This is a genomic window from Klebsiella terrigena (assembly GCF_006539725.1).
In the GTDB taxonomy this organism is placed as follows: Bacteria; Pseudomonadota; Gammaproteobacteria; order Enterobacterales; family Enterobacteriaceae; genus Klebsiella; species Klebsiella terrigena.
Window position 1 is genome coordinate 1 of sequence record NZ_BJNO01000027.1, and the last position, 57671, is coordinate 57671.

The window sequence follows — 57671 nt, forward strand, 5'->3', positions numbered from 1 at the left end:
GATACTACGCTGGATACTGCTACTAATTAACTTAGTCATTAATTAGTGGTGGGTTGTGCAGGATGACTCGGCTGCGCCTCGCCCTACGGGCCGTTGCTAATGCAACGTTATCCTTCACGTTTTACTATCGCGTTCCACCAGAACGATTGGTGGGTCGTGCAGGATTCGAACCTGCGACCAATTGATTAAAAGTCAACTGCTCTACCAACTGAGCTAACGACCCACTTTTTTCATCGCTTCAGGCTTGTTCGATATCCCTTGGCAACGGCGGCATATATTACTGATTTAAGAATTCAGCGCAACAAGTATTTCGATAAAAAACATCTGACTGCTTAGGATTCATGCGACACGACCAGAAATACTGCAATTTCTGGTCATGGCATAATCAGCCGAGAGCGTTAAGGCGTTTCTGAGCTTGTTTCGCGCCATCGGTCCCAGGAAATTTACCGACCACCTGCTGGTAAACGGCCTTCGCTTTTGCGGTATCACCTTTGTCCTGCATGATCACGCCGACTTTAAACATCGCATCCGGCGCTTTTGGGGATTTAGGGTAATTCTTCACCACCGAAGCAAAATAGTAGGCCGCATCGTCTTTTTTCCCCTTGTTGTAATTCAACTGACCGAGCCAGTAGTTGGCGTTCGGTTGATACGTTGAATCCGGGTACTTTTTGACGAAATTCTGAAACGCAGCCATCGCATCGTCCTGGCGGGACGAATCCTTCACCAGCGCAATAGCGGCGTTGTAATCGGTATTGGCATCTCCGGTCAGCGCCGGAGCGCCGGAGTTCGCCGCTGGAGCCGCCGTAGCGGCCGCTGCGCCCTGCGCGTCGCCGGACGATGCCGCCGGCGCCTGTGCATCCGGCGTAGCCCCACCGCTGCTCATACCGTTAATTTGCAGCAGGATCTGTTTCTGGCGCTCAACAACCTGATTAAGCTGATACTGACTTTCCTGAATCTGACCGCGCAGGGAATCAATATCGTTCTGGTTATCGGAGAGCTGTTGCTGAAGCTGAGTTAAAAGCTGACTGTGAGCGTTAGAAATACGCTCGAGTTGAGTGACGCGGTCTTCGACCGAGCCTGAGCCGACACTACTGATTGGCGCCTGAGCAAAAGCGGCCCAGGGGGCCGCTATGCCAACCAGTAACGACAGACTCAACAGATGATGTCTGAAGTTACTGCTCATGCAATTCTCTTAGTAAACCAGTACGGCGCGACGGTTTTTGGCGTAAGCCGCTTCGTCGTGGCCCAGTACTGCAGGTTTTTCTTTACCGTAAGAAACGATGGAGATCTGGTCAGCAGAAACACCTTTGCCCTGCAGATACATCTTAACGGCGTTAGCACGACGCTCACCCAGAGCGATGTTGTATTCCGGAGTACCGCGCTCATCCGCGTGACCTTCAACGGTCACTTTATAGGACGGGTTGCTACGCAGGAAGTTAGCGTGCGCATCCAGCATTGCAGCGAAGTCAGAACGGATATCGTACTTGTCCAGATCGAAGTAAACGATGTTGTTCTGCTGCAGCTGCTGCATCTGCAGACGAGCCTGCTCTTCGGAAGACATGTTGCCGCCGTTAGCGTTAGCATCCATACCAGTGCCGGCACCCAGCATGCCTTCACCGCTCTGGTCGTTGCTGGCGTTCTTGTTGGAAGAACACGCCGCGATTGCCATAACCGGCAGAGCGATCATCAGCCCTTTCAGCACTTTGTTCAGTTGCATTTCTTTGATTCCTTTAATAATCAATTATTTATTATCACAGATACGGAGACCAGGCAGGGAATTTTACCTGTCCATCAGTCGCCGGAAGACGCGCTTTGAAACGCCCATCTGTAGAAACCAGATTCAGCACGGATCCCATCCCCTGAGAAGAGCTGTAGATTACCATAGTGCCGTTAGGTGCCAGACTTGGCGTTTCGTCCAGGAACGTTGACGACAGAACTTGTACGCCACCCGCTACCAGATCTTGTTTGGCAATGTGCTGCTGGCCGCTGGCCGAGCTCACCATTACCATAAATTTACCGTCACTGCTGACGTCCGCATCCTGGTTCTGCGAACCTTCCCAGGAAATACGCTGCGGAGTACCGCCGCCAACGCTGACTTTGTACACCTGCGGACGACCGGCCTGGTCAGAAGTAAAGACCAGGTTTTGACTGTCCGGGAACCAGGTTGGTTCGGTGTTGTTGCTGCGACCGTTGGTCACCTGACGAATCTGACCAGAGCCCAGATCCATCACGTACAGGTTCAGGCTACCGGTTTTCGACAGCGCGAAGGCCAGCTTGCTGCCGTCCGGCGAGAACGCCGGCGCGCCGTTATGCTGCGGGAACGAGGCAATCTGACGCACCGCGCCGTTAGCCAGGGTCTGAACGACCAGCGCAGAACGACCGCTTTCGAAGGTAACGTAAGCCAGCTTAGAACCGTCCGGAGACCATGCCGGAGACATCAGCGGCTGCGGCGAACGGTGGACAACAAACTGGTTGTAGCCATCGTAGTCGGAAACGCGCAGCTCATACGGGAACTGGCCGCCGTTGGTCTGTACAACGTAAGCAATACGGGTACGGAACGCGCCCTTAATAGAGGTCAGCTTCTCAAATACCGCATCGCTGGCGGTGTGACCCGCATAGCGAAGGTACTGTTTAGTCACCTTATAAGAGTTTTGTGCCAGAATCGTGCCCGGCGCACCGCCGGTGTCAACCAACTGGTAAGCAACGTTGTAAGAACCGTCCGGGTTTGGCGTGACCTGACCTACGACCACGGCGTCAATACCCAGCGCGGACCATGCGGCAGGTTGAACTTCCTGCGCGGTTCCCGGCTGTTGAGGCAGACGCGAACGATCCAGCGGGTTGAATTTACCGCTGTTGCGCAGGTCAGCCGCCACCACACCGCCAATATCTTCAGGTGCAGCACCCGGTCCGGCCCACTGGAACGGTACAACGCCGATCGGGCGTGCCGAGTCCACCCCTTGGGTGATCTCGATACGTACTTCTGCGTGCAGCACAGCTGCCCACAGCATTAAAAAACCAAATGCTACTCGTAATGCCTGCTTCATCATATCTCCCTTATCCGGGCGGAAGGCCCACGATAATTTAGCAGAATGTTAACAAACTCAAATACACAAAACTACCAAAACCCGGTAACAACCATAGATTGTTTTGCCCCGTTTTCACGGGGAAAACTATCACAGTTTAAAGTCTAGTTTGGCATCTTTTACTTTCTCATAAACTGCCTGGCTAGGTGGTTTCGGAATCCTCGCCGTTTTGGCCGCAGTCAATGCTGCCTGGCAAAGAGCCGGATCCCCACCTTCCTGTTGTATATCAAGCAATTGCCCATCAGGACCCAGCTTGATATGCAGCACACAAGACTTTCCTGCATACAAATCAGCACCGTACAATCGGCTCTGAATAGCATTACGAATCTGCGACGCGTAGCCGCTGATATCTGCGCCAGACGCCCCGCCGTTGCTGCCCGAGGTGCCGGTTGAGTTCGACGGCTGCCCCTGACCTTTCGCTCCGCCACCTTTCGGCGCATTCTTACCCGAACTCAGATCGCCGAGCAGGTCGTCAACGCCGTCAGCTTCTTTCGCTGCCGCGGCTTTCTTCGCGGCGGCGGCTTTACCGGCTGCGGCTTTCGCTGCGGCAGCCTTAGCAGCCTTATCCGCGGCCGCTTTTTCGGCGGCTGCAGCTTTGGCGGCAGCGGCTTTCTCCGCTTTTTCTGCCGCAGCTTTTTCTGCTACTGCGGCTTTATCAGCCGCGGCCTTTTCAGAGGCGGCTTTGGCTGCAGCCGCTTTCTCTGCGGCTTTCTCTGCCGCAGCCTTCTCGGCGGCGGCCTGTTTAGCCGCGTCCTGCTGGGCTTTCTTCTCAGCCTGCTGCTGCGCTTTTTTAGCCGCATCGGCTTCAGCTTTCTTCTGCGCGTCTGCCGCAGCTTTCGCCTCGGCCTTCTTCTGCGCATCAGCTGCGGCTTTCGCCGCTTCAGCTTCCGCCTGCTTTTTCGCATCGGCTGCGGCCTTGGCTGCCGCAGCTTCCGCTACTTTAGCCTGGGCATCAGCCTTCGCTTTTGCATCGGCAGCGGCTTTCGCCGCCGCTTCCTGCGCTTCTTTCGCCTGAGTGTCAGCTTGCGCTTTCGCCGCTGCAGCCGCTTTCTCTGCGGCCTCTTCAGCCTGCTTCTGCTGTTCTTTCGCTTCTTTAGCCGCTTCCTGAGCCTGCAGACGATCCTGCTCCAGCTGCTTCAGGCGCTCCTGCTCTGCGGCTTGTTTTTCACGCAGCTCTTCGGCCTGCTGCTGAGCCTGCTTTTCGCGTTGCTCCGCGGCGCGGCGCGAACTGGCCTGCTGCTGCTGCTGACGGTTGTAGTTGTTAACGACCGCCCCAGGATCGACCATCACCGCATCAATGGAAGAGCCTCCTCCTCCACCGGACGAAGTATCCAGATGCTCATCGAACGAACTCCAGATCAGCAGCGCGATCAGAATGATGTGCAGCACGACTGAAACTATGATGGCTCGTTTAAGCTTGTCGTTTTGTTCGGTTGCCTTTGACACTATCGGTTCCCAAAAACTGTTCGCCTGTTCCCGCTTTTCTCGCAGGCGACGAGCCTGTTTATCTCGTCGCCTGCGTCCGGCGGGCGCACATATCTGAAGCGATTAAATAGGCTTGGTCATTAAGCCAACCGATTTAACCCCTGCGCTATGCAACAGGTTAAGCGCTTTAATAATTTCATCGTAAGGTACGTCCTTCGCACCGCCGATCAGGAACACCGTTTTCTCATTGGCCTCGAGTCGGCGCTTCGCTTCGGCAATAACCTGCTCCGGCGGCAGCTGCGACAGCGTTTCCTGGCCAACTTTCACGCTGTACTGCCCGACGCCGGAAACTTCAACGATCACCGGCGGTTCGTCGTTGCTTTTAACCGCCTGCGATTCGGTAGCATCCGGCAGGTCGACCTCTACGCTCTGCGTAATGATCGGCGCTGTTGCCATAAAGATCAGCAGCAGCACCAACAAGACATCCAGCAGCGGAACGATGTTGATCTCGGACTTCAGTTCGCGACGTCCGCGTCCACGTGCTCTGGCCATGGCTTACCCCTTATTGCTTTCGCTGCTGGTAAACGCCTGACGGTGCAGAATCGCGGTGAACTCTTCCATAAAGTTGTCGTAGTTCAGTTCAAGTTTGTTCACCCGCTGGTTCAAACGGTTATAGGCCATTACCGCCGGGATTGCTGCAAACAGGCCGATTGCCGTGGCGATAAGCGCTTCGGCGATACCCGGCGCAACCATCTGCAGGGTCGCCTGCTTCACCGCACCAAGGGCGATAAAGGCATGCATAATCCCCCAAACGGTACCAAACAGGCCGATATACGGACTGATGGAGCCGACGGTTCCGAGGAACGGGATATGCGTTTCCAGGGTTTCCAGCTCGCGGTTCATGGAGATACGCATGGCGCGCGATGCCCCTTCAACCACCGCCTCTGGCGCATGGTTGTTTGCGCGATGCAGACGAGCAAACTCTTTGAAACCACTATAGAAAATCTGTTCCGAACCGGCCAGGTTATCGCGACGCCCCTGGCTTTCCTGGTACAGGCGAGAAAGCTCAATACCCGACCAGAACTTGTCTTCAAAGGCCTCAGCCTCGCGGGTTGCGGTATTGAGGATACGCGTTCTCTGAATAATGATAGCCCAGGAAGCGATAGAAAAACCAATCAAAATCAACATGATAAGTTTAACCAGAAGGCTGGCCTTCAGGAACAAATCAAGGATATTCATGTCAGTCACTGCTTAAACTCCGCGACAATAGACTTGGGAAGCGCACGAGGCTTCATTAAGAGTGGATCAACGCACACAATGAGAACCTCAGCTTCGTTTAACACTGTATTCTCGGCGTTGACGATTCGCTGCGTGAAGACCAAAGAGGTGCCTCGCATCGAAGATATTTCCGTCTGGATTTCGAGCATGTCGTCGAGTCTGGCGGGCGCAAAATATTCAAGCGTCATTTTGCGAACCACGAAGGCAACTCGCTCAGCCAACAAAACCTGCTGACTGAAGTGATGGTGGCGCAGCATCTCTGTACGTGCTCTTTCATAAAAAGCGACGTAGCTGGCGTGGTAAACCACACCACCGGCATCGGTATCTTCGTAGTAGACCCGAACCGGCCATCGAAACATATACTTATTCATTCCTGCTGCCTCTTTGTTGGCTTCGTCCACTCACGCCAGTCACTTACTCTTGTAAGCTCCCGGTGATTTGCGTACCTGCCGCCGCGATGCATTGAGAATGCCGTTGTATATCGCGTTGTGTTCACTTTACATCCCGGTAATGCAAAAAAAGATTAGTGCTTTCAAACTTCGCTACTATACGCGCGGGAATCGTGGTTTGGAATGGGAGAAAGTAAACGGCGAGTAAATTTTTATGGGCTTATGCAAGCCCATGAGGTTACCAGAGTTCTCTTATACTCTTATCTTTCAAAAGAAGAAAAAGAAAAGCCCGGTTATGAGGACAATATCAGCGATAAGTGGACAGAAAATCCCCTGCCAGAAAACGGCGCGCGGACGAAAGCCCACGCCGTGGATAACGCCGGCACAAACGGCCCACATCAGCAGGAAACCATGCCAGATTTCAAGCTCGCTGGTTTTCGCCGCAAAGCGCGACGGATCCCAGAAAATGCAGCCCGCCAGCAGCAGCGCCATCACCAGAGAAAGCGCCCTGAGCGGGCGCTTATCCATTATCGCATAGATATATTTTATCATTCGTGTTGCCTCCTTGTTGGCTGTGTCCGCTTACCCCAGTCGCTTACCTCCGTAAGCTCCCGGGGATTCCCTGGTTTGCCGCCTCGATGCAACCCGACTGATTTCGTATATCGCGTTGCGATAACTCTCATCAGTGTTCTTCTTTACCTGCTTTGGTGGCTTCCACGTGCTCAAGCGCCAGCGCGGTGATAACCCCAAAAGCACAGGCAAGAAGCGTTCCCAAAATCCATGCGAAATACCACATATATATAGCTCCTTACCTTAGTACAGCGAGTGGGTGTTCTTTTCGATGTCTTCTCTGGTGATGCGGCCAAACATTTTCCAGTAACACCAGCTGGTGTAGCCCAGAATAATCGGCACGAAGACAATCGCCACATAGGTCATCAGGTTCAGCGTCAGCTGGCTGGAGGTCGCATCCCACATGGTCAGGCTAACGTTCATCATCGTGCTGGACGGCATGATGAATGGGAACATAGCGATACCCGCAGTCAGGATGATACACGCCAGAGTGATGGAGGAAGAGACAAACGCCAGAGCGCCCTTCTCCAGCCGTGAGGTCAGAATAGTCAACAGCGGCAGCACGACGCCCAGCGCAGGGATGGCCCACAGCGACGGCATGTTGTTGAAGTTGACCATCCACGCACCGGCCTGACGCGCCACTTCTTTCGTCAGCGGGTTAGACGGCGCTGCGCGGTCGATAACCGAGGTCACCACGTAACCATCGATACCGTAGACCACCCAAACGCCTGCCAGCAGGAAGCAGACCAGCGTGACCAGTGCCGCAACCTGTGAGGTGACGCGAGCGCGCAGGTGCAGTTCACCGACGGTACGCATCTGCAGGTAGGTCGCGCCCTGGGTCAGGATCATCGCCACGCTCACTACGCCGGCCAGCAGGCCAAACGGATTCAGCAGCTGGAAGAAGTTACCCGTGTAGTACAGGCGCATGTATTCATCCATGTGGAACGGCACGCCCTGCAGCAGGTTACCGAACGCCACGCCGATCACCAGCGGCGGCACGAAGCTACCGATGAAGATGCCCCAGTCCCACATGTTACGCCAGCGGGTGTCCTCAATCTTCGAGCGGTAGTCGAAACCAACCGGACGGAAGAACAGAGACGCCAGCACCAGAATCATTGCCACATAGAAGCCGGAAAACGCCGCGGCATAGACCGTCGGCCAGGCAGCAAACAGCGCGCCGCCCGCGGTAATCAGCCATACCTGGTTTCCGTCCCAGTGTGGAGCAATGGAGTTGATCATGATTCGACGCTCGGTGTCGTTACGACCGAGGAAGCGGGTGAGCATGCCCACCCCCATGTCGAAGCCATCGGTGACGGCAAAACCAATCAGCAGAATGCCGATCAGCAGCCACCAGATTAAACGCAATACTTCATAATCGATCATTTGACGACTCCTGTCTTAGCGTGCCGGCTGAGTAGTCGCGGAAGACTGCTCAAAATGGTAGCGACCGGTTTTCAGGCTGCTTGGGCCACGGCGTGCGAATTTGAACATCAGGTACAGCTCCGCCACCAGGAACAGGGTGTACAGACCGCAAATCAGCAACATCGAGAAGATCAGGTCAGCGGCGGTCAGCGAGGAGTTCGCCACCGCGGTCGGCAAGACCTCACCTATCGCCCACGGCTGACGGCCGTATTCAGCAACGAACCAGCCGGATTCGATGGCAATCCACGGCAGCGGAATAGCGTAAAGCGCGATGCGCAGCAGCCATTTTTTCTCGCCGACCTGATTGCGGATAACCGTCCAGAAGGAGGCTGCAATGATACCCAGCATCAGGATGCCGCAGGCAACCATGATACGGAAGGCAAAGTACAGCGGAGCCACGCGAGGGATCGAGTCCTTCGTTGCCAGCGCAATCTGAGCTTCCGTCGCGTCGGAGACGTTCGGCGTATAGCGTTTCAGCAGCAGCCCGTAGCCAAGGTCTTTCTTGACGCTGTTGAATTCGTCACGAACGGCCTGATCTTTCGAACCGGCACGCAGCTCTTCAAGCAGGGTGTAGGCCTTCATGCCGTTGCGGATACGCGCTTCGTGCTGAACGAGCAGCTCTTTCAGACCGGTAACCTGCTTATCCACGGAACGGGTGGCAATAATCCCCAACGCATACGGAATTTGAATCGCGAAGCGGTTTTTTTGCGCATCCTGATCGGGAATACCAAACAGGGTGAAGGCGGCCGGTGCCGGCTGCGTTTCCCATTCGGCTTCGATAGCCGCGAGTTTGGTCTTCTGCACGTCGCCCATTTCGTAACCGGACTCATCACCGAGAACGATAACGGAGAGAATAGCGGCCATACCGAAGCTTGCCGCGATGGCAAAGGAGCGTTTAGCGAAGGCGAAGTCGCGACCGCGCAGCATATAGTAGGAGCTGATGCCCAGAACGAACATCGCGCCGCAGACGTAACCAGAGGCGACGGTGTGGACAAACTTCACCTGAGCAACCGGGTTCAACACCAGCTCGGAGAAGCTGACCATCTCCATACGCATGGTTTCGAAGTTGAAGTCCGAGGCGATCGGGTTTTGCATCCAGCCGTTAGCCACGAGGATCCACAGTGCGGAAAGGTTGGACCCCAGAGCCACCAGCCAGGTCACCGCCATGTGCTGTACTTTGCCCAGACGATCCCAGCCGAAGAAGAACAGACCGACAAAGGTAGATTCGAGGAAGAAGGCCATCAGCCCTTCAATGGCCAGCGGCGCACCGAAGATATCGCCCACGTAGTGAGAGTAATAAGACCAGTTTGTCCCGAACTGGAACTCCATGGTCAAACCGGTTGCTACACCCAGCGCAAAGTTGATACCAAACAACTTGCCCCAGAATTTGGTCATATCTTTATAAATCTGTTTGCCGGAAAGGACGTAAACCGTTTCCATGATGGCCAGCAGGAACGCCATACCGAGCGTCAGTGGCACAAAAAGGAAGTGGTACATCGCGGTCAAGGCAAACTGTAAGCGCGACAGTTCGACTATATCTAACATCATGACTCCTTGCTCATCGCATGAAGACTCCGAGAGTGAACCCCGTTAGAAAGGGTCACACACATGCCCCAATACAAATTTATTTGCGCCTTTTCGCCGTACCCTTTCTTCCTGAGAGGAAACGGTAATGGAGAAAAGTTACAAACATGTTAAAAAAACACCCAAATTGATCCCGTGGTTATATTACGCTGCAAATCCCTTACAATAAATAGGTTTTTATTGAGATAAATTTGCGCTTTTCGACAGCGATCAATTTATAGCGAAAATACCGGTTTTCGGCCAATTTGATCGGCGACAATTTAACTCCATTTCTCATTTTTTTCCAACAGTTAAACATTGATTTAAATCAATTTTCATTTTGAATGTTAATTATGTTTACTATGTGCAACGCTAGTAAACGATAGGTTAAAGATATGTTTTGCGAAGGTGTCATCAGTTACTGAAAATGATAGTCGATTTATTTAAAGCCGGATCGTCTTTTAAGCGGAAGGGACAATGCCGGGACGGGAGACTATCGGCAAATAATGCCGCATAGCTCACGGATTTTTTTTATCAAGTTATTACCCGTTTATTTTCAACTTATTTTATTTATCATTGTTTTTACCAACACTTAACACCGCAGGGAAACTATCTCACAATCTACGCAGCAGGGATGCCTCCGCTACCGCCGAGAAGTTCTGGCCATGCCTCGCGCCACTACGCTGATGGCGTAATGAATCATGCCCCATGCTGGTCAGCCCTCCCCTCTTCCGCGCTACAAAAAAATAAATATAGAACAAAGGGTTCTGCCATCACCTCCGGAGTTTAAAAGAACATATGCAGAAAACCGCCCTCGCCCAGGCACCGTTTTATACCCGTTGAGAATTAATTTAAAACGATTTAACAACGTTATTAAATCGTTATTTAACATCGATGATAAAAATAAAATATCGTGTAAAAATATAAACTCAGGCTTATTTAAGCCGCTATTTATGGCCTATACCCTGCAAACAAAATTAAAGTAACCCCTTGATTAACATTGATTTAAATGAGGCTATTAAACCTTCAGCTCGTCCTGCATTGATAGCCGATGCTCCTGAGGAGAGCGCGTAAAAAAACGGCCCGAGTCACGGGCGTTATTGATCGCCGTAGTCGGCGTAACGGAAAAGGTCGGAAATATTAGCGGGAGCGGCGCATAAAAAAGGCCACCGGAAGGTGGCCAACCATGTCGAAACTGGACCGGCCCCGAGCTATTCACTCTCAGCGATCGAATAGCAGGGGCCGTTTTATTACATTTACTTAATGATAGATTTCAGCGCTTCGCCGATGTCTGCCAGGCTACGAACGGTTTTCACACCGGCCGCTTCCAGGGCAGCAAACTTCTCGTCAGCCGTGCCTTTACCGCCGGCGATGATGGCGCCTGCGTGGCCCATACGCTTGCCTTTCGGCGCGGTCACACCGGCGATATAACCCACTACCGGCTTGGTTACGTGCTCTTTGATGTAGGCTGCCGCTTCTTCTTCAGCGCTGCCGCCGATCTCACCGATCATCACGATCGCTTCGGTCTGCGGGTCTTCCTGGAACAGCTTCAGGATATCGATGAAGTTAGAACCCGGGATCGGGTCACCGCCGATACCGACGCAGGTAGACTGGCCGAAGCCGTAGTCAGTAGTCTGCTTAACCGCTTCATAGGTCAGCGTACCGGAACGGGAAACGATACCCACTTTACCCGGCTGGTGAATGTGGCCCGGCATGATGCCGATTTTGCATGCGCCTGGGGTGATAACGCCCGGGCAGTTAGGGCCGATCATGCGCACGCCGGCTTCATCCAGCTTCACCTTCACGGTCAGCATATCCAGCGTCGGGATACCTTCGGTGATGGTGATGATGAGCTTAATGCCCGCATCGATAGCTTCCAGAATGGAGTCTTTGCAGAACGGAGCCGGTACGTAGATTACGGTCGCGGTTGCGCCGGTTGCGTCTACGGCTTCGCGCACGGTGTTGAACACCGGCAGGCCCAGATGCGTGGTGCCGCCTTTGCCCGGCGTCACGCCGCCGACCATTTGCGTACCGTAAGCGATCGCTTGTTCGGAGTGGAAAGTCCCCTGGCTACCGGTGAAGCCCTGGCAGATAACCTTGGTGTTTTTATCAATTAAAATGGACATTATTTCCCCTCCACTGCAGCAACAACCTGCTGCGCTGCGTCCGTCAGACTTTTCGCTGCAATAATATTCAGGCCGCTGTCAGCCAGTTTCTTCGCGCCCAGTTCGGCGTTGTTACCTTCCAGACGAACGACCACAGGAACGTTAACGCCCACTTCCTCTACCGCGCCGATAATGCCGTCAGCGATAAGGTCGCAACGCACGATACCGCCGAAGATGTTAACCAGTACGGCTTTAACATTGCTGTCGGAAAGGATGATTTTAAACGCTTCGGTCACGCGCTCTTTGGTTGCGCCGCCGCCAACGTCAAGGAAGTTAGCCGGTTCGCCGCCGTGCAGCTTAACGATGTCCATGGTGCCCATCGCCAGGCCTGCGCCGTTAACCATACAGCCGATATTGCCGTCCAGCGCAACGTAGTTCAGCTCCCACTGTGCAGCCTGAGCTTCACGCGGATCTTCCTGAGACTGGTCGCGCATTTCGCGCAGATCCGGCTGACGGAACAGGGCATTGCCATCGGCGCCCAGCTTGCCGTCGAGGCAGATCAGGTCGCCCTGTTTGGTGATAACCAGCGGGTTGATTTCGATCAGCGCCAGATCGCGCTCGAGGAAAATATTCGCCAGACCCATGAAGATCTTGGTGAACTGCTGAACCTGCTTACCTTCCAGACCCAGTTTGAACGCCAGCTCACGGCCCTGGTAAGGCATCGGGCCCGCCAGCGGGTCGATAGCAATTTTGTGGATCAGGTGCGGCGTCTCTTCCGCCACTTTTTCGATTTCCACGCCGCCTTCGGTGGAAGCCATGAACACAACGCGACGGGAGCTACGGTCAACCACGGCGCCAAGATAGAGCTCTTTGGCGATATCGGTCGCCGCTTCAACCAGGATTTGGTTAACCGGCTGGCCGTGGGCATCCGTCTGGTAGGTCACCAGGCGTTTGCCCAGCCAATGTTCAGCAAATGCGCGAATGTCTTCTTTGCTGTTAACTACTTTCACACCGCCCGCTTTACCGCGGCCGCCAGCGTGAACCTGACATTTCACTACCCACGGACCCGCACCGATTTTTGAAGCGGCTTCTTCTGCTTCGCGCGGAGTAGTACAGGCATAACCCACCGGCGCCGGTAAGCCATAGCGGGCAAACAGTTGTTTTGCCTGATATTCATGTAAGTTCATGTGTTCAGTCCATCCTTCAGGTAATCGTTATCATTTAGTCTGTAAGGCGATAAATCGCCGTTTACAGCGCTGATGATGTTTTTATTGGCCCGGCACGCTGAACGCCGCCGGGCCATGATCGCTACACGTCCAGCAGCAGACGAGTCGGGTCTTCCAGCAGCTCTTTAATCGCTACCAGGAAGCCTACCGATTCACGTCCATCGATCAGACGGTGGTCGTAGGAGAGCGCGAGGTACATCATCGGCAGAATTTCTACCTTGCCATTGACCGCCATCGGACGATCTTTAATAGCATGCATACCCAGAATTGCGCTCTGCGGTGGGTTGATGATTGGCGTAGACATCAGAGACCCGAAGACGCCGCCGTTGGTAATGGTGAAGTTACCGCCGATCAGATCGTCAACGGTCAGCTTGCCGTCGCGGCCTTTCAGTGCCAGCTCTTTAATATTCTTTTCGATATCCGCCATGCCCAGCAGATCGACATCGCGCAGAACCGGCGTTACCAGGCCACGCGGCGTCGATACGGCCATGCTGACGTCGAAGTAGTTGTGATAAACCACGTCGTCGCCATCGATGGAGGCGTTCACTTCCGGATAGCGCTTCAGCGCTTCCACGACCGCTTTCACGTAGAAGGACATAAAGCCCAGGCGGATGCCGTGACGTTTTTCGAACGCGTCGCCGTACTGCTTGCGCAGATCCATAATCGGCTTCATGTTGACTTCGTTGAAGGTCGTCAGCATGGCGGTAGAGTTTTTCGCTTCCAGCAGACGCTCGGCCACGCGTTTGCGCAGACGGGTCATCGGAACGCGTTTTTCAGAGCGGTGGCCCAGCTGAGCAACCGGAGCAGCGGCCGCAGCCGGCGCCTTGGTTTCCGCTTTAGCCGGCGCTGCCGCCAGATGTTTTTCAACATCTTCACGGGTCAGACGGCCGCCAACGCCGGAGCCTTTGATCGCGCTCGCATCGAGGTTATGTTCAGCCAGCAGGCGACGGATCGCCGGGCTGAGCGCATCGTTACTCTGCTCTTCCAGAGAAGCCTGCTGACGCTGAGCCGGGGTGGACTCTTTCGCATCGGACTTGGCACCGGACTCTTTGCCCGCGCTGTTGCCTTCACGCAGGCGGCCCAGAATTTGACGAGAAAGCACGGTTGCGCCTTCGTCTTCCAGCACTGCTTCCAGAATGCCGTCCGCTGATGCCGGTACTTCCAGTACCACTTTGTCAGTTTCGATTTCCACCAGCACTTCATCACGCTGGACGCTATCGCCCGGTTTTTTATGCCAGGTCGCAACGGTCGCGTCAGCTACGGACTCAGGCAGGTCGGGAACCAGAATATCTACGCTACTCATTATGTATCCTTTAATTAATCGACGTTCAGCGCGTCATTGACCAGATCTTGTTGCTGTTTCTGGTGAACGGACATATATCCTACCGCCGGAGAGGCGGAGGCCGGGCGGCCTGCATAACGCAGAGAGGCCCCAAACGGAATCACTTCGCGGAAGTGATGCTGGCTGCAGTACCACGCGCCCTGGTTGAGCGGTTCTTCCTGACACCAGACAAAATCATGCACCTGCGCATAAGGCTTCAGCGCTTCCTGTACCGCCTGATGCGGGAACGGATAGAGCTGCTCTACGCGCACGATAGCGACATCTTTTTGGTCGTTCTTACGACGCTGCTCCAGCAGGTCGTAATAAACTTTACCAGAGCACAGTACCACGCGCTTCACGGCTTTCGGGTCGAGATCGTCCACTTCGCCGATAGCCGGCAGGAAGGTGCCGTTTGCCAGCTCGTCGAGGCTGGAAACCGCCAGCGGGTGGCGCAGCAGCGACTTCGGTGACATCACCACCAGCGGACGGCGCATACCGCGCAGCGCCTGACGACGCAGCATGTGGTAAACCTGTGCCGGGGTAGACGGGACGCAAACCTGCATATTCTGCTCGGCGCAGAGCTGCAGATAGCGCTCCAGACGCGCGGAGGAGTGCTCCGGGCCCTGGCCTTCGTAGCCGTGCGGCAGCAGCATCACCAGGCCACACATCCGGCCCCACTTCTGCTCGCCGGAGCTGATGAACTGGTCGATCACAACCTGAGCGCCGTTGGCGAAGTCACCGAACTGCGCTTCCCAGATAGTCAGGGTACGCGGTTCCGCAGTGGCATAGCCGTATTCAAACGCCAGTACCGCTTCTTCAGAGAGCACGGAGTCCCAGACTTTGAAATGCTCCTGGCCGTTGTGCACGTGCTGCAGCGGAATATAGGTTGAGCCGTTCACCTGGTTATGAATAACCGAGTGGCGGTGGAAGAAGGTGCCGCGACCGGAGTCCTCACCGGACAGACGAATCGGAATGCCTTCATCAACCAGCGTCGCGTAGGCCAGGTTTTCCGCCGCGCCCCAGTCAAACAGCTTCTCGCCGGCCGCCATCGCCTGACGATCGCCGTAAATTTTGGCGACGCGAGACTGCATTTCAATGCTTTCAGGCACGGTGCTGATGCGCTTAGCCAGTTCCTGCAGGCGCTTCATCTCTACCTTGCTCGGGTAGCTCTCATCCCACTCGTGGTTGAGGTACGGCGACCAGGTAAAGGAGTGCAGGTTCATCGGACGCCACTCTTCTACCACGCATTCGCCGGCATCCAGCGCGTCGCGGTAGAGGTTGACCTGCTCGGTTGCATCTTCCAGCGTCGAAACTTTGTCCTGCTCAAGTTTGTCAGCATAGATTTTGCGCGGAGTCGGATGCTTTTTGATTTTCTGATACATCAGCGGCTGGGTTGCGCTCGGCTCATCGGCTTCGTTATGGCCGTGACGGCGGTAGCACACCAGGTCGATCAGAACATCGCGTTTAAAGGTATTGCGGAAATCCAGCGCCAGGCGGGTAACGAAAGCCACGGCTTCCGGGTCATCCGCGTTAACGTGGAAGATCGGCGCCTGAACCATTTTACCGATATCGGTACAGTACGGCGTAGAGCGCGCGTCCAGCGGGTTCGAGGTCGTGAAGCCCACCTGGTTGTTGATAACAATACGTACGGTACCGCCCACTTCGTAACCGCGGGCTTTCGACATGTTCAGGGTTTCCTGAACCACGCCCTGACCGGTGATCGCGGCGTCGCCGTGAATGGTAATCGGCAGTACTTTATTGCTGCTTGGCTCGTCAAGACGATCCAGACGGGCGCGCACGGAACCGATAACCACCGGGCTGACGATTTCAAGGTGCGACGGGTTAAACGCCAGCGCAAGGTGTACCAGACCGCCTTCGGTTTCCATATCGGAAGAGAAGCCCATGTGGTACTTCACGTCGCCGGTGCCGAGGTGTTCTTTATGCTTGCCGGCGAACTCGTCAAACAGATCCTGCGGCTTTTTACCAAGGACGTTGACCAGCACGTTCAGACGACCGCGGTGCGCCATGCCCAGCACCACTTCGCGGGTGCCGCTTTTGCCAGCGTGGCGGATCATCTCTTTGAGCATCGGGATCAGCGCATCGCCGCCTTCCAGCGAGAAGCGTTTCGCGCCCGGGAATTTCGCGCCGAGGTAGCGTTCCAGACCTTCAGCGGCGGTCAGTTCGCTTAAGAAGCGTTTTTTCTCTGCCGCGCTAAAGCTGGCTTTCCCTGCTACCGATTCAATACGCTGCTGGATCCAGCGCTTCTCTTCGGTAGAGGTGATATGCATGTATTCCGCGCCGATAGCACCGCAGTAGGTCTGTTTGAGCGCTGACAGCAGCTCGCCCAGCTTCATCGTATCTTTACCGATGGCAAAGGAACCTACGTTATAACTTTCCTGGAAATCGGCCTCGGTCAAATCGTGATATGCCGGGTCTAAATCTGCCACTCTATCCTGTTTCCACAGTCCCAGCGGATCGAGATTCGCATGCTGGTGACCGCGGAAGCGATAGGCGTTGATGAGCTGCAGGACTTTAACCTGCTTCACATTGGTGTCAGGGTCGGAAATCGAAGAAGTGTAACGTGAGGCATCCTTCGCCAATCGACGGAAATAATCACGCGTTTTGGAATGAAATTGATCCGGTTTGACTCCGGTGCCAGGTAACTGCTGGAACATAGAACGCCAGTTGGCGTCAACAGAGTCAGGATCGGTTAAGAAGTCTTCATAGAGCTGTTCTATCCAGCTCTGGTTCGAACCAGAGAGGTAAGAAGAGTCCAGCCAGGCTTTCATTGCGCCGTTCTGCATCGTGATCCCTTAAGCATTTATATGCTTATTTCGCCGTAGAAACTACCACGCACATGGATTGTACGTGCCGGGGTTCACTCATTACGGACGAGTTGTGGCTTCTGCGTCCGCTAAGGAACCTTTAAAAACTGCCATTAATCTTCGGCGTTCAGGCTGCGGTTGCGTTAGCTGCCTTCACTTACCCCGGTCACACAGTTCACTATGCTCCCTGGGATGCGTTCAGTTGCCGCCTTACCTCGCTCTGAACGCCTTGATTACTGGTACATATTTGGCGGTTTTTAAAGATTTCCTGCCATCCCCTTCATACTTCAAGTTACATGTGCGTTGGCTTTCCTCACTCACCCCAGTCACTTACTTGAGTAAGCTCCTGAGGATTCGCGGCGTCGCCGCCTTCCTGTAACCCGAATTATTTAGGGTATTCATTTCCCGGCGGCACAAACGCTGCCGGGGCTACTGCTTCGGGTAGCCCGGATAAGCGATAGCGCCATCCGGGACAGACCGGGTTACTTACGCACTGCGCTGCAGCAACATCGACTTGATATGGCCGATAGCGCGCGTCGGGTTCAATCCCTTAGGACAAACACTGACGCAGTTCATAATGCTATGACAGCGGAATACGCTGAAAGCATCGCTTAACCCTTCCAGGCGGCTGTCGGTTTCGGTATCGCGGCTGTCGATCAGGAAGCGATACGCCGCCAGTAAACCTGCCGGGCCGACAAACTTGTCCGGGTTCCACCAGAACGACGGGCAGGACGTTGAACAACATGCGCACAGAATACACTCGTACAGTCCGTCGAGTTTCTCACGCTGCTCCGGCATCTGCAGATGCTCACGAGCCGGAGGATTTTGCCCATTATTCAACAAGTAAGGCTTAATCTTCTCATATTGTGCATAGAATTGCCCCATGTCTACAACCAAATCGCGGATAACCGGTAAACCTGGCAGCGGACGGATAACAATTTTCTTGCCCGGCTGATTCAGCGCGGAGATCGGCGTGATGCACGCCAGACCGTTTTTACCATTCATGTTCAGACCGTCGGAGCCACAGACCCCTTCACGGCAGGAACGACGAAATGAGAGCGACGGGTCTTTTTCCTTCAGCTGCATCAGCGCGTCCAGCAGCATCATGTCGCGACCTTCTTCCGCTTCCAGGGTGTAATCCTGCATATGCGGAGCATCGTCAACGTCCGGGTTATAACGATAAATTGAAAACTCGAGTTTCATTTTCCTGTCTCCGCATTAATAAGTACGAATCTTCGGCGGGAATGCCGGGCGCAGTTTCGGTTGCATGTTGACGCTACGACGCGTCATCGCTTCCGACTCTGGCAGGTACAGGGAATGGCACAGCCAGTTTTCATCGTCACGTTCCGGGAAGTCGAAGCGGCTATGCGCACCACGGCTTTCGGTACGGAAGTTTGCCGACACCGCGGTGGCGTAAGCAGTTTCCATCAGGTTATCCAGCTCCAGGCACTCGACGCGCTGGGTGTTGAACTCGCTTGAGGTATCGTCCAGGCGCGCATTTTTCAGACGCTCGCGGATCGCCTTCAGCTGCTCAAGCCCTTTCGCCATCGCATCACCTTCGCGGAACACCGAGAAGTTGTGCTGCATACATTCCTGCAGCGCTTTGCGGATCTCGGCCGGGTCTTCACCGTTACGGTTGCCGTTCCAGCGGTTGAGGCGCGCCAGGGAAGCGTCGATCTCTTCTTCCGTCGCGTCGCGAAGCTCGCCCTGTTCGGCGATAGATTCCTGCAGATGTACGCCGACCGCGCGGCCGAACACCACCAGGTCAAGCAGCGAGTTACCGCCCAGACGGTTAGCGCCGTGAACCGATACGCAGGCGATTTCACCGACGGCGAACAGCCCAGGAATAACCACATCTTCGCCCTGCGCGTTAACGGTCAGCGCCTGGCCGCTTACGCGGGTCGGAATACCGCCCATCATGTAGTGGCAGGTTGGGATAACCGGAATCGGCTCTTTCACCGGGTCAACGTGCGCAAAGGTGCGGGACAGTTCAAGGATACCCGGCAGGCGGGATTCGAGAACTTCTTTACCCAGGTGGTCAAGCTTCAGCTTGGCGTGCGGGCCCCACGGACCGTCGCAGCCGCGACCTTCGCGGATTTCGATCATGATGGAACGCGCCACCACGTCACGACCCGCCAGGTCTTTCGCATTCGGAGCATAGCGCTCCATAAAGCGTTCGCCGTGTTTATTCAGCAGATAGCCGCCTTCACCGCGGCAGCCTTCGGTGACCAGAACCCCGGCCCCGGCGATACCGGTTGGGTGGAACTGCCACATTTCCATATCCTGCACCGGCACGCCGGCGCGGATCGCCATCCCAACGCCATCACCGGTATTGATGTGGGCGTTGGTGGTGGATTGATAAATACGACCTGCACCACCGGTAGCCAGCACGGTTGCGCGGGCCTTGAAGTACACCACTTCGCCGGTTTCGATACACAGCGCGGTACAGCCAACGATGGCACCGTCGGCGTTTTTCACCAGATCCAGCGCGTACCATTCGGAGAAGATAGTGGTGTGGTTTTTCAGGTTTTGCTGATACAGCGTATGCAGCAGGGCGTGGCCGGTACGGTCAGCTGCCGCCGCGGTACGTGCCGCCTGCTCGCCGCCGAAGTTTTTCGACTGGCCGCCAAACGGACGTTGATAAATGGTGCCATCTTCGAGGCGCGAGAACGGCAGGCCCATATGATCCAGTTCGAGAATCGCTTCCGGACCGGTTTTGCACATATATTCAATGGCGTCCTGGTCACCAATGTAGTCCGACCCTTTAACGGTGTCGTACATGTGCCATTCCCAGTTATCTTCATGGGTATTACCGAGCGCAACGGTGATGCCACCCTGCGCGGAAACGGTATGGGAACGAGTAGGGAACACTTTGGAGAGCAGCGCACAGGACTGGCCGCTCTGGGAAATCTGCAGCGCCGCGCGCATACCTGCGCCACCGGCACCAATCACAACAGCATCAAATTCTCTGACAGGCAATTTCATTACACACCCCACACCACAACAAATCCATAAAGAACGTAAGCCACCAGCGCAACGACGATAAGCAGTTGCAGAACCAGGCGCACAGCCAGTGGTTTAACGTAGTCCGTCAGTACCTGCCACATACCGATCCAGGCGTGGATCAGGATGGAGACGAGGGCCAACAGGGTGAAGACTTTAGTGAACGCGGAGGAGAAAAAACCCGTCCAGACTTCCCATGAGATTTCACCCGTGGTGGCAAAGAAGCCGACCATATAGATGATGTAGAGGGTCAGAACGATAGCGGTAGCACGAACCAGAATGAAGTCATGTACGCCGTTGCGTCCCAGTGCTGAGGCGTTGCTTACCATACGAGGACTCCTGCGAGAAGTGAAAGCACGACAGTAATAACAAAAGAAATCCTGGCGGAGCGTGTCCCTACTTCGAGGGTTTCTTCCAGATAGCCAAAGTCCATCATCAGGTGGCGGATACCGACCACTGCGTGATAAGCCAATGCGGTCAGAATGCCCCACATAATGAATTTCACGAAGAAGCTATCCATAATGGATGCCGCAGTGAGGAAACCTTCGGGAGAGGAAAGGCTGGTGCCCAGCAACCAAAGCAGAATCCCGACCGCCACGAAGGTGATCACACCGGATACGCGATGGAGAATGGACGCTATCGCCGTGATTGGGAACCGGATCGTTTGCAGATCCAGATTGACAGGTCTTTGTTTTTTCACATTTCTTACCATGAATAACGCCCACATGCTGTTCTTATTGTTTCCTTCCTCCGGTCTGCTTGCGGGTCAGACAGCGTCCTTTCTATAACCTGTAGTCATGAATAAACTCCTTTTCAGGAGCGAAAACGTGACCAAACAACGCTGGGTGGCTCGGGATTGCAGGGTGTTCCGGAGACCTGGCGGCAGTATAGGCCGTTCACAAAATCATTACAATTAACCTACATATAGTTTGTCGGGTTTTGTCCCGAACAGTGATCAAAGTCACGATAACAACATTATTTTAAAATTTAATCACCTGATTTGACAAATATTAAACATTCTTGTTACAACCATTACCAGATAAATGCAATAATGCTCAAAAGTTATGGGGTCACTCTTTCACCTGAGAATAAGTTATGCAACAGTGTGACGGTATTGACCAATGTAATCAGGACGGTTATTAGTGGTATAACGATTTTTAAATTCGGGCTGCTAAAACGCTGATTTGCTGTTATTTCGTCGTAAACTGAAAACGTTCCATCAAGCGCCTTTGCTCTGTACCCTGCCAATTCCGCTGTCGCAGAGCTGTGTGCAACATAACAAACTGGTAACGTAATCAGGCACGAGCCGAAGGCAAATCCCCCCCGGCAGTCTTAAGCAATAAAGGCGCTAAGGAGACCATAAATGTCTGATGCAAAAGCAAAAATCACCCTAGGTGGTGATACTGCTATCGAACTGGATGTGCTAAAAGGCACGCTAGGCCAGGATGTTATTGATATTCGTAGTCTTGGTTCAAAAGGCGTATTTACCTTTGACCCTGGTTTCACTTCAACCGCATCGTGTGAATCTAAAATCACGTTTATCGACGGTGATGAAGGTATTCTGCTCCACCGTGGTTTCCCGATCGATCAGTTAGCGACCGAGTCCAACTACCTTGAAGTCTGCTACATCCTGCTGAACGGCGAAAAGCCGAATCAAGCCCAGTACGAAGAGTTCAAAACCACCGTTACCCGCCACACCATGATCCACGAGCAGATTACCCGTCTGTTCCACGCGTTTCGTCGCGACTCGCACCCGATGGCGGTGATGTGCGGTATTACCGGCGCGCTGGCGGCGTTCTATCACGACTCCCTGGACGTTAATAATCCACGCCACCGTGATATCGCTGCGTTCCGCCTGCTGTCCAAAATGCCGACAATGGCAGCGATGTGTTACAAATATTCAATCGGCCAGCCTTTTGTTTATCCGCGCAACGACCTCTCCTACGCGGGTAACTTCCTGAATATGATGTTCTCCACGCCGTGTGAAACCTACGAGGTTAATCCGGTACTGGAACGCGCCATGGACCGTATTCTGATCCTGCACGCTGACCACGAACAGAACGCGTCAACTTCAACCGTCCGTACCGCAGGCTCCTCAGGCGCGAACCCGTTCGCCTGTATCGCTGCGGGCATCGCCTCCCTGTGGGGACCGGCGCACGGCGGCGCGAACGAAGCAGCGCTGAAGATGCTGGAAGAGATCAGCTCCGTTGAGCACATTCCGGAATTCGTTCGTCGCGCGAAAGATAAAAATGACTCTTTCCGCCTGATGGGCTTTGGCCACCGCGTGTATAAAAATTACGACCCGCGCGCCACCGTCATGCGTGAAACCTGCCATGAAGTGCTGAAAGAGCTGGGCACCAAAGACGATCTGCTGGAAGTGGCGATGGAGCTTGAGCACATTGCGCTCAACGACCCGTACTTCATCGAGAAGAAACTCTATCCGAACGTCGATTTCTACTCCGGTATCATCCTGAAAGCGATGGGTATTCCGTCCTCCATGTTTACCGTTATCTTCGCGATGGCGCGTACCGTAGGCTGGATTGCCCACTGGAACGAAATGCACAGCGACGGCATGAAAATTGCCCGTCCGCGTCAGCTGTACACCGGCTACGACAAGCGCGATTTCAAGTGCGACATCAAGCACTAAGCCAGGTTTCGGCAACAAAAAACGCGCCTTAAGGGCGCGTTTTTTTATGGCTGCAATATCACAGCTATCGGGGCCCCACTCAGGGCAGACGAAACGCCAACTGAACGTTATTGAAGCTATCGAACGCCTGAGATGATTGCTGCTGCAGGCGTGGAAGATCGAGCTGATGCAACAGTTGGGCAACGGGAGAGGAAGAGCGGACCACCAGTACCGCGCTGGAAATCTCTTTGGCTAGCGCCTGCGCGGACGGATTATCCAGCGGACAAATGTTCAACCCAACCTTGTCCAGCGGAATCAGCGATGCTTGCTGATGCCAGACGCCGGTATCAATTTCGCCGAGAAAAACGGAACGCGGCAACAGGGTAAAATCCACTTCCACATACTCATAATCCGCTTCCGGGAACTGGGCTCGTGTCAGCCGCTGATGATCGCTGGAATGAAAATCGATACCGACGCGCGGGCGCCGGGATAACGCCGCATCGGTTTTCTCCACCACCACCAGACTACCCGGTCGATAGTAGCTTCCGTAGCCGACGTCAAAGAGTTCGAAGCCCTGTTCGGCGGCATCCGCCATCAGCATTTGTGCAGAGCCAGACGAGAGCAGAACAATATCCACCGCATGATGCTCAAAAGCGGCCAGGCGAGAACGCGCGCCGCGCAGATAGCCGACGGTGGTGACCACACCCCAGCATTCGGACTGCTGTACAAACGCGGAGGCCACCTGCGTCGCTTCGAGGGAGCCTCCAGGGGGCAGCAGGATATGCACCGGCGGCATGCGCGCGGCGTCCCAGAGCGTCGGGAAATCCCAGGAGACCACAAACGTCCCCTGGTGCCCGCGAGAGACGAGATTGACCGCGCCGTCTTTTTTCAGCTCCTGCAGCGCCTTTTGCACCGTACCAGAACCAATATCCAGCACCTCCTGAAACCAGGAGGTGGTCGGCAGACGGCCGGATAGCCCAAGCGAGATAATCGTGCGGGCAATAAATGCGACCGGAGAAAGCTGTTTCGCATCGTGCGCAATAACCGTCATTGTTTCCGTCAACTCTTACTGTTCCAGAAGCCGCAGCGCCCGTTCAACGCTGTGGTTTTCATGCACCACGGCATTCAGCGCGCGAAGCACGCCGGCCGGCTGCTGCGCACGGAAAATACGTCGTCCAAACATGACCCCTTTCGCTCCCGCCTGCATGGCATCGGCCGCCAGCTGCAGCGTTGACTGCGGATCTTCGCCGCCCGCACCGCCTGCCAGCAGCACCGGAGTATAGCAGGTGCTTGTTACCGCAGCAAAATCCTCCACCGAGCCGGGCCAAAGCGCTTTCACCAGATCCGCGCCGATATCGGCGGCAATGCGGCAGTACATACTCATCACCCCGGCGCTAAGCGCGTCGGGATCGATACCCTCCAGCGCCGAGCGGGGTTCGATAATCACCGCGATACCGTATCGTTCACATTCGCGAACAATACGCGCGTTGCGCGCAATTTCCGCCTGTTCCAGCGCCGTATCCTTCTGCCCGAGGTACATATAGGTCATCACTGCATCAATACCGCTGGCGGCTACCTCGCTAATTTCTGCCAGCTGCACCAGCACGCCTTCGCTGCGGCCATCTTTTCCCGGCGTATAGATCGAACGCGCGTGGTTTTTCCAGTCGAGATGTAGCACAAACCCCGGCCTGTCACGCCCCATAAACGTCTGATCCACCAGCGGGATCATCCCCGGCGATACCATCACCCCATCCGCGCCGCGCAGCTGGGCAAAGACGGTTTCAATATCCCTACGGGTTTTCAGCCCCGACGGTGGGCCGGACATCACCCCGTGAGAGGCGGCGACGACCACCGCGTGCCCTGTTTCCGGGCGCAAAATACGACTTAAACGAACTGCCTTGCCGGTACGGGAATCCATCTTGCTCTCCTTCACAAAGTTGACTAAAAAATAAAATGCAATTTGCAGCTTTCTGCAAATTGATCGTATATTAGCCACCAACACGATGTCAATGAATTATCCCTGAGCGCGTTCTCTCCGCCAGACCGCCAGGATGTTCTCTACAATTGTCAATGCAGGAGTCGGTATGCCGGACATTTCTCATCTCATTAGCGCCTTGAAAAATATATTGCCAGAACAGCAGGTACTGAGCGACCGCGAAACCCTTCAGGCCTCAAGCCACGATACCTGGCCACTGTCGACAAAGCTCAGGCGCTTAGGGTGCCATGATTACCAGGCGGACGTTGTGGTGAAAGTCACCGATGAGCAACAGATCCAGCAGGTGCTCGCGCTGGCAACGGCGAACGATACGCCGGTCACACCTCGGGCACTGGCTTCTTCGGTCACCGGACAGCCGCTACCCACCCGGGGTGGTATCGTCCTCGATCTCACCGGCATGGCGCATCAGCGCGCAATCAATACGACCAACCTGACCGTTGAAGTCTCCGCCGGCTACAATGGAGGTCAGTTGGAAGATGAACTGCAGCAGATGGGCTGGACGCTAGGACACTCACCGCAATCGCTGTACCAGTCCAGCGTCGGCGGCTGGCTATCAACCCTGGCGACCGGCCAGTTCTCCTCTTACTACGGCGGAATTGAAGATCTCATCACCGCCTATACGGTTATCCTCGCAACGGGTGAAAAGGTACGGCTCAAAGCCTCGCCGCGCGCGGCGATGGGGCCGGATCTACGCCAACTTTTTATCGGCGCAGAAGGAACGCTGGGCGTAGTAACCTCGGTGCAGCTCAAGATATTCCCGCTGCCGCAAACGCGTCTTTATGACACCCTGGAGCTGCCCTCCGTCGAAGCCGGACTGCAGATCATGCGTGAACAGGCGGTGGCCGGACTGCACCCTTTCCTCCTCCGGCTGTACGATCCCACCGAAGCCCGCCACGCTATGCAAAATCCTGCTCAGGACAAGCCGGTGATGTTCCTCGGCACTCAGGGCGTTGAGGCCGTTGCCCGCGCGGAAATGGACGCATTTATGACCCTTGTCCAGCGTCACGGCGGAAAATCGATCGGTACTCATGGCGTACTGCAGTGGATGGATCGCCGCTTCGACTTCTCAACGGTCGAAAAGTTGCTGGATTGCAGCGGCGGCTTTGCCGAAACCATCGAAGTTGCTCATACCTGGGACGGTATTGCCAGCCTGTATCACGACCTGAATCAAGCGCTGACGCCGCTGGCCGGCGAAGTTCTCTCGCATTTCTCCCACGTCTATCCGCAGGGGACCTCCATGTACATGATCCTTCTCGGGCACGAAGCCAACGACGCCGAGGCGGTCGATAAGCTGCGCACTATCTGGCGGGAGGCGATGCGCGTCTGCCTGGCGCACGGCGCCGAGCTCTCGCACCACCACGGCGGCGGACTGGTACGCTCACCCTATGCCCGAGAATCGCTTGGTTCGGCGCATATACTGCTGCGACGCGTCAAGCAGGCGCTCGATCCAAACGGCATTCTCAACCCTGGCAAACTGGGGCTATAACGCTTAACTGAGGGTCATCACCATGTGGTTTCTCGGCATTGATATTGGCACCACGCATATAAAAATTATCGGCATCGACGAAGAAGGTCAGCCGCTGGCGGTGAAAAAGTGCCGCACGCCCGTCCTCCAGCGCGACGGGCTGACCTTCCACGATGCGCAGGCGGTTTGGCAAACCGTGGCGGCGCTTATCATCGACTATTCCCGCAGCGAGGCTCGTACCTGCGGCCCGCTGGCGGCGATCTCCATCGGCACCTTCGGCCAGGAGGAGTCGGTGGCGGTCAATCGCTATGGTGATGTTATCTATCCATCGCTGGCGTGGTGGGAGAACTACCCTGCCGCTGCGCTGCCCGACGACGTTCATCTCTGGCTGGATAGTCAGGAGCATTACTCTGTTTCCGGGATGCGATCGCGCCCGAACCAGAGTCCGGAACGGCTGAGCTGGATACGCCAGCAGCATCCCGATCTCTGGAAGAAAATCGACCAATGGGTTGATTTCGGCAGCTACACCATGTGGCGCTTAACCGGCGAATGGCGGACCTGCACGTCGCAAATAACCCACTCGCAGTGCGTCGATTTACAATCGATGCGCCTCCATGAACCCACGCTGGATAGGCTCGAACTGCGCCCCGAAATTTTCCCGGCTACGGTTAACACTGGCGAGCACTGCGGGGAGATTAGCCCTCAGGCTCTTCCCGGAGTAGCGCTGCACCCCACAGCCTGCGTTTTTGCCGGCGGGCACGATCAAATTATTGCCGCCTGGGCGGTTCAGAGTCGCCAGCCCACTCACGTCTTCGATTCGATCGGCACCTCGGAATATCTGATGGTGCTGACGCCCCACTTCCCGGATACGCCGATCGCCTGGCAGCTTGGCGTGGATATCGAACGAACCTGGCAGCCGGGAGAATTTGTCATGGGCTGCGCGACGCCATCGGGGAAAATCATTCAGACGCTGGCGGAACTGCTCTATCAGGGGGATTACGATCCGCTGTTTCGCGAGCTGCTCGAGGAGGCGCGCACGCCTGGCGTGTCGGTCTCGGTTAATGAAGACGAATCTCTGGGCCTGTTTTCACTGCACCATTTGCCTGCCGGTGTTCAGCCAGCAAATATCGTGCAGGCGACCCTGAATCATATCGCCGATCGCGCATTTCGACTGCTGACCAGGATGTGCGAGATTGGCGCAATCCGTCCGCAGGATGCCGTGCTGATGGGTTCGCTATTCCAGCGCAAGGAGATGCTTGAGCACCGCAAACATCGTTGGAAAATGCCACTGTTCGTCAGCGAGCTCGCTGAACCGGTTGCCACGGGCGCCGCCATGATCGCTCGCGAAAGCTGGCTCATTACCACTCACCGGGAGAACCGACTGTGAACGTGCTTATCGCCTCGCTGAATACGGCTATTGAACGCCTGTTGCTGGTCGACCAACAGCGTCCCGGAACGGTCCATCGCTTGCTGAACGATAAAACCCTGGCCGGCGGGAAGGGGGTAAACGTGGCGCGCGTTTTACGCCAGCTTCAGCCACAGCTGGAAAACGCACCGGCGCCTCTGCTGCTCGGTTTTCTTGGCGGCGCGACGGGTCGGCTATGTCGCGAGCTGCTGGACGAAGAAGAGCTGGACGGACGCTGGTGCGAGATTGCCGCCAACACCCGCATCTGCGAGGTGGTGACGGAGCAAAAAGCTCCGGACAAAGCCAGCGTCTACAACGCCATTGGCCCGGCTATTCAGCCCGAGGAATACCGTCGTTTGTGGAGCATGCTTGCGACGGAGCTTCCTCGCGCCAGCGCTGTTGTCTGCACCGGTTCTCTGGCGCAGAACCTGACGCCGGACGAGTACGGGCGCTGGATATCCCTGGCCCGCGAACATGGAGTCCTTTCGCTGCTCGATACCCACGGGGCCGCGCTGCTTCAATCCGCCGCCGCGCTGCCTGACATCATCAAAATCAACCGCGATGAGCTGCGGCAGGCCAATGCAGAGACAGCGGACGATTTACCCGACCACTGGCTCGCGCAGGGCGTGCGCTGCGTGATTATTACCGATGGACAGCAGCCAACCCAGGCGCTGACCCCGGACGGAAATTTTACAGTCGCCGCCCCTGCAGTGCCGACGCTCAGCGCGGTTGGCTCCGGCGATGCGTACTGCGCCGGTCTCATCGCCAGCCTGCTGGCCCGGCCGCAGTCGGGCTGGGCGGCGCACCTGACGCTCGCGGCGGCCTGCGGCGCGGCCAATGCGGCCAGCTCAACGGCAGGCCTGGCCGCCGACGTCAGCCTTCATGTATTACAACAACGCTGCGCGGTACGCGCGGTACGCTCACCCGCTTAATAACGGAGTGTATTATGGTCAGTCATGCCTCTATCTCAGCAAAAAACGCCTGGATGCGTAACGTTCTGTTGATCTCCATTGTGACCGCCGTCGGCGGGTTTCTGTTTGGTTTTGATAACGGCAGTATTTCCGGCTCCGTGGGGTTTTTACAAAGCAAATTCACCCTTGATGCGAACGGTATCGGCTGGGTGACGTCGTCGATTATCGTGGGCTGTATCATCGGCGTTGCGCTGGCGGGGCCGCTTTCCGATGCGGTAGGACGAAAAAAAGTTCTGCTGCTGACGGCGCTGATTTTTATTTTTGGCGTACTCGGTCAGGCCATGGCGACCTCGGCGGAGATGCTGGTGTGGTTTCGCATCCTCGTGGGAGTTGGTATCGGCGTGGAAACAACCATCGCGCCGCTCTACATCGCCGAGGTTTCTCCGGCGCACATTCGCGGTCGACTGGTCTCGTTAAATCAGCTTTTTAACTGCGTGGGCAATCTGGCTATTTTTTCAATTGCGGCAATAATCGCCAGTAGCGCCAGTGAAGCGTGGAATATCGAATACGGCTGGCGGGTTATCTTCGCGACCGGCATCGCCCCTGCGGCGATCTTTCTGATCCTGCTGGCATGGGTGCCGGAAAGCCCACGCTGGCTACTGCGCAAGGGGTATGATGCGAAGGGGCTCGAGGTGCTGCGAAAAATTAATCCGGATGAGGCAACGGCCAGGCAGCAGCTGGCGGCGATCCAATCCGCGTTACAAAATGAAAGCCAGTCCCAGCTGAGCGAGCTGTTTACCCCCCGCCTGCGTAAGGCGCTGATCGTTGGCTTTTGCGTGGCTCTGTTTCAACAAATTACCGGGATTAACGCCATTTTTTACTACGCCCCGGAAATCTTTAAAACAGCGGGTGTGGATGTCAGCGGCGCGATGTCTTTTACCGTACTGATTGGCCTGACGCTGGTTATTTCGACCCTGCTCTCCATGTGGATCATTGATAGAGTCGGACGCCGTTCGCTGCTGATTTTCGGCTCTATCGGTATGACGATTGCGCTAACCTGCATTGGGATGCTGTTCCGTGCCAGCGAAGCGCACACCACCCTGCTGCTGCTGAGTATTCTCGCCTATGTGGCTATTTTCGCCGTCTCTTATGGCACCGTAGCCTACGTCATCATCGCAGAAATATTCCCTATTCAGGTCCGCGGCGTGGCGGTTTCTATCGCAACGTTTGCCCTTTGGGGAGGCAACTTCTTCGTGTCGCGCTTTTTCCCGGTCCTCGTGGAAAATATCAGTGCGGCAGGCACATTCTTTATTTTTGCCGCCACATCGGCGGTCGCGCTAATTTTTGTCCTGACCATGGTTCCTGAAACTAAAGGCAAGACGCTGGAGGAAATAGAGCTCGAATTACACCATAAATAATCCTTAGCCCACGGCGGGAACATTTCACCACCTGACACCCTGTACCGTATTTACTTATATAAATAACACTATCCGGAGTACATTATGAGACCTGGAAAAATCCTACATCCGCAAATCGCCTCAGCGTTAGCCAGTTTAGGACATGGCGATATTATATTAGTTACCGATGCCGGCGCACCGATTCCCGCTAATGCGAACCGCATCGATCTTGCCTTTTATTCCGGGAGCGTCGATCTCCTTGAAATTCTCGCCGTTCTGCGCAATGAAATTTTCATCGAAGAAGTTATTTTTGCCGATGAGGTCCCGGATAATAATCCAAAACTACTCACCCGCGTAACCGAGATATTTACCGGCAGTGGTGCGGACTTCACCTTGATGCCGCACAGCAATCTCGTTACCGATATTTATCCGCAGGCTAAAGTGACTATTCGTTCCGGTTCACTGATGCCTTGGGGAAACTTTGCGCTGGTTGCCAGCACCGATCCTGATGCCTGGTTCGACGGCTCCATGAAAATCATCCCTGAATATATTGAACGCTCCCGGCGCATTACCGATAAGGCCGCACCAAAAATAAAAAAAGTTTACTAACGGATGCCTTCACATGAATACAACACATCATATGAGTTATAAACTGTCCCTCATTGCCTCATTAGCGGGGTTGTTGTATGGTTTTGATTCCGCAGTTATCGCCGGGGCAATTTCTCATCTCAGTAGATATTTTTCACTCGATGCTATCGGTACCGGATGGGCGGTTTCTTCGGTTGTTTTAGGGTTTATGATAGGCGCGCTGAGCGGACAGTTTATCAATAACTCTTTGGGGCGGAAAAAAGCATTACTGATCTCCGGATTACTGGTTTTTTTAGCGGGGATATTCACCGCATTCCCCTATAACTTTACTCTATTTATCCTGTTCAGGATCCTTGGTGGCGTCGGCGTGGGTCTGGGTTCGGCAACCGCCCCCGTGTATATCGGCGAAATATCGGCACAGGAAATACGCGGTAAAACGCTGGGGTTTTACCAGATGATGATCGCTTTCGGCATCCTGCTGGTTTATCTGGTCAATGCGCTGGTCGCCGCACAGGCGCCAGACCAGGCGTGGGCGACCCAATATTCATGGCGCTTTATGTTAGGCGCGATGGCGCTTCCCGGCAGTTTGTTTATGATCCTCGTCTGCTTTTTGCCAGAATCCCCGCGCTGGCTAATAGGTAAAAACAGGGATGCCGAAGCAAATAAGATAATGAAATATATTAATGGCGAGGGCTATGACTGTATCGCTGAATTGTCGGAAATTAAACGCTCATTTGCCACTAGCGGAGTCGGAAGCTCAGGAGCCACCACCTCACTATTATCGAAAAAATACCGCCGGGTATCATTTACGATCCTCGTCATGGCGCTGCTGGCAAATCTTTGTGGCATTAACGCCGTTCTGTATTATGGCAACGTATTACTTGAAAATATTGGCATCGCAAACGAACGCTCCGCCTATTATCAGCAAATTATTATCGGCATCGCATTTTTTGCCGCTGCGGTATGGGCCGTGTATCGGGTGGATAAATATGGTCGACGTAAGCTCCTGGTCGTCGGATCGTTTGTCTGCTTTGTATCGCTTACGCTGCTCGGAATTTTAATCTGGATGGGCATCACCAGCATCTTTATGCTGGTGATTATGATTATCTATATTTTATTTTTTGGCGGAACCGTCGGACCTATTCTATGGATAATTATCCCAGAGCTGTCACCGAATATTATTCGCGGTAAGCTGATGTCGTGGGCGACATTTTTAATCTGGAGCGGTAGCTTTATTGTCTCCCAGACTTTCCCGATGCTGACGGATAGCCGCTTGCTCAACGAGTGGTTCAACGGTAGTTTCCCTTTCCTGCTCTATGGATTGTGCTGTCTGCTGTGGTTTTTACTCAATCTCTTCTGCGTAACGGAGACCAAAGATAAATCCCTTGAGCAAATCAGCGCCGAGATGAGCGCGGCCTGAATACGACACGACCAGCCTTCAAAAAATCACGCTAACCCTGCCCGCCTGCGAGCAGGGTTAGCAAGCCGCATTAGCGCTGGCAGCCAGGGCACCAGTAGAACGGCCTCGAGGAGAGCATGGTTCTCTCGATAAGCGTGCCGCAGCGTTCGCAGGGCTCGCCGTCGCGGTGGAAAACCTTAAAGCGAAACAGCGCCCCGTGGTGCCGATTTTCATCCACCTGGCCGCGGGTAGTGTAGGACAGACGCGGGATCGCCAGCAGCGCCTGCGCCAGGGCATCGAGCTGGCTGTCCGTCAGCGCCGAGGCCTTGTGCCGCCCGGTCAACCCAACCTGCCAGAGAATCTCAACGCGCAGGTAGTTGCCCAGCCCGGCGAGGAATGCCTGGTCCAGCAGCAGGCCGGAAAACTGACGCTGACGGAATTTTGCCGACAGCAGGCGGGCCTTGACCTCTTCCACCGTCAGGCTCATATCCAGCACGTCGGGGCCGACCCGGAGTAAGAAAGGGTGTACCGCCAGCTGCGCCGGGGTCAATATTTCAATATCCGAAGCGCTGTAGAGCAGCACCGCCTTCTCCGCCGTCTGCAGCCTGACGCGCAGAATGCGGTTACTCGACGGCTGCTCCCCCGCCGCGACCACGCGCCACACGCCGTACAGCTGATTGTGGCTGTACAGCGTCAGCCCGCCGGAGAAATGCGTCAACAGGGCTTTACCGCGCGTCTCAATGTGCGTCACCTGCTGACCCACCAGCTCAGACTGCCAAGGCTGCAGCTGCGGGAAGGCAAACCAGACCTCGGTCAGAGGTTTGCCTTTAATCGCCAATTCCAGGCTATCCGCCGCGCGGCGGATTTCCGGACCTTCCGGCATAATATCGTCCTTCTGTTAGTGCGTCGCGCCGCCGGTAACGCTGAGATCGTCGTCGTGAGTCAAGGATACGGCAATCGCCGTTTCCAGCGCCGCTCGTATCGTTTCCAGCGCCATGCTCGCCTCGCCGGGATGGGCCGCAGCCTGCTCCGGCAGATACGGAATATGAATAAAGCCGCCTTTTACGCCAGCCTGGCCCTGCAGCTTGTGCAGCAGACCGTACATAACGTGATTACACACGAAGGTCCCCGCCGTTTGTGATACCGAGGCGGGAATGCCCTGCTGGCGCAGCGCGGCGACGATCGCTTTGATCGGCACGCTGCTGAACCAGGCGGCCGGACCACCGGCCACGATCGGCCGATCGATCGGCTGCTGGCCCTTGTTATCCGGGATCCGCGCATCGTCGACGTTGATCGCCACGCGTTCAACGGTAATATCAGCCCGCCCTCCCGCCTGGCCAATAGCAAGGGTTAACGCGGGCCTGAGTTCATCCAGCGCGGCGTGAAGCACCGTCAGCGCCTCGTTAAAAACGCAGGGTAGCTGCCGCGCCACGACGCGCTCTCCGGCAATGATAGCGCCATCGAGTCGCTTTACCACTTCCCACGAAGGGTTAACCGCTTCGCCATCAAACGGTTCGAAACCGGTGATCAATACGCCCGCCATGCTCCTTTCTCCTCTCCCGGCATCGTTATAGTATGTTGTAACTATCTACCGACCTGGTCTTCCACCGCCGCGCTAACCTGAACGTGGCGTCCGGCAAACGCCGCGCGTAAACGACGGGCAAACTCCAGCGCGTGCTCCCCGTCGCCGTGCAGGCAGACGGTTTCCGCCATAACGTGCGCCCACTCGCCGGTAACGCTGCGCACCCGGTGGTGCTGCACCATTTCCAGGGTCTGCGCCAGCGCCTGCTCCTCATCGGCAATCAGCGCGCCGGGCTGTGAACGCGGCACCAGGCTGCCGTCGGCCAGGTATCCCCGATCGGCAAACACCTCCTGGCGGGTGGCTAGCCGGTAATGCTGGCCCGCCCGAATCAGCTCGCTGCCCGCCAGCCCAACCAGCACCAGCTCGGGGTTAAAATCGCGAACGGCTCTGGCAATCGCATCCGCCAGCGGAGCCTCTTTTGCCGCCTGGTTGTAGAGCATTCCGTGCGGCTTGACGTGCCGCAGCTCGCCGCCCTCGGCGCGGACAATCGCGGCCAGGGCGCCAATCTGGTACAGCGTCTGGACGTAAACCGTCTCCGGCGGCAGCGCCATCGCGGTACGGCCAAAATTTTGCCGGTCGGGATAGCCCGGATGCGCACCAATCGCAACGCCGTTTTTGAGCGCCTCGCGCACGCACTGGTGCATCAGCAGCGCATCGCCGGCGTGAAACCCGCAGGCAATATTGGCGGAAGAGACCAGCTGCAAAAGAGCGCTGTCGTTGGCACAGCCTTCGCCAAGATCGGCATTAAGGTCAATTATCATCGTTAAGCCTCCACGCCAGCTGGTCCAGGTAGCGCTGGCGGTCGGCGCGCGCTTTCAGCGCCTCCTCCAGCGAGCAGGGAACAAAGTGAATGGGCTGACCCAAAGGAATTTGCGCCAGCTGATACATATCCGCCTCAATGATGCTCGCAATCCGCGGATAGCCGCCGGTGGTTTGCGCATCGTTCATCAGCACGATCGGCTGACCGCTATGCGGCACCTGCACCACGCCGGGCAGCAGGCCGTGAGAGAGCATTTCGCGATCGGTGGTGCGCACGAGCGGCTGTCCCTGCAGGCGGTAGCCCATTCGGTTGCTCTGGGCGCTCAGCTGCCACGGCGAGCGCCAGAAGGAGGCCTGCGAGGCGCTGTCGAATTCATGATATTCCGGCCCCGGCAGCGCGCGAATGCGGTTGCCGATCGGCAGCTGCCTGACGCCCTGCGGGCCGCTAAACTCGCGGGACGCTTTGCCCAGTTTCAGCCGATCGCCATCCTGCAGACGTCGTCCTTCCAGCCCGCCAATGCCGACCTTCAGATCCGTGCTGCGCGATCCCAGCACCACCGGCACGTCGATGCCCCCCGCCACCGCCAGATAGCTGCGGATACCGTACTGAGGGTTTTTTAGCACCAGATGCTGGCCGGCTTTCGCCGCCGTCCGCCAGCCGACCCATACCGGCCTGCCGTCCACCGTCGCCTCACAGGCGGCGCCGGTCAGCGCAAACCAGCAGTCGCGTTCAAAGGCAATATCCACCTGCCCAAGGGTGATCTCCAGAGCGGCCGCATTGGCGTCATTCCCTACCAGCAGGTTAGCGATCGTCAGCGACGGCTTATCCAGGGCGCCGCAGCGGCTGATGGCCGACCGACGCAGCCCTTCCCGTCCACCGTCCTGCACCGAGGTGTACATCCCTGCGCGGATCATCTTCAACATAGGCCCTCCTTTTGCGGCACAAAACGTACCCGGTCGCCAGAGCGCAGCAGCGCCGGCTCTTGACGCTGCGCATCAAATAGCGCCAGCGGCGTGCGCCCGAGCAGCTGCCAGCCGCCCGGCGTCGCCAGGGGATAGACGCCGGTTTGCGCGCCGCCGATGCCGACTGAACCCGCCGCAACCTGCAGGCGCGGCTCCGCGCGACGCGGCATCGCCAGCTGCTCCGGCAGGCCGCCGAGATAGGGGAAGCCCGGCTGGAAGCCGAGGAACCACACCACGTACTCCACCGACGAATGCAGCTCCACCACCTGCTTCTCCGTCAGCCCGCAGTGGCGCGCCACCTCGCCGAGGTCGGGGCCCGCTTCTCCGCCGTAGATGACCGGGATCGCAATCTCCCGCGACTCAGGCTCCAGGGCTTCACTCTCTTCCCACCAGCGCTGTAAACGTTCAATCGCATCCCACGCCATGAGCTGCGGATGGCGCAGCACCACGGTGATATTGTTCATCCCCGGTATCACATCCACCGCATCTTCATGGTCCGCCAACCGCTGGGCCAGGCGCCAGATGCGCTTTTGGCTTTCCAGCATCACCGGGGGCTCCAGCTCCAGAACTACCGCCGTTTCGCCTAGCAGATAACAACGCGCTCGCTGCACTTTTCTCTCTCCCTTAGGCCGGGTTGGGGATATCAATAAACGTGACGTCCAGATCGGTATTTTCCGTCAGCCATTCGCTGAGGGCGCGAATGCCGCCACGCTCCGTGGCATGGTGCCCGGCGGCATAAAAATGCAGCGACTGCTCGCGCGCCGAGTGAATGGTTTGCTCCGACACTTCGCCGGTAATAAAAGCATCGACGCCAAAGCGCGCCGCGCTGTCGATAAAGCCCTGGCCGCCGCCGGTGCACCACGCCACCCGGGAGACTTTTTCCGGCCCGGTATCGCCGCACCACAGCGGTTTGCGGCCCAGACGCGCTTCAACCCACGAGGCCAGCTCGAGGCCGGAGACCGGCATCGACAGTTCGCCCCACGGCACCAGAGGTTCAATTTCGCCCTTGATAGTAATACCCAGCAGCTGGGCCAGCTGCGCGTTATTGCCCAGTTCAGGGTGAGCATCCAGCGGCAGGTGCCAGCCGTAGAGGTTGATATCGTTGGCCAGCAGGGTCTTCAGGCGCTGGCGCTTGATGCCACGAATCGCCGGCGCCTCCCCCTTCCAGAAATAGCCGTGATGGACAATCACCGCGTCCGCCTGCAGGCGGACGGCCTCATCCAGCAGCGCCTGGCTGGCGGTCACGCCGGTGACAATTCGTTGCACCGTCTCGCGTCCTTCCACCTGCAGGCCGTTCGGCGCATAGTCGCTAAAGGTCGCGCTATTGAGCTTTTCGTTAATGAGTTGTTCCAGTTCGCTATTTTTCATTGCCGCTCCATCAGGTCGTCAGGTTATCTGCGAAGATAACATAACGATAACCTCGCTGACCGTCGATAGCACGCGCACGACGCGCTCTATTTTGACTTTTAGCTTAAAGCCGCAATTTGTCTACCCGCCACTTCGCGCATTCGTGTATATTTATGCACTATTACAGCATATTAAATAATCAGAAAGCCTTTTAGACCATGAATTTCACTACTAAAGCGCTATTCATGCAGGAAGATCGACTTTCGCTTTACGGCAGGAACTGAGCGTTACATGAACACACAATCATCGCAGCCGCGCGCCATCTACTACGTCGTCGCGCTGCAAATTTGGGAATATTTCAGTTTTTACGGTATGCGGGCGCTGCTGATTTTGTACCTCACCAATCAGCTTAAGTATGATGACAACCACGCCTACGCCCTCTTCAGCGCCTACTGTTCCCTGGTTTACGTTACGCCGATCCTCGGCGGCTTTCTGGCCGATAAGCTGTTAGGCAACCGCATGGCGGTGATGATCGGCGCGCTGCTGATGGCCATTGGCCACCTGGTGCTCGGCGCCAGCGAAATCGCCCCCACCTTCCTCTACCTGTCGCTGGCCATTATCGTTTGCGGCTACGGGCTGTTTAAGTCCAACGTCAGCTGCCTGCTCGGTGAGCTATACGAACCGACCGATCCGCGTCGCGACGGCGGCTTCTCGCTGATGTACGCCGCGGGCAATATCGGCTCGATTATCGCGCCTATCGCCTGCGGATACGTGCAGGAAGAGTACAGCTGGGCAATGGGCTTCGCGCTGGCGGCCATCGGCATGATCGCCGGGCTGGTGATTTTCCTCTGCGGCAGCCGTCATTTCCGCCACACCTCCGGCGTCAATCGCGAGGCGCTGCGCGCCCGCCACTTTCTGCTGCCGAACTGGGGCTGGCTGCTGGTGCTGCTGGTGGCTACGCCGCTGCTGATTACGGTGCTGTTCTGGCAGGAGTGGTCGCTCTATGCGCTGATTGTCGCCACCGTCATTGGCCTCGCGGTGCTGGCAAGGATCTATCTGCGGGCGGATACCGCCAAACAGCGCCGGGATCTGCGGCTGATTATTATCCTGACCGGCTTCAGCCTGCTGTTCTGGGCCTTTGCCCAGCAGGGCGGCAGCTCCATTAGCCTCTACATCGACCGCTTCGTTAACCGCCACGTGATGAGCTACGAAGTCCCGACCGCAATGTTCCAGTCGGTGAACGCCTTTGCGGTGATGCTCTGCGGAATGGTGCTGGCGTGGCTGGTCAAAGAGAATATCAGCGGCAACCGCACCGTGCGCATCTGGGGCAAATTTGCGCTCGGCCTTGGCCTGATGAGCGCCGGCTTTTGTATCCTGACCCTGAGCGCCCGCTGGTCGGCAACCTACGGCCACTCCTCAATGCCGCTGATGGTGCTGGGGCTGGCGGTGATGGGCTTTGCCGAACTGTTTATCGATCCGGTGGCGATGTCGCAGATTACGCGGATTGAAATACCCGGCGTCACCGGCGTGCTGACCGGCATCTATATGCTGCTCTCCGGCGCCATCGCCAACTATCTGGCGGGGGTTATCGCCGACCAGACGTCGCAGGCTTCGTTCGATTCAGCCGGGGCGGCGCACTACGCGATTGAGGCCTACATCGACGTATTTAGCCAGATTACCTGGGGCTCGCTGGCCTGCGTCGGCCTGGTGCTGGCAATCTGGCTCTATCACTCCCTGCGGGTCAGGACCCGCCGCCTGGCGCTGGAGTAGCGCCTTTGCTGGCGGCTTCCCAGGCTGCCAGCGTCTCCAGCCGCGCCTGCTTGTGATCGACCAGTGGGCGCGGGTACGCCAGGGTTACGCCCTGCTTATCGGCCCAGACCCACGGCTGGTGCAGGGCCTTTTCCGGCACCGCTGCCAGCTCCGGCAGCCATTGGCGAATAAACCGTCCCGCTTTATCAAACTTCTCGCCCTGAGTCGTGGGGTTGAAGATGCGGAAATAGGGCGCCGCATCGGTGCCGGTAGACGCCGCCCACTGCCAGCCGCCGTTATTGGCGGCTAAGTCGCCGTCGATCAGCTGGCTGATGAAATAGCGCTCGCCGGCACGCCAGTCGACGCGCAGATCCTTCACCAAAAAACTGGCAACAATCATCCGCAGGCGGTTGTGCATCCAGCCCGTCGCGTTGAGCTGACGCATCGCGGCATCGACAATCGGAAAGCCGGTGCGTCCCTCCTGCCACGCCTGCAGCCCCGGCGCATCGTCGCGCCACGCCACCCTGTCGGTCCAGGCGATAAACGGCCGCCCCTTGCACAGCCCCGGATAGTAAACCATCAGGTGGCGGTAGAACTCGCGCCAGATAAGCTCGTTGAGCCACACCGACCCGCCCTCGCCGTCCAGCGCGCCGGGCAGCTCCACCAGCAGACGATGCAGGCACTGGCGCGGCGAGAGCACGCCCGTCGCCAGACACGGCGAAAGCCGGCTGGTGCCCTCCAGCGCCGGAAAGTCGCGCTGCTGGTCATAATCGGCGGCCTTGTGCTGGCAAAAAGCGCGCAGGCCGGCGATGGCCGCTTTTTCGTCGGCGGCAAACAGCAGCGGATCGAACGCCGTCTGGGGGTAGTCAATCTCCGGCAGGGCGGCGGGCGTCAGCGGCCCGTTTTTACGCACCTTCGGCGCCGCCACGCACTCCGGCAGCGTCTCGCGCAGGCGGCGAACAAAGGCATTTTTGAAGGGCGTGAACACCTTATACATTTCACGACTGCCGGTCAGCACGCTGCCGGGCGGCAGCAGCAGGCTGTCGTCAAACCCCTGGCACACCACGCGGCTCAGCGTTTTCTCCGCCGCCGCGTCGCGCTGGCGCTCGTTAATTTCATACTGATAGTTGTAAAACAGATGGCTGACCTGCTGCTCCTCGCAGAAGCGGGCCAGCAGGGCGACGCTGGCGGAGAAATCTGTCGCCTGCGCCACCTGCAGGGCGATACCGCGCTCGGCCAGCGCGGCCTGCAGGCTGCGCAGATGGCTGACGATAAACGCTGCCTGACGCGGCGCCATCCCGTGCTGACGCCACTGTTCGGGCGTGGCGATAAACAGCGCCAGAACGTGAGCGTCGGGATCGCGGCAGGCCGCAGCCAGCGCCAGATTATCGTGAATGCGCAGATCCGCGCGAAACCAGACCAGATGGGTGGCCATAAAACTCCTGCTCTTATGCTCTTAATAACGTCTCGTTAGCCCTGCATCTCGGGCCAGGGCTTGAAATAGCGCTGGTCGGCGAGCCAGGGATCGGGAAATTCGCTCATATAGTGTTGGAGGAGGCTCACCGGCGCAAGCAGCGGCTGCTGACCGCGGCGATATTCGTCGATCAGCGACGTCAGCTCCTGCTTCTGCTGCGCGGTCAAATGTTCGCGAAAGTAGCCCTGAACATGCATCAGCACGTTGGTGTGGTTGGCGCGGGTGGAGGGATGGGCCAGCAGCTTCACCAGCCGCTCGCGGTAGGCCACAAAAAATTCCTCCAGCGACGGCCAGCGGGCGATCTCCGCCACGAAGGGACCGATCTGGCGGTATTCAGGCTGTGAATGGGCCAGCAGTAACAGCTTATAGCGGCTGTGAAAATCCATTAGCCGGCCGCGGGTCAGCCCGTCGCGGCGCAAATTATCCAGCTCGCCCAGGGTGTAAAGACGGGTTTGCTCATCGTCCTCTAGCCAGTTATCGCTCATCACGGCTCCTTTATCGTTAAGAGCTCTCAGTGTAAGCCACTACGGGCGAAAAAAAACCGCCGGTTTTCCGGCGGTTGCTTTATCAGTCGACAGGCTGGCTATCAGTAAAAATCAGCGGCGGCCTTTTCGGCCTGCGCCATCCATACCGGCTGTTCGCTGGTCTTAGCCCATACGCGATGCAGCCAGCTGTAGTAGCGGGCTCTGTCTTTCCAGAACAGCATCACCGGCAGTGCCGCAACGCCGGCCACGACGGCGAAAGCACGACGTAAGAAGACTACGTGAGCAGGATAAGTTTTGTATAACGCCATAATTTCTCTCCCTTATGTCAGGCCGGCAATCAACGCCGGTAAAGTTTCAATGTTTCTCTGTGCAAAATAATAGCGCTTTGGTTGTAATTTTACTACTCATCCGACCACTAAAAGCGGCCTATTTAGCCTTTATTTACATTCATCCGGTAACTGAGTTACATAAAAGTTAAATTAATACTAACCATTAGTTAAATAATGGTCTTTTGCATTTTTATACTTTTTTTACACCGCCCCCGCCGATTTTTGCAAAATCTTTGCGCCGTAATTCCTATCCTGCGGGTAAATCGTAAATACACCCGGAGGTGGATTGTGAGTGCAGGCGTAATCGCTGGCGTGGCGCTGGTGTTCCTGTTGCTGGCTTATTTGGTTTATGCCCTGATCAACGCGGAGGCATTCTGATGGCCGCTCAAGGATTTTTACTTATCGCCAGTTTTATTCTGCTGCTGATGGTTCTGGCCCGCCCGCTGGGAACGGTGCTTGCCAGAATGATCGCCGATACCCCGCTGCCCGGCCTGGCTGGGATAGAGCGCGGGATCTGGCGCGTCGCAGGTATTCGTTCGCAGGAGATGAACTGGTATCAGTATCTGTTTGCCATTCTGCTGTTTAACGCCCTCGGGCTGGCGGCGCTGTTTACGCTGCTGATGCTGCAGGGATCGCTGCCGCTTAACCCTCAGCATCTGCCCGGCCTCTCCTGGGACCTGGCGCTGAACACGGCGGTGAGCTTTGTCAGCAACACCAACTGGCAAGCCTACGCCGGTGAAACCACCATGAGCTATCTCAGCCAGATGGTGGGCCTGGCGGTGCAGAACTTCCTTTCGGCGGCAACCGGCATTGCGGTGATCTTCGCCTTCACCCGCGCCTGGTCACGCCAGCAGGTGAGCACCCTCGGCAACGCCTGGGTCGACCTCACCCGCATCACGCTCTGGCTGCTGCTGCCGATCTCGCTGCTGATCGCCCTGTTCTTTATTCAGCAGGGGGTACCGCAAAATCTGCTGCCGTACCAGGCGTTCACCTCCCTGGAAGGCGTGCGCCAGTCTCTGCCGATGGGGCCAGTGGCGTCGCAGGAGGCGATTAAAATGCTGGGGACCAACGGCGGCGGCTTCTTTAACGCCAACTCGGCGCACCCGTTCGAAAACCCGACGGCGCTAAGCAATATGGTGCAGATGCTGGCGATCTTCCTGATCCCGGCGGCGCTGTGCTTTGCCTTCGGCGAAGCGGTGGGCGATCGCCGTCAGGGCCGGGCAATTTTGTGGGCCATGACGCTTATCTTCATCGTCTGCGCGGCGGTAGTGATGTGGGCGGAAACTCACGGCAACCCGCACCTGCTGGCGCTTGGCGCCGATAGCAGCGTCAATATGGAGGGCAAAGAGAGCCGCTTTGGCATTTTAGCCAGCAGCCTGTTTGCAGTGGTGACCACCGCCGCCTCCTGCGGTGCGGTGAACGCCATGCATGACTCCTTTACCGCTCTGGGCGGCATGGTGCCGATGTGGCTGATGCAGATCGGTGAAGTGGTCTTCGGCGGCGTCGGATCGGGCCTGTACGGCATGCTGCTGTTCGTCATGCTGGCGGTATTTATCGCCGGACTGATGATCGGCCGGACGCCGGAATATCTGGGGAAAAAGATAGACGTGCGCGAGATGAAAATGATCGCCCTGGCGATCCTCGTCACCCCGACCCTGGTTCTGCTCGGTACCGCGCTGGCGATGATGACCGAGGCCGGACGGGCGGCGATGTTTAACCCCGGCCCGCACGGCTTTAGCGAGGTGCTGTACGCCGTCACCTCGGCGGCCAATAACAACGGCAGCGCCTTCGCCGGCCTGAGCGCGGCCACCCCGTTCTGGAACCTGCTGCTGGCGTTCTGCATGCTGGTCGGTCGTTTCGCGGTCATCATCCCGGTGATGGCGATTGCCGGCTCGCTGGTCGGCAAGAAAATTCAGCCCGCCAGTACCGGCACGCTCGCCACCCATGACGTGCTGTTTATCGGCCTGCTGATCGGTACCGTGCTGCTGGTTGGCGCCCTGACCTTTATCCCCGCGCTGGCACTCGGCCCGCTGGCGGAACACTTCTCCTTACTTTAAGCGATGCGGAGCAACCTGTTATGAGTCGCAAACAATTAGCCCTGCTGGAGCCGACGCTGGTGCGCCAGGCGCTGCTGGACGCGGTGAAAAAGCTCAACCCTGCGGTGCAGTGGCGTAACCCGGTGATGTTCATTGTCTGGATCGGCAGCCTGGTCACCACCCTGCTCGCCGTCGGCATGACCAGCGGACATATAGCCGGCAGCGCCGGTTTTACCGCCGCCGTGAGCATCTGGCTGTGGTTTACCGTGCTGTTCGCCAACTTTGCCGAAGCGATGGCGGAGGGGCGCAGTAAGGCCCAGGCCAACAGCCTGAAAGGCGTGAAAAAGACCTCATTCGCCCGTAAGCTGCGCGCCCCGCAGCACGACGCCCAGATCGACCATATTCCGGCCGAGGACCTGCGCAAAGGCGACGTGGTGCTGGTGGAAGCCGGGGATATCATTCCCTGCGATGGCGAAGTGATCGAAGGCGGCGCGTCGGTGGATGAGAGCGCCATCACCGGGGAATCGGCGCCGGTGATCCGCGAATCCGGCGGCGACTTCGCGTCGGTCACCGGCGGGACGCGCATTCTCTCCGACTGGCTGGTGATCCGCTGCAGCGTTAACCCCGGCGAAACCTTCCTTGACCGGATGATCGCGATGGTGGAAGGCGCCCAGCGGCGCAAAACGCCGAACGAGATCGCGCTGACAATCCTGCTCATCGCCCTGACGCTGGTGTTCCTGCTGGCCACCGCCACTATCTGGCCCTTCTCCGCGTGGAGCGGCAGCGCGGTCAGCGTAACGGTACTGGTGGCGCTGCTGGTATGCCTGATCCCCACCACCATCGGCGGCCTGCTGTCGGCCATCGGCGTCGCCGGGATGAGCCGCATGCTGGGCGCGAACGTCATCGCCACCAGCGGGCGCGCGGTTGAAGCCGCCGGCGACGTTGACGTCCTGCTGCTGGATAAAACCGGCACCATTACCCTCGGCAATCGTCAGGCCTCGGCCTTCCTGCCGGCCCGCGGCGTGGAGGAGCGAACCCTCGCCGACGCGGCGCAGCTCTCCTCGCTGGCCGATGAGACCCCCGAAGGCCGCAGCATCGTGGTGCTGGCTAAACAGCGCTTTAACCTCCGCGAGCGCGACCTGCAGTCGCTGCAGGCAACCTTCGTACCCTTCACCGCCCAGACGCGAATGAGCGGCATCAACATCGACCAGCGCATGATCCGCAAAGGTTCGGTCGATGCCATTCGTCGCCACGTCGAGGCCAACGGCGGCCACTTCCCGGCGGACGTCGATAAACAGGTGGAAGAGGTTGCCCGCCTGGGCGCCACGCCGCTGGTGGTGGCCGAAGGCGAGCGCGTGCTGGGGGTTATTTCGCTGAAAGATATCGTCAAGGGCGGGATCAAGGAGCGCTTTGCCCAGCTGCGCAAGATGGGCATCAAAACGGTCATGATCACCGGCGATAACCGCCTGACCGCGGCGGCGATTGCCGCCGAAGCGGGAGTCGATGATTTTCTCGCCGAAGCGACGCCGGAAGCCAAGCTGGCGTTGATTCGCCAGTACCAGTCCGAAGGTCGGCTGGTGGCGATGACCGGCGACGGCACCAACGATGCCCCGGCGCTGGCCCAGGCCGACGTCGCGGTGGCGATGAACTCCGGCACCCAGGCGGCAAAAGAGGCCGGAAATATGGTCGACCTCGACTCCAACCCGACCAAATTAATTGAGGTGGTGCATATCGGTAAACAGATGCTGATGACCCGGGGTTCGTTAACCACCTTCAGTATCGCCAACGACGTGGCGAAATACTTTGCCATTATTCCGGCCGCCTTTGCCGCCGTTTACCCGCAGCTCGCCATGCTCAACGTGATGCGCCTGCACTCGCCGTCATCGGCGATCCTCAGCGCGGTTATCTTTAACGCGCTGATTATCGTCTTCCTGATCCCGCTGGCGCTGAAGGGCGTGAGCTATCGCCCGCTGTCAGCATCGGCCATGCTGCGCCGTAACCTGTGGGTCTACGGTCTTGGCGGGCTGCTGGTGCCGTTTGTCGGCATCAAAATCATCGATCTGCTGCTGACCCTGACCGGGTTGGTGTGAGGAAAATACCATGTCATTCATTCGTCCGGCCGTTGTGCTATTTATTCTGTTAACGCTGCTCACCGGCGGGCTCTATCCGCTGCTGACCACCGCCCTCGGGCAGTGGTGGTTCCCCCAGCAGGCGAACGGTTCGCTGATCCGCATTGATGGCGAGGTGCGCGGCTCCAGCCTGATTGGGCAAAACTTTACCGCCGCAGGCTATTTCCAGGGGCGGCCTTCAGCCGTCACCCAGACGGCGGATAGTCCGCTGGCGTCCGGCGGGAGCAACCTCGCCGCCAGCAACCCGGCGCTGGATAAAGCCATTGGCGAACGCGTAGAGGCGCTGCGGCGCGCCAACCCCGACGCCAGCCCACGGGTGCCGGTGGAGCTGGTCACTACCTCGGCAAGCGGGCTGGATAATGGCCTGACGCCGGCGGCCGCGCTGTGGCAGGTTCCACGCATCGCCAAAGCCCGCCGGCTGAGCGCCGAGCAGGTCACCCGGCTGGTGAATGAGGCGACGCAAAAACCGCTGGCCAGTTTTCTCGGCCAACCTGTGGTAAATATACTGCAGCTGAATATGGCGCTGGATGCCCTGAAGGATAACTAAAAATGAGTGACGAGCCGCTGCGCCCGGACCCTGACCGTCTGCTGCAACACGCCGCCGATCCGCATCGCGGCAAGCTAAAGGTATTCTTTGGCGCCTGCGCGGGCGTCGGTAAAACCTGGGCGATGCTGGCCGAGGCGCAGCGGCTTCGCGCCCAGGGGCTCGATATTCTGATCGGCGTGGCGGAAACCCACGGGCGCAAAGAGACGGCGGCGATGCTGGAGGGGCTAAGCACCCTCCCCCCGCGCCGTTTCTCCCACCGCGGGCGCTACGTTCACGAATTCGATCTCGACGCCGCCCTGGCCCGCCGCCCGGCGCTGATTCTGGTCGATGAGCTGGCGCACAGCAACGCCCCCGGCTCACGCCACCCTAAGCGCTGGCAGGACGTCGAAGAGCTGCTTGAAGCCGGCATCGACGTCTTTACCACCGTTAACGTCCAGCATCTGGAAAGCCTGAACGACGTGGTGAGCGGCATCACCGGCGTGCAGGTCCGCGAAACCGTCCCCGACCCGTTCTTTGATGCCGCCGATGACGTGGTGCTGGTGGACCTCCCACCCGACGATCTTCGCCAGCGTCTTAATGAAGGGAAAGTGTATATCGGCGGCCAGGCCGAACGCGCCATCGAGAACTTCTTTCGCAAAGGTAACCTGATTGCCCTGCGCGAGCTGGCGCTGCGCCGCACCGCTGACCGGGTCGATGAGCAGATGCGCGCCTGGCGCGACCGTCAGGGCCAGGAGAAAGTCTGGCACACCCGCGACGCTATCCTGCTGTGCATCGGCCACAATACCGGCAGCGAGAAGCTGGTACGCGCCGCCGCCCGTCTCGCCGCCAGGCTCGGCAGCATCTGGCACGCGGTCTACGTTGAAACTCCGTCTCTGCATCGCCTGCCGGAAGCCAAACGGCGGGCGATCCTCGCGGCGCTCAGGCTCGCCCAGGAGCTGGGCGCGGAGACCGCCACCTTGTCCGATCCTTCGGAAGAGAAGGCGGTTTTGCACTACGCCCGGGAGCATAACCTCGGAAAAATCGTTATTGGCCGTCAGCGGCAGCGCCGCTGGTGGGATCGGCAGGGCTTTGCCGATCGTCTGGCCCGCCACGCGCCGGACCTCGACCTGGTGGTGATCGCCCTTGATGAAAAGAGCGCCCCCCTGCCCGCCCGTACCGGCGATAGCCGCAGCACGATGGATAAGTGGCGGCTGCAGCTGCAGGGCTGCTGCGTTGCCGTGGCAATCTGCGCGGTGATTACGCTCGTCGCTATGCAGTGGCTGGTGGCCTTTGAGGCCGCCAACCTGGTGATGATCTACCTGCTCGGGGTGGTGGTTATCGCCCTGCTGTACGGCCGCTGGCCGTCGGTGCTGGCGACGGTTATCAACGTCGTCAGCTTCGATCTGTTCTTTATCGCCCCGCGCGGCACGCTGGCGGTTTCCGACGTCCAGTATCTCCTGACCTTCGGGGTGATGCTCACCGTTGGCCTGGTGATCGGTAACCTCACCGCCGGCGTGCGCTACCAGGCTCGCGTCGCCCGCTACCGCGAGCAGCGCACCCGTCATCTGTATGAGATGTCAAAAGCGCTGGCGGTCGGACGCAGCCGGGAAGATATCGCGCTGACCAGCGAACGCTTTATCGCCTCGACTTTCCAGGCCAGGGGCCAGCTTCTGCTGCCCGACGAGAGCGGCGCTCTGCGGCCGCTGACCCAGCAGCCGGGGCTCACCTCGTGGGATGATGCGATTGCGCGCTGGAGCTTCGATAAAGGCCAGCCCGCCGGCGCGGGCACCGATACGCTGCCCGGCGTTCCCTACCAGATCCTGCCGCTGAAAAGCGCCGCCCGCAGCTGGGGGCTGCTGGTGGTTGAGCCGGATAACCTGCGCCAGCTGATGATCCCCGAGCAGCAGCGGCTGCTGGAGACCTTTACCCTGCTGGTGGCCAGCGCCCTCGAGCGGCTGACGCTCACCGCCAGCGAAGAGCAGGCCAGGCTCAACAGCGAGCGCGAGAGCCTGCGTAACTCCCTGCTGGCGGCGCTGTCGCATGATTTACGCACCCCGCTGACGATCCTCTTCGGTCAGGCGGAAATACTGACCCTCGACCTGGCGAGCGAAGGGTCTAAACACGCGCCGCAGGCCAACGAAATTCGCCAGCACGTGCTCAACACCACCCGGCTGGTGAATAATCTGCTGGATATGGCGCGGATCCAGTCCGGCGGCTTTAATTTACATAAAGAGTGGCTCACTCTCGAAGAGGTGGTTGGCAGCGCGCTGCGGATGCTGGAGCCGGGCCTCGGCGGCCAGCATATTCATCTGGCGCTGCCCGACCCGCTGCTGCTGGTTCACGTCGACGGGCCGCTGTTTGAGCGGGTGCTGATCAATCTGCTGGAGAATGCGCTGAAGTACGCCGGACCGCAGGCGCAAATCGGCATTACGGCGCAGGCCGACGATCGCCAGCTGCAGCTCGACGTGTGGGATAACGGTCCGGGGATCCCCCAGGGCCAGGAACAGGCTATCTTTGATAAGTTCGCCCGCGGTCATAAAGAGTCAGCCATCCCAGGCGTAGGGCTGGGGCTGGCGATCTGCCAGGCGATCGTCGAAGTCCACGGCGGCACCATCGGCGCGCAAACGCGCCCTGAGGGCGGCGCCTGCTTCCGTGTTACACTGCCGCGAGAGGCGCCGCCGGAGCTGGATGAGTGGTGCGGCGACGCGCGAACTGACTGAAAGCACTAGCCGAGGAACCGTGATCAACGTTCTTATTATTGAAGATGAACATGCTATTCGTCGCTTTCTGCGCACCGCGCTGGAAGCCGACGGCATGCGCGTATTTGAAGCCGAAACGCTGCAGCGCGGTCTTCTCGAAGCCGCAACCCGCAAGCCTGACCTGACAATCCTTGACCTTGGCCTGCCCGATGGCGACGGCAGCGATTTTATTCGCGAAGTGCGCCAGTGGAGCCAGATGCCGATTATCGTGCTGTCGGCGCGCACGGAAGAACAGGATAAAATTGCCGCCCTCGATGCCGGCGCCGATGACTACCTCAGCAAGCCGTTTGGCATTGGCGAGCTGCAGGCGCGGCTACGGGTCGCGCTGCGCCGTCACGCCGGTGCCCAGGCCGATGAGCCCATCGTCCGCTTTTCCACTATTCAGGTTGATATTCCGGCGCGGCGGATCCTGCGCGGCGAGGAGGAGATTCATCTGACCCCGATTGAGTTCCGCCTGCTGGCTGCGCTGCTGAATAATGCCGGCAAGGTGCTGACCCAGCGCCATCTACTGAATCACGTCTGGGGGCCGAATGCGGTGGAGCACAGCCACTATCTGCGAATTTATATGGGGCATCTGCGGCAAAAGCTGGAGGTTGATCCTGCGCGACCGCAGCATCTGCTGACCGAGACCGGCATTGGCTATCGCTTTATGCCTTAGGTTCGGTTGGAAGAGCGTCGGGCCGCGGCGAAAGCGCCGGGCCCGAGCGGGAGCGTCCCCTCTCCCCGGCTAGCGTCGCGCTATCGGGAGAGGGTTCACCAGGCTATCAGGCGTTTTTCAGCACTTCGCTGACAATTTCTACCGCCTCTTTCTCAATCTGCTTGCGATGTTCTTCGCCGAGGAAGCTTTCGCAGTAGATCTTGTAGGCGTCTTCCGTGCCTGACGGACGGGCGGCAAACCAGCCGTTGTCGGTCATCACCTTCAGACCGCCGATCGACGCACCGTTACCCGGCGCGGCGGTCAGGCGAGCGGTGATCGGATCGCCCGCCAGCGTGCTTGCGCTGACCATCTCCGGCGACAGCTTCGACAGCGCCGCTTTTTGCGCGGAGGTTGCCGATGCCTGCAGGCGGTTATAGCTCGGCGCACCGAAGCGTGCGGCCAGCTCATCATAGTGCTGCTGCGGGTTTTTACCGGTGACAGCGGTGATTTCCGCGGCCAGCAGGCACATGATGATCCCGTCTTTATCTGTAGACCACGGCGTGCCGTCAAAACGCAGGAACGAAGCGCCCGCGCTCTCTTCACCGCCGAAGCCAAAGCTGCCGTCAAACAGGCCGTCAACGAACCACTTAAAGCCCACCGGCACTTCCACCAGCTTACGGCCAAGATCGCCGACCACGCGGTCGATCATCGCCGAAGAGACCAGCGTTTTGCCGACGGCAACCTCTTTGCCCCACTGCGGACGGTGCTGGAACAGATAGTTAATCGCCACCGCCAGATAGTGGTTCGGGTTCATCAGTCCGGCCGGGGTTACGATGCCGTGACGGTCGTAATCCGGATCGTTGGCGAAGGCCAGATCAAACTTGTCGCGCAGCGCCAGCAGGCCGGCCATCGCGCACTCGGACGAGCAGTCCATACGGATAGCGCCGTCTTTATCCAGGTGCATAAAGCGGAAGGTTTGATCGACATGATCGTTAACGATGGTCAGATTCAGCTTGTAGTACTCGGCGATGCGTTTCCAGTATTCAATCCCGGAGCCGCCCAGCGGATCGACGCCAAGCTTAAGGCCCGCTTTTTGAATCGCCGCCATATCGACGATATCGGCCAGACCTTCAATAAACGGCTGAACCAGATCCTGCTCTTTCACGTGGCCGGAGGCCAGAGCGGCATCGAGGGAGATGCGCTTCACGCCCTGCAGGCCGGAAGCCAGCAGTTCGTTAGCCCGGTTCTCCACCACCTTGGTGACGTTGGTATCAGCCGGACCGCCGTTCGGCGGGTTGTACTTGATACCGCCATCTTCCGGCGGGTTATGCGACGGCGTAATTACGATGCCATCCGCCAGCGGACCACCCTTTTTGTTGTGCACCAGAATGGCGTTGGAAATCGCCGGCGTCGGGGTGAAGCCGTTGTTTTCCTGCACGATCACATCAACACCGTTAGCCGCCAGTACTTCCAGTACGGAAATAAAGGCCGGCTCGGAGAGCGCGTGGGTATCCTTACCGACGTAGCATGGACCGGTAATGCCGTTCTTCGCGCGATCTTCCGCAATCGCCTGAGCAATCGCCAGAATATGCTGCTCGTTGAAGTTATGGCGACCTGCGCTGCCGCGATGGCCAGAGGTCCCGAACTTCACCGCATGCTCCGCGTTGCCTGCTTCCGGCTTCAGTACATAGTACTGGGCAGTCAGCTGGGCGACGTTAATCAAATCACTCTGTTGTGCAGGCTGCCCCGCACGCTTATCGATTGCCATTGCCTGATCCTTCTGATGCAAAGGTGAATAAAGCTAGATCGTGCCGCAAACCTTCTCAATCAACTCCGCAGGGAATTGCATTGACTGCATGATATGTTCAATCATGCTGCATTTACGGCCAGTATTGGTATTGGTGATCACCCACCACGGCGTGCCGGGGACCTGCTTAGGCTTGGTCTGATTGCCGCTTTTCAGCAGGATGCGGGCATCTTCAGCGAAATAGGTTCGCGTACGCCCGTGCAGAGACTCGGTGGCCGCAGCAAACGCTTTGCTGTCCAGCGAGTAGAGCGTCGTCAGCACCAGCATAAAACGGTTTACCGCGCGCTTTTGCTCGGCGTATTCATCAGATAACAGCAGTTCGCGCACGGCGCGGACTTTATCCTTCACCGGGTTAACGGGCTTGACCTCAACAACGGCGGTCGGCGCCGGCGCCGGTGCGGCTTTCGCAACGGCAGTGGCAGTCTGGGAAGCGGCGGAAAATTTCAGCATGCGCCGTAAAATGTCGGATGCACTCTCACCAATATGCTGGGTGTGGCTGGCAATATAGCGATAGAGATCATCATCAACTTCAATTGTTTTCATCTTAATCCAGTGCGATATCTTATTCTGAATACAAGTTGTCAGGATTATAAGGACAAATCCTAACCGCGGAAAGCGTCAAACCAGGATGGCGGTAAAACTCAGATAGCTCTGGGTCTTGCAGCCGGATGGCAGAATGTCCAACATAATACCCTAACCCGACGGAGCGAAAAAAAGAACTTTGCCATGAAATTAAATAGCCGCGCGCAATCTGCACAAAATCCGCACAATAATTCCCCTGTCGTCCTGGTTCACGGTCTGTTTGGCAGCCTTGATAACCTGGGTATCCTCGCACGCGACCTGGTCGCCGACTACGATATCCTGCAGGTCGATATGCGCAATCACGGTCTTTCCCCGCGCGATCCGCAGATGACCTACGCCGCGATGGCTCAGGATCTGCTCGACACCCTTGACGACCTGCAGCTGGAAAAAGCGATCTTTATCGGCCACTCAATGGGCGGTAAAGCGGTGATGGCGCTTAGCGCCCTCGCGCCGGAACGCATCGACGGCCTGGTGGCTATCGATATCGCGCCGGTGGATTATCACGTCCGCCGCCACGACGAAATCTTTGCCGCCATCAACGCCGTGACCGCCGCCGGCGCCGCAACCCGCCAGCAGGCGGCGGCGGTCATGCGCGAGCACCTGCAGGAAGAGGGCGTGATTCAGTTCCTGCTGAAGTCCTTCGTTGACGGCCAGTGGCGGTTTAACGTACCGGTCCTGTGGGATCAATATAGCCATATCGTTGGCTGGCAGCCGGTTCCCGCCTGGCCGCATCCGGTCCTGTTTATCCCGGGCGGCAACTCTCCCTACGTGTCCGATGAGTATCGCGACGCGCTGCTGGCGCAGTTCCCCCAGGCCCGCGCGCACGTGATTGCCGGCGCGGGCCATTGGGTCCATGCGGAGAAACCGGAGGCGGTACTGCGCGCAATTCGCCGATATCTCTCCTCTTTAGCGGCCTAACTGGCTAAAAACTGCCCGACCGCGCCGCAGAATGCCCGCGGTCGTTGGCGCAGCGGTTCGCCTGATGTATTATGGCGCGCTATCTGTGTCGGCAATGGCCCGACAACTCGTTTCCCCGAAGTCACTCTGAATCATGGCAAAAGAACAAACGGACCGTACGACATTAGATTTGTTCGCAACCGAGCGTCGCCCGGGTAGACCAAAGACCAATCCGCTTTCGCGCGACGAGCAGCTGCGCATCAATAAACGCAACCAGCTTAAACGTGACAAAGTTCGCGGTTTAAAGCGCGTGGAGCTCAAGCTCAACGCTGAAGCGGTTGATGCGCTCAATGAGCTAGCTGATGCCCGCAACATGAACCGTAGCGATCTGATTGAAGAGATGTTGATGAACCAGCTGGCAGCCCTGCATAGCCAGGGTAAAGTCTGAGAAACCTCAAAAACAACACTTTCATGTAGCAGAGTGTGCAGTCGGGTGTGATTGCTGTTTCCGCGCCCTTCCCTGTTCTGCTATGATTGCCGTTATCTGCGGGCATTACGCCACTACCACATCATTAAGTTTCAAGAGGTTATTTTACTCATGGCAATCATCGGCATCTTTTTTGGCAGCGACACCGGCAACACCGAAAATATTGCAAAAATGATCCAAAAGCAGCTCGGTAAAGACGTTGCTGATGTTCACGACATTGCCAAAAGCAGCAAAGAAGACCTGCAGGGTCATGACATTCTGCTGCTGGGCATCCCAACCTGGTACTACGGTGAAGCGCAGTGTGACTGGGATGATTTCTTCCCGACGCTGGAAGAGGTCGACTTCAACGGTAAGCTGGTCGCCCTGTTTGGCTGCGGTGACCAGGAAGACTATGCTGAATACTTCTGTGATGCGCTGGGAACCATTCGCGACATCATCGAACCGCGCGGTGCAACCATCGTCGGCCACTGGCCAACGGCGGGCTACCATTTCGAAGCCTCTAAAGGTCTCGCCGATGACGACCATTTCGTCGGTCTCGCTATCGATGAAGACCGTCAGCCTGAGCTGACCAACGAGCGCGTTGAGAAATGGGTTAAGCAGATTTCTGAAGAACTGCATCTCGAAGAAATCAAAAACGCCTGATGGTTAAACGGCGATACCTTCGGGTATCGTCGTATTAATAGGTAAAAGCAATAAAACTAATAGCTACAAGTTTTTAACTTTTAATCACATATCTGTACAATGTCCTCTGATTTAACGAGGAGACGTGACACAGTTTGTAGCGTGTGCCTCGTTTTTGACAGCATACAAGGCTCGATGCTTGCGGTTTTCATTTCATCATGGCAGTTCTATAATGAGACGCGTTACATCGGGTGATTCTCTGTATTACTTCCGCTAATGGAAGTAGATCGTTTAGCAACAGGACAGATTCCGCATGACTGACAACAATACCGCATTGAAGAAGGCTGGCCTGAAAGTCACACTTCCACGATTAAAAATTCTGGAAGTGCTGCAGGGGCCGGATAACCATCACGTCAGCGCGGAAGATTTATACAAACGCCTGATCGATATGGGGGAAGAGATCGGTCTGGCTACCGTTTATCGCGTACTGAACCAGTTTGATGATGCCGGCATTGTTACCCGCCATAATTTTGAAGGCGGTAAATCCGTTTTCGAACTGACGCAGCAGCATCATCACGATCACCTGATTTGCCTCGATTGTGGCAAAGTGATCGAATTCAGCGATGACTCCATCGAAGCGCGTCAGCGTGAAATTGCCCACCGTCACGGTATCCGCCTGACCAACCACAGCCTGTACCTGTACGGTCACTGTGCTGAAGGCGACTGCCGCGAAAATGAACACGCGCACGACCCCAAGTAATGTGATGCCAGCAGGAAAGCCAACCGGACGGTTGGCTTTTTTTATACGCTGAATTCGCCGCGCCATATTCCCTCCTCCGCGATGTTGCTTTAATGTAAAATCCCTTCCCGCCTGACCCCGAGAATCGACATGGAACTTCGTCAGCTACGTTACTTCGTTCGTATTGTGGAAACCGGCAGCATGGGCAGCGCCGCGCTGGATCTCAATATTGGCGTCTCAGCGCTCAGTCAGCAAATGACGCGCCTGGAAAGTGAACTCTCGATTCGCCTGCTCCAGCGTACCTCGCGCGGCGTCACGCCCACCAGCGCCGGCCTGGCCTTTTACTTTCAGGCGCAGCTGGCGCTACGCCATGCCGATGATGCGATCCTGGCTGCCCGCGAAGCTCGCCTGTCCGGGCACGTCAGCGTCGGTATGGCACCCAGCACCGCGTCGATACTGGGGATGCCTTTTATTAACGCGATGCGGGAAAGCTATGCCGATGTTCGCCTGCACGTCGTGGAAAGTCTCTCCGGCAACCTGGAGCGGATGATCAACACCCGCCAGATTGATTTAGCCGTCGTTTTCCAGAAGGAGAAAATCCTGCGCTGGAGCGCCAGACCGATCCTCGAAGAACGGCTATTTTTGATTGGCACCTACGCCGTACTGGCCGATATCGCCGACGACGCCATCTCCCCCTCTCAGCTGGCAAACATTCCCTTAATTATGCCCAGCCAGGGCCACGGCCTGCGTGGCAGGCTGGAGGCGATCGGCCAGGAACACGCCATCAAGCTGGATATTGCCGCTGAAATTGATGGCCTGACTCTACTGATGCACGCCGTGCGCAGCGGTCTTGGGGCCACCCTGCAGCCCGGGGCCGCCATTTCCCATCTTGATAAAGAAGCGCTGAGAGTGATCGGCGTCCACAACCCGATACTCAGTCGCCCCAACTTTTTGGTTAGCCTGTCTGACGATGAGCTCACCCCGGCAGGTCTTGCCGCCCGCGTGGTGCTTAGCAAAGTCATGCGCCAACTGGTGGATGCAGGCAGCTGGCCGGGAGCGACCCTTTACGCTAACTAAAGCCCTCTTTAGCTACGCAGCATAGCGCCCGCACAGCCCCAGCGTATACATTCCAATTACAAATTTAACAATTAGTTAAAGAGTAATGGAGTCTACGATGGTTGATGTACTGGTGATTGGCGGAGGCAATGCTGCGTTATGTTCCGCTTTAACCGCCCGCGAAGCAGGCGCGTCGGTGCTGTTGCTGGAGGCAGCCCCTCGCGAATGGCGCGGGGGAAATTCCCAACATACCCGCAATCTGCGCTGCATGCACGATGCGCCGCAGGATGTGCTGGTGGATAGCTATACCGAAGAGGAGTTCTGGCAAGATCTCTGGCGAGTCACCGAAGGGAATACCAATGAAGCGCTGGCGCGTCTGGTGATCCGTACCTCTTCACGCTGCCGTGACTGGATGCGCCAGCACGGCGTTAACTTTCAGCCTCCCCTCTCCGGAGCGCTGCACGTGGCGCGCACCAACGCCTTTTTTATGGGTGGAGGCAAGGCCCTGATGAATGCCTACTACCGCAGCGCGGAAAGGCTGGGCGTGCAAATCCGTTACGATACGCCGGTGCAGGCGCTTGAGCTTCGTAACGGCAGGTTTGTCGCAGCCCTGGCGGGAGAGGAGCGCATTGCTGCCAAAACCTGCGTGCTTGCTGCCGGAGGTTTCGAATCCAACCGCCAATGGCTCCGTGAGGCCTGGGGTGAAAACGACCGCGGCGAGTGGCCTGCCGATAACTTCCTCATTCGCGGCACCCGCTTTAATCAGGGGGTGCTGCTCAAATTTATGATTGACGCCGGTGCGGATATTATCGGCGATCCTTCTCAGTCGCACTGCGTGGCGATTGATGCCAGAGCGCCGCTGTATGACGGTGGCATCTGTACCCGCGTGGACTGCGTCTCGCTAGGCGTGGTGGTTAACCGTGATGCGGATCGCTTTTATGATGAAGGTGAAGATTTCTGGCCGAAGCGTTACGCCATCTGGGGACGTCTTGTCGCCCACCAGCCGGGGCAAATTGGTTTTTCCATTATCGACAGTAAAGCCATCGGCCACTTTATGCCGCCGGTTTTCCCTGGGGCGCAGGCTAATACCCTGGAAGAGCTGGCCCGCCAGCTAGGTCTGGATGCCGCGCGCTTTACCCGCACGGTGAATCAATACAATCAAGCCTGCCGGCCAGGGCAATTCGATCATACCACCCTCGATAACTGCGCGACGTCAGGCCTGACGCCGCCAAAAACTCACTGGGCGCGGCCTATTGATACTCCGCCTTACTACGGATATGCCCTGAGGCCGGGGATCACCTTCACCTATCTGGGGCTGAAAGTGAATGAACATGCGGCGGTTCACTTCGCCGGACAGCCAAGCCGCAATCTGTTTGTGGCCGGCGAGATGATGGCAGGTAACGTGCTTGGTAAGGGCTATACCGCAGGCGTCGGCATGTCGATCGGGACCACCTTTGGGCGTATCGCCGGAGAACAGGCCGCGCTGGCCGCACGTCAGGAGGCACGCCATGAAGCCGCTTGAGAAATTAATCATCGAGGCGCAGATTCTCACCGAACCGGAAGCGGAAGTCGAACGGGTGATGCAGGTTTGTAATGCCTGCCGCTATTGCGAGGGCTTTTGCGCGGTGTTCCCGGCGATGACCCTGCGCCTTGAGTTCGGGAAAGCAGATATCAATTATCTGGCAAACCTGTGCCATAACTGCGGTGCCTGTCTGCATGCCTGCCAGTACGCGTCGCCGCATGAGTTTGCGATTAACGTGCCGAAGGCGATGGCAGAAGTGCGGCTGGAAACATATCAACACTATGCCCAGCCGGCCGCTTTCGGCGCGCTGTACCGCCGGGCGGGCGTGACCGTTACGCTGGCGCTGGTCCTGGGCCTGATTCTCTTTTTGCTCCTCGCGATGGGGCTGAAAGGTTCGCTGCTCCACCCACCCTTAGCGGGTGATTTCTACCAAATCTTCCCGCACAGCCTGCTGGCGTGGATGTTTGGTTCGGTGTTCATTCTGGCGATCGGTTTACTTATGACGGGCGTTATCCGCTTCTGGCGAGAGATCTCTCCCGGCACGCCGCGCTCCGCAGAGATTGCCGAGGCCTCCCACAACGCGCTGACGCTGAAATATCTTGATGGCGGGCACGGTAAGGGCTGTAACGAAGCCGATGATGCCTTCACGTTAATGCGCCGCCGCTTTCACCACTGCACCTTCTACGGCTTCATGCTCTGCTTCGCCGCCACCCTGGTGGCGACGGGATATCACTACTTCGCCGGTTGGGAAGCACCCTACCCCTTTTTCAGCGTTCCGGTGATCCTCGGCACGCTGGGCGGCATCGGTCTTGTTGTCGGCCCGCTGGGCCTGCTGTGGCTGAATCTAAAACGCTCGGCGCTGCATGGCGACTCGCGGCAGAAGCCGATGGATCGCGGATTTATATTGCTGTTATTGCTGACCAGCCTGACTGGCCTCGGACTGCTGGCGGGAAGAGAGACATCGTGGATGGGGATTCTGCTCGCCATCCATCTTGGCGTGGTCATGGCACTTTTTTTGACTATCCCTTACGGAAAATTTGCCCACGGATTTTACCGCTGTGCTTCTTTACTCAAGTGGGCGATTGAGAAGCGGCGCGGAAAGCAAACGGGGGTCGCTGGCGACTAACCCGCACACTCTTACCTCTATAAATACAAGATAAAGACAATGGAGAGCAAACCCAATGACTC

General features: G+C 57.3%; 54 protein-coding genes, 1 tRNA gene and 1 pseudogene (1 of these 56 running past the window's edge). 23 read left to right on the top strand and 33 right to left on the bottom strand.

Going from position 1 to position 57671, the window contains the following annotated elements; genetic code table 11:
* Positions 1–147: 147 nt before the first annotated feature.
* The 20 genes from RTE01_RS22680 to sdhC all read right to left on the bottom strand — a co-directional run bounded on the left by RTE01_RS22680 (position 148) and on the right by sdhC (position 20937).
* Positions 148–223, bottom strand: a tRNA-Lys gene (locus tag RTE01_RS22680).
* 162 nt (positions 224–385) lie between these two features.
* The gene (cpoB, locus tag RTE01_RS22685) at positions 386–1183 is read right to left on the bottom strand and encodes a cell division protein CpoB (RefSeq protein ID WP_041144646.1); all 798 of its coding nucleotides are present in this window, start codon (positions 1181–1183) and stop codon (positions 386–388) included.
* Positions 1184–1192: 9 nt separating this feature from the next.
* The gene (pal, locus tag RTE01_RS22690) at positions 1193–1717 is read right to left on the bottom strand and encodes a peptidoglycan-associated lipoprotein Pal (protein WP_004859700.1); all 525 of its coding nucleotides are present in this window, start codon (positions 1715–1717) and stop codon (positions 1193–1195) included.
* 34 nt (positions 1718–1751) lie between these two features.
* Positions 1752–3044 (bottom strand): Tol-Pal system beta propeller repeat protein TolB, encoded by a 1293-nt coding sequence (gene tolB / locus RTE01_RS22695; protein ID WP_134528426.1) that lies wholly within the window; start codon positions 3042–3044, stop codon positions 1752–1754.
* A gap of 129 nt (positions 3045–3173) precedes the next feature.
* Complete coding sequence (gene tolA, locus RTE01_RS22700) at positions 3174–4529, bottom strand: cell envelope integrity protein TolA (RefSeq protein ID WP_134525432.1); 1356 nt, start codon at positions 4527–4529, stop codon at positions 3174–3176.
* Positions 4530–4631: 102 nt separating this feature from the next.
* A complete protein-coding gene (tolR, locus tag RTE01_RS22705) occupies positions 4632–5060 on the bottom strand; it encodes a colicin uptake protein TolR (RefSeq protein ID WP_015367661.1) in 429 nt (142 codons plus the stop codon).
* 3 nt (positions 5061–5063) lie between these two features.
* Positions 5064–5756 (bottom strand): Tol-Pal system protein TolQ, encoded by a 693-nt coding sequence (gene tolQ, locus RTE01_RS22710; protein WP_115193300.1) that lies wholly within the window; start codon positions 5754–5756, stop codon positions 5064–5066.
* On the bottom strand, positions 5753–6157 hold the full coding sequence (gene ybgC, locus RTE01_RS22715) for a tol-pal system-associated acyl-CoA thioesterase (protein ID WP_041144642.1): 405 nt from the start codon (positions 6155–6157) through the stop codon (positions 5753–5755). Before ybgC ends, tolQ begins: the two co-directional genes overlap by 4 nt.
* 285 nt (positions 6158–6442) lie before the next feature.
* Complete coding sequence (gene ybgE, locus RTE01_RS22720) at positions 6443–6727, bottom strand: cyd operon protein YbgE (RefSeq protein WP_041144641.1); 285 nt, start codon at positions 6725–6727, stop codon at positions 6443–6445.
* 130 nt (positions 6728–6857) lie between these two features.
* Positions 6858–6971 (bottom strand): cytochrome bd-I oxidase subunit CydX, encoded by a 114-nt coding sequence (gene cydX / locus RTE01_RS22725; protein ID WP_004100325.1) that lies wholly within the window; start codon positions 6969–6971, stop codon positions 6858–6860.
* A 17-nt stretch (positions 6972–6988) separates the two neighbouring features.
* Positions 6989–8128: a cytochrome d ubiquinol oxidase subunit II gene (gene cydB / locus RTE01_RS22730; protein ID WP_076944963.1), complete on the bottom strand. Its 1140-nt coding sequence runs from the start codon at positions 8126–8128 to the stop codon at positions 6989–6991.
* A gap of 15 nt (positions 8129–8143) precedes the next feature.
* The gene (gene cydA, locus RTE01_RS22735) at positions 8144–9712 is read right to left on the bottom strand and encodes a cytochrome ubiquinol oxidase subunit I (RefSeq protein WP_041144639.1); all 1569 of its coding nucleotides are present in this window, start codon (positions 9710–9712) and stop codon (positions 8144–8146) included.
* 1274 nt (positions 9713–10986) lie between these two features.
* Positions 10987–11856: a succinate--CoA ligase subunit alpha gene (gene sucD / locus RTE01_RS22740; protein WP_041144638.1), complete on the bottom strand. Its 870-nt coding sequence runs from the start codon at positions 11854–11856 to the stop codon at positions 10987–10989.
* Complete coding sequence (gene sucC, locus RTE01_RS22745) at positions 11856–13022, bottom strand: ADP-forming succinate--CoA ligase subunit beta (RefSeq protein WP_041144637.1); 1167 nt, start codon at positions 13020–13022, stop codon at positions 11856–11858. Before sucC ends, sucD begins: the two co-directional genes overlap by 1 nt.
* 121 nt (positions 13023–13143) lie before the next feature.
* Positions 13144–14364, bottom strand: a complete 1221-nt coding sequence (gene odhB / locus RTE01_RS22750) for a 2-oxoglutarate dehydrogenase complex dihydrolipoyllysine-residue succinyltransferase (RefSeq protein ID WP_041144636.1) — start codon at positions 14362–14364, stop codon at positions 13144–13146.
* Between the two features lie 14 nt (positions 14365–14378).
* A complete protein-coding gene (sucA, locus tag RTE01_RS22755) occupies positions 14379–17186 on the bottom strand; it encodes a 2-oxoglutarate dehydrogenase E1 component (RefSeq protein ID WP_041144635.1) in 2808 nt (935 codons plus the stop codon).
* Positions 17187–17693: 507 nt separating this feature from the next.
* Positions 17694–18410, bottom strand: a complete 717-nt coding sequence (gene sdhB, locus RTE01_RS22760) for a succinate dehydrogenase iron-sulfur subunit SdhB (RefSeq protein ID WP_041144634.1) — start codon at positions 18408–18410, stop codon at positions 17694–17696.
* 15 nt (positions 18411–18425) lie between these two features.
* Entirely contained in the window at positions 18426–20192 is a 1767-nt protein-coding gene (sdhA, locus tag RTE01_RS22765) for a succinate dehydrogenase flavoprotein subunit (RefSeq protein ID WP_041144633.1), read from the bottom strand.
* Positions 20192–20539 carry a succinate dehydrogenase membrane anchor subunit gene (sdhD, locus tag RTE01_RS22770; RefSeq protein WP_041144632.1) on the bottom strand — a complete coding sequence of 116 codons (348 nt, stop codon included), beginning with the start codon at positions 20537–20539 and terminating at the stop codon, positions 20192–20194. Before sdhD ends, sdhA begins: the two co-directional genes overlap by 1 nt.
* Positions 20533–20937 carry a succinate dehydrogenase cytochrome b556 subunit gene (sdhC, locus tag RTE01_RS22775; protein ID WP_041144631.1) on the bottom strand — a complete coding sequence of 135 codons (405 nt, stop codon included), beginning with the start codon at positions 20935–20937 and terminating at the stop codon, positions 20533–20535. Before sdhC ends, sdhD begins: the two co-directional genes overlap by 7 nt.
* Before the next feature lie 324 nt (positions 20938–21261).
* Between sdhC and RTE01_RS26740 the strand changes: the two genes are divergently transcribed.
* Positions 21262–21393 (top strand): hypothetical protein, encoded by a 132-nt coding sequence (locus RTE01_RS26740; RefSeq protein ID WP_421672170.1) that lies wholly within the window; start codon positions 21262–21264, stop codon positions 21391–21393.
* Positions 21394–21573: 180 nt separating this feature from the next.
* Positions 21574–22857, top strand: a complete 1284-nt coding sequence (gene gltA / locus RTE01_RS22785) for a citrate synthase (RefSeq protein WP_041144630.1) — start codon at positions 21574–21576, stop codon at positions 22855–22857.
* 79 nt (positions 22858–22936) lie between these two features.
* On the opposite strand, the gene RTE01_RS22790 is transcribed toward gltA, so the two are convergent.
* Together RTE01_RS22790 and RTE01_RS22795 are read right to left on the bottom strand one after the other, a co-directional pair.
* Positions 22937–23887 (bottom strand): YhfZ family protein, encoded by a 951-nt coding sequence (locus tag RTE01_RS22790; protein ID WP_134525431.1) that lies wholly within the window; start codon positions 23885–23887, stop codon positions 22937–22939.
* Between the two features lie 15 nt (positions 23888–23902).
* Positions 23903–24754 carry a class I fructose-bisphosphate aldolase gene (locus RTE01_RS22795; RefSeq protein WP_134525430.1) on the bottom strand — a complete coding sequence of 284 codons (852 nt, stop codon included), beginning with the start codon at positions 24752–24754 and terminating at the stop codon, positions 23903–23905.
* A 166-nt stretch (positions 24755–24920) separates the two neighbouring features.
* Here RTE01_RS22795 and RTE01_RS22800 point away from each other — a divergent pair, with 166 nt between their 5' ends.
* The 6 genes from RTE01_RS22800 (at position 24921) to RTE01_RS22825 (ending at position 32018) form a co-directional block, all read left to right on the top strand.
* Entirely contained in the window at positions 24921–26318 is a 1398-nt protein-coding gene (locus RTE01_RS22800) for an FAD-binding oxidoreductase (RefSeq protein WP_134525429.1), read from the top strand.
* 22 nt (positions 26319–26340) lie between these two features.
* A complete protein-coding gene (locus tag RTE01_RS22805) occupies positions 26341–27684 on the top strand; it encodes an FGGY-family carbohydrate kinase (protein ID WP_134525428.1) in 1344 nt (447 codons plus the stop codon).
* A complete protein-coding gene (locus tag RTE01_RS22810; protein ID WP_134525427.1) occupies positions 27681–28634 on the top strand; it encodes a 1-phosphofructokinase family hexose kinase in 954 nt (317 codons plus the stop codon). The genes RTE01_RS22805 and RTE01_RS22810 overlap by 4 nt, the downstream gene beginning before the upstream one ends.
* 14 nt (positions 28635–28648) lie before the next feature.
* Entirely contained in the window at positions 28649–30031 is a 1383-nt protein-coding gene (locus RTE01_RS22815) for a sugar porter family MFS transporter (RefSeq protein WP_134525426.1), read from the top strand.
* An 84-nt stretch (positions 30032–30115) separates the two neighbouring features.
* Positions 30116–30619 carry an RbsD/FucU domain-containing protein gene (locus RTE01_RS22820; protein WP_134525425.1) on the top strand — a complete coding sequence of 168 codons (504 nt, stop codon included), beginning with the start codon at positions 30116–30118 and terminating at the stop codon, positions 30617–30619.
* A gap of 13 nt (positions 30620–30632) precedes the next feature.
* Positions 30633–32018: a sugar porter family MFS transporter gene (locus RTE01_RS22825; protein WP_134525424.1), complete on the top strand. Its 1386-nt coding sequence runs from the start codon at positions 30633–30635 to the stop codon at positions 32016–32018.
* A gap of 70 nt (positions 32019–32088) precedes the next feature.
* Here the strand turns inward: RTE01_RS22825 and nei are convergent, their stop codons facing one another.
* Genes nei through RTE01_RS22855 form a run of 6 tightly spaced genes read right to left on the bottom strand, consistent with a single transcriptional unit; the run spans position 32089 to position 36669 of the window.
* Complete coding sequence (gene nei, locus RTE01_RS22830; protein ID WP_134525423.1) at positions 32089–32880, bottom strand: endonuclease VIII; 792 nt, start codon at positions 32878–32880, stop codon at positions 32089–32091.
* Between the two features lie 15 nt (positions 32881–32895).
* Positions 32896–33540, bottom strand: coding sequence for a pyroglutamyl-peptidase I (gene pcp, locus RTE01_RS22835; RefSeq protein ID WP_134525422.1), 645 nt, complete (start codon positions 33538–33540; stop codon positions 32896–32898).
* A gap of 41 nt (positions 33541–33581) precedes the next feature.
* Positions 33582–34340, bottom strand: a complete 759-nt coding sequence (pxpA, locus tag RTE01_RS22840; protein ID WP_134525421.1) for a 5-oxoprolinase subunit PxpA — start codon at positions 34338–34340, stop codon at positions 33582–33584.
* Positions 34330–35262 carry a 5-oxoprolinase subunit PxpC gene (gene pxpC, locus RTE01_RS22845; RefSeq protein ID WP_123551106.1) on the bottom strand — a complete coding sequence of 311 codons (933 nt, stop codon included), beginning with the start codon at positions 35260–35262 and terminating at the stop codon, positions 34330–34332. The genes pxpA and pxpC overlap by 11 nt, the downstream gene beginning before the upstream one ends.
* The gene (pxpB, locus tag RTE01_RS22850) at positions 35256–35912 is read right to left on the bottom strand and encodes a 5-oxoprolinase subunit PxpB (protein ID WP_134525420.1); all 657 of its coding nucleotides are present in this window, start codon (positions 35910–35912) and stop codon (positions 35256–35258) included. Before pxpB ends, pxpC begins: the two co-directional genes overlap by 7 nt.
* A gap of 13 nt (positions 35913–35925) precedes the next feature.
* Entirely contained in the window at positions 35926–36669 is a 744-nt protein-coding gene (locus tag RTE01_RS22855; protein WP_041144624.1) for a type 2 GTP cyclohydrolase I, read from the bottom strand.
* 270 nt (positions 36670–36939) lie between these two features.
* Between RTE01_RS22855 and dtpD the strand changes: the two genes are divergently transcribed.
* On the top strand, positions 36940–38418 hold the full coding sequence (gene dtpD / locus RTE01_RS22860; RefSeq protein ID WP_041144623.1) for a dipeptide permease DtpD: 1479 nt from the start codon (positions 36940–36942) through the stop codon (positions 38416–38418).
* Here the strand turns inward: dtpD and phrB are convergent.
* The 3 genes and pseudogenes from phrB to RTE01_RS22875 form a co-directional block, all read right to left on the bottom strand.
* Positions 38390–39832: a deoxyribodipyrimidine photo-lyase gene (phrB, locus tag RTE01_RS22865; RefSeq protein ID WP_134525419.1), complete on the bottom strand. Its 1443-nt coding sequence runs from the start codon at positions 39830–39832 to the stop codon at positions 38390–38392. The two genes, dtpD and phrB, sit on opposite strands and share 29 nt — an antisense overlap.
* A gap of 35 nt (positions 39833–39867) precedes the next feature.
* Positions 39868–40356 (bottom strand): annotated as a pseudogene (locus RTE01_RS22870) (YbgA family protein); the annotation flags it as partial.
* A 101-nt stretch (positions 40357–40457) separates the two neighbouring features.
* Positions 40458–40664 (bottom strand): DUF2517 family protein, encoded by a 207-nt coding sequence (locus RTE01_RS22875; RefSeq protein WP_004859627.1) that lies wholly within the window; start codon positions 40662–40664, stop codon positions 40458–40460.
* Between the two features lie 309 nt (positions 40665–40973).
* Here RTE01_RS22875 and kdpF point away from each other — a divergent pair, with 309 nt between their 5' ends.
* Genes kdpF through kdpE form a run of 6 tightly spaced genes read left to right on the top strand, consistent with a single transcriptional unit; the run spans position 40974 to position 48793 of the window.
* Positions 40974–41063, top strand: a complete 90-nt coding sequence (gene kdpF / locus RTE01_RS22880; protein WP_015584874.1) for a K(+)-transporting ATPase subunit F — start codon at positions 40974–40976, stop codon at positions 41061–41063.
* On the top strand, positions 41063–42742 hold the full coding sequence (gene kdpA, locus RTE01_RS22885) for a potassium-transporting ATPase subunit KdpA (RefSeq protein ID WP_041144619.1): 1680 nt from the start codon (positions 41063–41065) through the stop codon (positions 42740–42742). Before kdpF ends, kdpA begins: the two co-directional genes overlap by 1 nt.
* 20 nt (positions 42743–42762) lie before the next feature.
* Positions 42763–44811: a potassium-transporting ATPase subunit KdpB gene (gene kdpB, locus RTE01_RS22890; protein ID WP_041144618.1), complete on the top strand. Its 2049-nt coding sequence runs from the start codon at positions 42763–42765 to the stop codon at positions 44809–44811.
* Positions 44812–44821: 10 nt separating this feature from the next.
* Positions 44822–45397 (top strand): potassium-transporting ATPase subunit KdpC, encoded by a 576-nt coding sequence (gene kdpC / locus RTE01_RS22895; RefSeq protein WP_076944947.1) that lies wholly within the window; start codon positions 44822–44824, stop codon positions 45395–45397.
* Positions 45398–45399: 2 nt separating this feature from the next.
* The gene (kdpD, locus tag RTE01_RS22900) at positions 45400–48096 is read left to right on the top strand and encodes a two-component system sensor histidine kinase KdpD (protein ID WP_134525417.1); all 2697 of its coding nucleotides are present in this window, start codon (positions 45400–45402) and stop codon (positions 48094–48096) included.
* A gap of 19 nt (positions 48097–48115) precedes the next feature.
* The gene (kdpE, locus tag RTE01_RS22905) at positions 48116–48793 is read left to right on the top strand and encodes a two-component system response regulator KdpE (RefSeq protein WP_041144615.1); all 678 of its coding nucleotides are present in this window, start codon (positions 48116–48118) and stop codon (positions 48791–48793) included.
* A 106-nt stretch (positions 48794–48899) separates the two neighbouring features.
* Here kdpE and pgm read toward each other — a convergent pair whose 3' ends face one another.
* Both pgm and seqA read right to left on the bottom strand, forming a co-directional pair.
* Positions 48900–50540: a phosphoglucomutase (alpha-D-glucose-1,6-bisphosphate-dependent) gene (gene pgm, locus RTE01_RS22910; protein ID WP_041144614.1), complete on the bottom strand. Its 1641-nt coding sequence runs from the start codon at positions 50538–50540 to the stop codon at positions 48900–48902.
* Positions 50541–50573: 33 nt separating this feature from the next.
* Entirely contained in the window at positions 50574–51122 is a 549-nt protein-coding gene (gene seqA / locus RTE01_RS22915; protein ID WP_041144613.1) for a replication initiation negative regulator SeqA, read from the bottom strand.
* 183 nt (positions 51123–51305) lie between these two features.
* Here seqA and ybfF point away from each other — a divergent pair, with 183 nt between their 5' ends.
* From ybfF to tcuC, 8 genes are all read left to right on the top strand, one after another.
* Complete coding sequence (ybfF, locus tag RTE01_RS22920) at positions 51306–52079, top strand: esterase (RefSeq protein ID WP_134525416.1); 774 nt, start codon at positions 51306–51308, stop codon at positions 52077–52079.
* 133 nt (positions 52080–52212) lie between these two features.
* Positions 52213–52506 (top strand): LexA regulated protein, encoded by a 294-nt coding sequence (ybfE, locus tag RTE01_RS22925; RefSeq protein ID WP_041144611.1) that lies wholly within the window; start codon positions 52213–52215, stop codon positions 52504–52506.
* 150 nt (positions 52507–52656) lie between these two features.
* Entirely contained in the window at positions 52657–53187 is a 531-nt protein-coding gene (gene fldA / locus RTE01_RS22930) for a flavodoxin FldA (protein ID WP_148250773.1), read from the top strand.
* Between the two features lie 292 nt (positions 53188–53479).
* Entirely contained in the window at positions 53480–53926 is a 447-nt protein-coding gene (fur, locus tag RTE01_RS22935) for a ferric iron uptake transcriptional regulator (RefSeq protein WP_071844897.1), read from the top strand.
* Positions 53927–54055: 129 nt separating this feature from the next.
* Entirely contained in the window at positions 54056–54982 is a 927-nt protein-coding gene (gene tcuR / locus RTE01_RS22940) for a tricarballylate utilization LysR family transcriptional regulator TcuR (protein ID WP_134525415.1), read from the top strand.
* A 97-nt stretch (positions 54983–55079) separates the two neighbouring features.
* Positions 55080–56483, top strand: coding sequence for an FAD-dependent tricarballylate dehydrogenase TcuA (gene tcuA, locus RTE01_RS22945; protein ID WP_041144607.1), 1404 nt, complete (start codon positions 55080–55082; stop codon positions 56481–56483).
* Positions 56470–57609 (top strand): tricarballylate utilization 4Fe-4S protein TcuB, encoded by a 1140-nt coding sequence (gene tcuB / locus RTE01_RS22950; protein ID WP_076944940.1) that lies wholly within the window; start codon positions 56470–56472, stop codon positions 57607–57609. The genes tcuA and tcuB overlap by 14 nt, the downstream gene beginning before the upstream one ends.
* Positions 57610–57664: 55 nt before the next feature.
* Positions 57665–57671 carry the 5' end (the start) of a tricarballylate/proton symporter TcuC gene (gene tcuC / locus RTE01_RS22955; RefSeq protein ID WP_115193314.1) on the top strand. Its footprint extends 1289 nt past the window's final position, so 7 of the gene's 1296 nt are visible here — the first part of the coding sequence; the start codon lies at positions 57665–57667; its stop codon lies off the right edge, out of view.

Excerpts from the sequence above, each read along its gene's own strand:
- tcuR (WP_134525415.1), top strand. The coding sequence starts at position 54,056 with ATGGAACTTCGTCAGCTACGTTACTTCGTTCGTATTGTGGAAACCGGC.
- pal (WP_004859700.1), bottom strand. The coding sequence starts at position 1,717 with ATGCAACTGAACAAAGTGCTGAAAGGGCTGATGATCGCTCTGCCGGTT.
- seqA (WP_041144613.1), bottom strand. The coding sequence starts at position 51,122 with ATGAAAACAATTGAAGTTGATGATGATCTCTATCGCTATATTGCCAGC.
- RTE01_RS22815 (WP_134525426.1), top strand. The coding sequence starts at position 28,649 with ATGGTCAGTCATGCCTCTATCTCAGCAAAAAACGCCTGGATGCGTAAC.
- ybfE (WP_041144611.1), top strand. The coding sequence starts at position 52,213 with ATGGCAAAAGAACAAACGGACCGTACGACATTAGATTTGTTCGCAACC.
- tolR (WP_015367661.1), bottom strand. The coding sequence starts at position 5,060 with ATGGCCAGAGCACGTGGACGCGGACGTCGCGAACTGAAGTCCGAGATC.
- odhB (WP_041144636.1), bottom strand. The coding sequence starts at position 14,364 with ATGAGTAGCGTAGATATTCTGGTTCCCGACCTGCCTGAGTCCGTAGCT.
- ybgC (WP_041144642.1), bottom strand. The coding sequence starts at position 6,157 with ATGAATAAGTATATGTTTCGATGGCCGGTTCGGGTCTACTACGAAGAT.
- sdhA (WP_041144633.1), bottom strand. The coding sequence starts at position 20,192 with ATGAAATTGCCTGTCAGAGAATTTGATGCTGTTGTGATTGGTGCCGGT.
- tcuA (WP_041144607.1), top strand. The coding sequence starts at position 55,080 with ATGGTTGATGTACTGGTGATTGGCGGAGGCAATGCTGCGTTATGTTCC.
- RTE01_RS22805 (WP_134525428.1), top strand. The coding sequence starts at position 26,341 with ATGTGGTTTCTCGGCATTGATATTGGCACCACGCATATAAAAATTATC.
- ybfF (WP_134525416.1), top strand. The coding sequence starts at position 51,306 with ATGAAATTAAATAGCCGCGCGCAATCTGCACAAAATCCGCACAATAAT.
- dtpD (WP_041144623.1), top strand. The coding sequence starts at position 36,940 with ATGAACACACAATCATCGCAGCCGCGCGCCATCTACTACGTCGTCGCG.
- sucD (WP_041144638.1), bottom strand. The coding sequence starts at position 11,856 with ATGTCCATTTTAATTGATAAAAACACCAAGGTTATCTGCCAGGGCTTC.
- RTE01_RS22825 (WP_134525424.1), top strand. The coding sequence starts at position 30,633 with ATGAATACAACACATCATATGAGTTATAAACTGTCCCTCATTGCCTCA.
- gltA (WP_041144630.1), top strand. The coding sequence starts at position 21,574 with ATGTCTGATGCAAAAGCAAAAATCACCCTAGGTGGTGATACTGCTATC.
- cpoB (WP_041144646.1), bottom strand. The coding sequence starts at position 1,183 with ATGAGCAGTAACTTCAGACATCATCTGTTGAGTCTGTCGTTACTGGTT.
- pxpA (WP_134525421.1), bottom strand. The coding sequence starts at position 34,340 with ATGATAATTGACCTTAATGCCGATCTTGGCGAAGGCTGTGCCAACGAC.
- kdpB (WP_041144618.1), top strand. The coding sequence starts at position 42,763 with ATGAGTCGCAAACAATTAGCCCTGCTGGAGCCGACGCTGGTGCGCCAG.
- nei (WP_134525423.1), bottom strand. The coding sequence starts at position 32,880 with ATGCCGGAAGGTCCGGAAATCCGCCGCGCGGCGGATAGCCTGGAATTG.
- sucA (WP_041144635.1), bottom strand. The coding sequence starts at position 17,186 with ATGCAGAACGGCGCAATGAAAGCCTGGCTGGACTCTTCTTACCTCTCT.
- sdhD (WP_041144632.1), bottom strand. The coding sequence starts at position 20,539 with ATGGTAAGCAACGCCTCAGCACTGGGACGCAACGGCGTACATGACTTC.
- RTE01_RS22800 (WP_134525429.1), top strand. The coding sequence starts at position 24,921 with ATGCCGGACATTTCTCATCTCATTAGCGCCTTGAAAAATATATTGCCA.
- pcp (WP_134525422.1), bottom strand. The coding sequence starts at position 33,540 with ATGGCGGGCGTATTGATCACCGGTTTCGAACCGTTTGATGGCGAAGCG.
- fldA (WP_148250773.1), top strand. The coding sequence starts at position 52,657 with ATGGCAATCATCGGCATCTTTTTTGGCAGCGACACCGGCAACACCGAA.
- fur (WP_071844897.1), top strand. The coding sequence starts at position 53,480 with ATGACTGACAACAATACCGCATTGAAGAAGGCTGGCCTGAAAGTCACA.
- sdhB (WP_041144634.1), bottom strand. The coding sequence starts at position 18,410 with ATGAAACTCGAGTTTTCAATTTATCGTTATAACCCGGACGTTGACGAT.
- cydB (WP_076944963.1), bottom strand. The coding sequence starts at position 8,128 with ATGATCGATTATGAAGTATTGCGTTTAATCTGGTGGCTGCTGATCGGC.
- kdpD (WP_134525417.1), top strand. The coding sequence starts at position 45,400 with ATGAGTGACGAGCCGCTGCGCCCGGACCCTGACCGTCTGCTGCAACAC.
- sucC (WP_041144637.1), bottom strand. The coding sequence starts at position 13,022 with ATGAACTTACATGAATATCAGGCAAAACAACTGTTTGCCCGCTATGGC.
- kdpC (WP_076944947.1), top strand. The coding sequence starts at position 44,822 with ATGTCATTCATTCGTCCGGCCGTTGTGCTATTTATTCTGTTAACGCTG.
- tcuB (WP_076944940.1), top strand. The coding sequence starts at position 56,470 with ATGAAGCCGCTTGAGAAATTAATCATCGAGGCGCAGATTCTCACCGAA.
- RTE01_RS26740 (WP_421672170.1), top strand. The coding sequence starts at position 21,262 with ATGCTCAAAAGTTATGGGGTCACTCTTTCACCTGAGAATAAGTTATGC.
- phrB (WP_134525419.1), bottom strand. The coding sequence starts at position 39,832 with ATGGCCACCCATCTGGTCTGGTTTCGCGCGGATCTGCGCATTCACGAT.
- RTE01_RS22795 (WP_134525430.1), bottom strand. The coding sequence starts at position 24,754 with ATGGATTCCCGTACCGGCAAGGCAGTTCGTTTAAGTCGTATTTTGCGC.
- cydX (WP_004100325.1), bottom strand. The coding sequence starts at position 6,971 with ATGTGGTATTTCGCATGGATTTTGGGAACGCTTCTTGCCTGTGCTTTT.
- ybgE (WP_041144641.1), bottom strand. The coding sequence starts at position 6,727 with ATGATAAAATATATCTATGCGATAATGGATAAGCGCCCGCTCAGGGCG.
- pxpC (WP_123551106.1), bottom strand. The coding sequence starts at position 35,262 with ATGTTGAAGATGATCCGCGCAGGGATGTACACCTCGGTGCAGGACGGT.
- RTE01_RS22855 (WP_041144624.1), bottom strand. The coding sequence starts at position 36,669 with ATGAAAAATAGCGAACTGGAACAACTCATTAACGAAAAGCTCAATAGC.
- kdpA (WP_041144619.1), top strand. The coding sequence starts at position 41,063 with ATGGCCGCTCAAGGATTTTTACTTATCGCCAGTTTTATTCTGCTGCTG.
- RTE01_RS22875 (WP_004859627.1), bottom strand. The coding sequence starts at position 40,664 with ATGGCGTTATACAAAACTTATCCTGCTCACGTAGTCTTCTTACGTCGT.
- tolB (WP_134528426.1), bottom strand. The coding sequence starts at position 3,044 with ATGAAGCAGGCATTACGAGTAGCATTTGGTTTTTTAATGCTGTGGGCA.
- RTE01_RS22790 (WP_134525431.1), bottom strand. The coding sequence starts at position 23,887 with ATGACGGTTATTGCGCACGATGCGAAACAGCTTTCTCCGGTCGCATTT.
- pgm (WP_041144614.1), bottom strand. The coding sequence starts at position 50,540 with ATGGCAATCGATAAGCGTGCGGGGCAGCCTGCACAACAGAGTGATTTG.
- RTE01_RS22820 (WP_134525425.1), top strand. The coding sequence starts at position 30,116 with ATGAGACCTGGAAAAATCCTACATCCGCAAATCGCCTCAGCGTTAGCC.
- sdhC (WP_041144631.1), bottom strand. The coding sequence starts at position 20,937 with ATGTGGGCGTTATTCATGGTAAGAAATGTGAAAAAACAAAGACCTGTC.
- cydA (WP_041144639.1), bottom strand. The coding sequence starts at position 9,712 with ATGTTAGATATAGTCGAACTGTCGCGCTTACAGTTTGCCTTGACCGCG.